This is a genomic window from Filibacter tadaridae, assembly GCF_900609045.1.
GTDB classification, from domain to species: domain Bacteria; phylum Bacillota; class Bacilli; order Bacillales_A; family Planococcaceae; genus Sporosarcina; species Sporosarcina tadaridae.
In genome coordinates, this window is the sequence record NZ_UXAV01000037.1 from 57,672 (window position 1) to 115,342 (window position 57,671).

The 57,671-nt window shown below is 41.1% G+C and carries 50 protein-coding genes and 2 other annotated features (1 of these 52 only partly in view); of the genes, 13 read left to right on the top strand and 37 right to left on the bottom strand.

Features of this window, described 5'->3' with window-relative positions; all coding sequences use genetic code 11:
* Positions 1-25: 25 nt before the first annotated feature.
* A complete protein-coding gene (locus tag FILTAD_RS07575; RefSeq protein ID WP_124069875.1) occupies positions 26-1,123 on the top strand; it encodes a M24 family metallopeptidase in 1,098 nt (365 codons plus the stop codon).
* A 190-nt stretch (positions 1,124-1,313) separates the two neighbouring features.
* Here FILTAD_RS07575 and ald read toward each other — a convergent pair whose 3' ends face one another.
* Complete coding sequence (gene ald / locus FILTAD_RS07580) at positions 1,314-2,432, bottom strand: alanine dehydrogenase (protein WP_124069876.1); 1,119 nt, start codon at positions 2,430-2,432, stop codon at positions 1,314-1,316.
* Positions 2,433-2,848: 416 nt separating this feature from the next.
* On the opposite strand from ald, the gene FILTAD_RS07585 reads away from it, so the two are divergent.
* Positions 2,849-3,316 (top strand): universal stress protein, encoded by a 468-nt coding sequence (locus FILTAD_RS07585; protein ID WP_124069877.1) that lies wholly within the window; start codon positions 2,849-2,851, stop codon positions 3,314-3,316.
* Between the two features lie 102 nt (positions 3,317-3,418).
* Here the strand turns inward: FILTAD_RS07585 and FILTAD_RS07590 are convergent, their stop codons facing one another.
* The 5 genes from FILTAD_RS07590 to sppA all read right to left on the bottom strand — a co-directional run bounded on the left by FILTAD_RS07590 (position 3,419) and on the right by sppA (position 7,776).
* A complete protein-coding gene (locus tag FILTAD_RS07590) occupies positions 3,419-4,609 on the bottom strand; it encodes an acetate kinase (protein ID WP_124069878.1) in 1,191 nt (396 codons plus the stop codon).
* A 66-nt stretch (positions 4,610-4,675) separates the two neighbouring features.
* On the bottom strand, positions 4,676-5,584 hold the full coding sequence (locus FILTAD_RS07595) for a class I SAM-dependent methyltransferase (protein WP_124069879.1): 909 nt from the start codon (positions 5,582-5,584) through the stop codon (positions 4,676-4,678).
* A 66-nt stretch (positions 5,585-5,650) separates the two neighbouring features.
* Positions 5,651-6,157: a thiol peroxidase gene (gene tpx / locus FILTAD_RS07600; RefSeq protein WP_124069880.1), complete on the bottom strand. Its 507-nt coding sequence runs from the start codon at positions 6,155-6,157 to the stop codon at positions 5,651-5,653.
* Between the two features lie 30 nt (positions 6,158-6,187).
* Positions 6,188-6,751, bottom strand: a complete 564-nt coding sequence (locus tag FILTAD_RS07605; protein ID WP_124069881.1) for an RDD family protein — start codon at positions 6,749-6,751, stop codon at positions 6,188-6,190.
* A gap of 11 nt (positions 6,752-6,762) precedes the next feature.
* The gene (sppA, locus tag FILTAD_RS07610; RefSeq protein WP_124069882.1) at positions 6,763-7,776 is read right to left on the bottom strand and encodes a signal peptide peptidase SppA; all 1,014 of its coding nucleotides are present in this window, start codon (positions 7,774-7,776) and stop codon (positions 6,763-6,765) included.
* Between the two features lie 104 nt (positions 7,777-7,880).
* Here sppA and FILTAD_RS07615 point away from each other — a divergent pair, with 104 nt between their 5' ends.
* Complete coding sequence (locus FILTAD_RS07615) at positions 7,881-8,681, top strand: NAD kinase (RefSeq protein WP_124069883.1); 801 nt, start codon at positions 7,881-7,883, stop codon at positions 8,679-8,681.
* A gap of 20 nt (positions 8,682-8,701) precedes the next feature.
* Here the strand turns inward: FILTAD_RS07615 and rarD are convergent, their stop codons facing one another.
* The 6 genes from rarD to ezrA form a co-directional block, all read right to left on the bottom strand.
* Entirely contained in the window at positions 8,702-9,607 is a 906-nt protein-coding gene (gene rarD, locus FILTAD_RS07620) for an EamA family transporter RarD (protein WP_124069884.1), read from the bottom strand.
* A gap of 137 nt (positions 9,608-9,744) precedes the next feature.
* Complete coding sequence (mbcS, locus tag FILTAD_RS07625; protein ID WP_124069885.1) at positions 9,745-11,319, bottom strand: acyl-CoA synthetase MbcS; 1,575 nt, start codon at positions 11,317-11,319, stop codon at positions 9,745-9,747.
* A gap of 174 nt (positions 11,320-11,493) precedes the next feature.
* Positions 11,494-11,706, bottom strand: a complete 213-nt coding sequence (locus FILTAD_RS07630) for an alpha/beta-type small acid-soluble spore protein (RefSeq protein WP_124069886.1) — start codon at positions 11,704-11,706, stop codon at positions 11,494-11,496.
* An 81-nt stretch (positions 11,707-11,787) separates the two neighbouring features.
* The gene (gene thiI, locus FILTAD_RS07635; protein WP_124069887.1) at positions 11,788-12,990 is read right to left on the bottom strand and encodes a tRNA uracil 4-sulfurtransferase ThiI; all 1,203 of its coding nucleotides are present in this window, start codon (positions 12,988-12,990) and stop codon (positions 11,788-11,790) included.
* Entirely contained in the window at positions 12,977-14,122 is a 1,146-nt protein-coding gene (locus FILTAD_RS07640; RefSeq protein WP_124069888.1) for a cysteine desulfurase family protein, read from the bottom strand. The genes thiI and FILTAD_RS07640 overlap by 14 nt, the downstream gene beginning before the upstream one ends.
* Positions 14,123-14,257: 135 nt before the next feature.
* Positions 14,258-15,949, bottom strand: a complete 1,692-nt coding sequence (gene ezrA / locus FILTAD_RS07645; RefSeq protein WP_124069889.1) for a septation ring formation regulator EzrA — start codon at positions 15,947-15,949, stop codon at positions 14,258-14,260.
* A gap of 295 nt (positions 15,950-16,244) precedes the next feature.
* On the opposite strand from ezrA, the gene FILTAD_RS07650 reads away from it, so the two are divergent.
* Positions 16,245-16,724, top strand: a complete 480-nt coding sequence (locus FILTAD_RS07650; protein WP_124069890.1) for a GAF domain-containing protein — start codon at positions 16,245-16,247, stop codon at positions 16,722-16,724.
* 48 nt (positions 16,725-16,772) lie between these two features.
* Here the strand turns inward: FILTAD_RS07650 and megL are convergent, their stop codons facing one another.
* Entirely contained in the window at positions 16,773-17,990 is a 1,218-nt protein-coding gene (gene megL / locus FILTAD_RS07655) for a methionine gamma-lyase (protein ID WP_124069891.1), read from the bottom strand.
* A gap of 91 nt (positions 17,991-18,081) precedes the next feature.
* Complete coding sequence (locus FILTAD_RS07660; protein ID WP_124069892.1) at positions 18,082-19,947, bottom strand: sensor domain-containing diguanylate cyclase; 1,866 nt, start codon at positions 19,945-19,947, stop codon at positions 18,082-18,084.
* A 348-nt stretch (positions 19,948-20,295) separates the two neighbouring features.
* Here FILTAD_RS07660 and rpsD point away from each other — a divergent pair, with 348 nt between their 5' ends.
* The gene (rpsD, locus tag FILTAD_RS07665) at positions 20,296-20,898 is read left to right on the top strand and encodes a 30S ribosomal protein S4 (protein ID WP_124069893.1); all 603 of its coding nucleotides are present in this window, start codon (positions 20,296-20,298) and stop codon (positions 20,896-20,898) included.
* 142 nt (positions 20,899-21,040) lie between these two features.
* On the opposite strand, the gene tyrS is transcribed toward rpsD, so the two are convergent.
* Positions 21,041-22,306, bottom strand: a complete 1,266-nt coding sequence (gene tyrS / locus FILTAD_RS07670) for a tyrosine--tRNA ligase (protein ID WP_124069894.1) — start codon at positions 22,304-22,306, stop codon at positions 21,041-21,043.
* A gap of 48 nt (positions 22,307-22,354) precedes the next feature.
* Positions 22,355-22,553: a binding site (T-box leader), on the bottom strand.
* A 106-nt stretch (positions 22,554-22,659) separates the two neighbouring features.
* Here tyrS and FILTAD_RS07675 point away from each other — a divergent pair.
* Positions 22,660-25,614: a transglycosylase domain-containing protein gene (locus tag FILTAD_RS07675; protein WP_124069895.1), complete on the top strand. Its 2,955-nt coding sequence runs from the start codon at positions 22,660-22,662 to the stop codon at positions 25,612-25,614.
* Between the two features lie 92 nt (positions 25,615-25,706).
* On the opposite strand, the gene FILTAD_RS07680 is transcribed toward FILTAD_RS07675, so the two are convergent.
* The gene (locus FILTAD_RS07680; RefSeq protein ID WP_124069896.1) at positions 25,707-26,126 is read right to left on the bottom strand and encodes a hypothetical protein; all 420 of its coding nucleotides are present in this window, start codon (positions 26,124-26,126) and stop codon (positions 25,707-25,709) included.
* 155 nt (positions 26,127-26,281) lie between these two features.
* Positions 26,282-28,000, bottom strand: coding sequence for an acetate--CoA ligase (gene acsA / locus FILTAD_RS07685; protein WP_124069897.1), 1,719 nt, complete (start codon positions 27,998-28,000; stop codon positions 26,282-26,284).
* A gap of 175 nt (positions 28,001-28,175) precedes the next feature.
* On the opposite strand from acsA, the gene FILTAD_RS07690 reads away from it, so the two are divergent.
* The 3 genes from FILTAD_RS07690 to FILTAD_RS07700 are packed head-to-tail and all read left to right on the top strand — an operon-like array spanning position 28,176 to position 30,639.
* Complete coding sequence (locus FILTAD_RS07690) at positions 28,176-28,808, top strand: GNAT family N-acetyltransferase (RefSeq protein ID WP_124069898.1); 633 nt, start codon at positions 28,176-28,178, stop codon at positions 28,806-28,808.
* A gap of 20 nt (positions 28,809-28,828) precedes the next feature.
* Positions 28,829-29,476, top strand: a complete 648-nt coding sequence (locus FILTAD_RS07695) for an acetoin utilization AcuB family protein (RefSeq protein ID WP_124069899.1) — start codon at positions 28,829-28,831, stop codon at positions 29,474-29,476.
* Positions 29,446-30,639 carry an acetoin utilization protein AcuC gene (locus tag FILTAD_RS07700; RefSeq protein ID WP_427854292.1) on the top strand — a complete coding sequence of 398 codons (1,194 nt, stop codon included), beginning with the start codon at positions 29,446-29,448 and terminating at the stop codon, positions 30,637-30,639. The genes FILTAD_RS07695 and FILTAD_RS07700 overlap by 31 nt, the downstream gene beginning before the upstream one ends.
* Positions 30,640-31,024: 385 nt before the next feature.
* Here FILTAD_RS07700 and ccpA read toward each other — a convergent pair whose 3' ends face one another.
* Both ccpA and FILTAD_RS07710 read right to left on the bottom strand, forming a co-directional pair.
* The gene (ccpA, locus tag FILTAD_RS07705; RefSeq protein ID WP_124069900.1) at positions 31,025-32,023 is read right to left on the bottom strand and encodes a catabolite control protein A; all 999 of its coding nucleotides are present in this window, start codon (positions 32,021-32,023) and stop codon (positions 31,025-31,027) included.
* A 67-nt stretch (positions 32,024-32,090) separates the two neighbouring features.
* Positions 32,091-33,176, bottom strand: a complete 1,086-nt coding sequence (locus FILTAD_RS07710) for a bifunctional 3-deoxy-7-phosphoheptulonate synthase/chorismate mutase (RefSeq protein WP_124069901.1) — start codon at positions 33,174-33,176, stop codon at positions 32,091-32,093.
* A 288-nt stretch (positions 33,177-33,464) separates the two neighbouring features.
* On the opposite strand from FILTAD_RS07710, the gene FILTAD_RS07715 reads away from it, so the two are divergent.
* A complete protein-coding gene (locus FILTAD_RS07715) occupies positions 33,465-35,477 on the top strand; it encodes a cell division protein FtsA (protein WP_238988183.1) in 2,013 nt (670 codons plus the stop codon).
* Between the two features lie 190 nt (positions 35,478-35,667).
* On the opposite strand, the gene FILTAD_RS07720 is transcribed toward FILTAD_RS07715, so the two are convergent.
* The 9 genes from FILTAD_RS07720 to FILTAD_RS07760 form a co-directional block, all read right to left on the bottom strand.
* The gene (locus tag FILTAD_RS07720; RefSeq protein ID WP_124069903.1) at positions 35,668-36,423 is read right to left on the bottom strand and encodes a YtxH domain-containing protein; all 756 of its coding nucleotides are present in this window, start codon (positions 36,421-36,423) and stop codon (positions 35,668-35,670) included.
* A 200-nt stretch (positions 36,424-36,623) separates the two neighbouring features.
* On the bottom strand, positions 36,624-37,112 hold the full coding sequence (locus tag FILTAD_RS07725; RefSeq protein WP_124069904.1) for a DUF948 domain-containing protein: 489 nt from the start codon (positions 37,110-37,112) through the stop codon (positions 36,624-36,626).
* Between the two features lie 174 nt (positions 37,113-37,286).
* The gene (gene murC, locus FILTAD_RS07730; RefSeq protein ID WP_124069905.1) at positions 37,287-38,609 is read right to left on the bottom strand and encodes a UDP-N-acetylmuramate--L-alanine ligase; all 1,323 of its coding nucleotides are present in this window, start codon (positions 38,607-38,609) and stop codon (positions 37,287-37,289) included.
* A gap of 212 nt (positions 38,610-38,821) precedes the next feature.
* Positions 38,822-41,311: a DNA translocase FtsK gene (locus tag FILTAD_RS07735; RefSeq protein ID WP_124069906.1), complete on the bottom strand. Its 2,490-nt coding sequence runs from the start codon at positions 41,309-41,311 to the stop codon at positions 38,822-38,824.
* A gap of 94 nt (positions 41,312-41,405) precedes the next feature.
* Positions 41,406-42,011 carry a YtpR family tRNA-binding protein gene (gene ytpR, locus FILTAD_RS07740; protein ID WP_124069907.1) on the bottom strand — a complete coding sequence of 202 codons (606 nt, stop codon included), beginning with the start codon at positions 42,009-42,011 and terminating at the stop codon, positions 41,406-41,408.
* On the bottom strand, positions 42,008-42,826 hold the full coding sequence (locus tag FILTAD_RS07745) for a DUF1444 family protein (RefSeq protein WP_124069908.1): 819 nt from the start codon (positions 42,824-42,826) through the stop codon (positions 42,008-42,010). Before FILTAD_RS07745 ends, ytpR begins: the two co-directional genes overlap by 4 nt.
* 22 nt (positions 42,827-42,848) lie before the next feature.
* Positions 42,849-43,367, bottom strand: a complete 519-nt coding sequence (locus tag FILTAD_RS07750) for a hypothetical protein (protein ID WP_124069909.1) — start codon at positions 43,365-43,367, stop codon at positions 42,849-42,851.
* A 76-nt stretch (positions 43,368-43,443) separates the two neighbouring features.
* Positions 43,444-43,965: a DUF84 family protein gene (locus FILTAD_RS07755; RefSeq protein WP_124069910.1), complete on the bottom strand. Its 522-nt coding sequence runs from the start codon at positions 43,963-43,965 to the stop codon at positions 43,444-43,446.
* A gap of 73 nt (positions 43,966-44,038) precedes the next feature.
* Complete coding sequence (locus FILTAD_RS07760) at positions 44,039-45,112, bottom strand: M42 family metallopeptidase (RefSeq protein WP_124069911.1); 1,074 nt, start codon at positions 45,110-45,112, stop codon at positions 44,039-44,041.
* A gap of 173 nt (positions 45,113-45,285) precedes the next feature.
* Between FILTAD_RS07760 and FILTAD_RS07765 the strand changes: the two genes are divergently transcribed.
* On the top strand, positions 45,286-45,600 hold the full coding sequence (locus FILTAD_RS07765; RefSeq protein ID WP_124069912.1) for a PepSY domain-containing protein: 315 nt from the start codon (positions 45,286-45,288) through the stop codon (positions 45,598-45,600).
* Between the two features lie 48 nt (positions 45,601-45,648).
* On the opposite strand, the gene FILTAD_RS07770 is transcribed toward FILTAD_RS07765, so the two are convergent.
* From FILTAD_RS07770 to pepV, 5 genes are all read right to left on the bottom strand, one after another.
* Positions 45,649-46,494, bottom strand: coding sequence for a YtnP family quorum-quenching lactonase (locus FILTAD_RS07770; protein ID WP_124069913.1), 846 nt, complete (start codon positions 46,492-46,494; stop codon positions 45,649-45,651).
* 66 nt (positions 46,495-46,560) lie between these two features.
* On the bottom strand, positions 46,561-47,208 hold the full coding sequence (gene trmB, locus FILTAD_RS07775; RefSeq protein ID WP_124069914.1) for a tRNA (guanosine(46)-N7)-methyltransferase TrmB: 648 nt from the start codon (positions 47,206-47,208) through the stop codon (positions 46,561-46,563).
* 33 nt (positions 47,209-47,241) lie between these two features.
* Positions 47,242-48,213, bottom strand: coding sequence for a nuclease-related domain-containing protein (locus FILTAD_RS07780; RefSeq protein ID WP_124069915.1), 972 nt, complete (start codon positions 48,211-48,213; stop codon positions 47,242-47,244).
* A 33-nt stretch (positions 48,214-48,246) separates the two neighbouring features.
* Positions 48,247-49,104: a D-amino-acid transaminase gene (dat, locus tag FILTAD_RS07785; protein ID WP_124069916.1), complete on the bottom strand. Its 858-nt coding sequence runs from the start codon at positions 49,102-49,104 to the stop codon at positions 48,247-48,249.
* Positions 49,101-50,513 (bottom strand): dipeptidase PepV, encoded by a 1,413-nt coding sequence (pepV, locus tag FILTAD_RS07790; RefSeq protein ID WP_124069917.1) that lies wholly within the window; start codon positions 50,511-50,513, stop codon positions 49,101-49,103. Before pepV ends, dat begins: the two co-directional genes overlap by 4 nt.
* 270 nt (positions 50,514-50,783) lie before the next feature.
* On the opposite strand from pepV, the gene FILTAD_RS07795 reads away from it, so the two are divergent.
* Positions 50,784-51,005 (top strand): DeoR family transcriptional regulator, encoded by a 222-nt coding sequence (locus FILTAD_RS07795; RefSeq protein ID WP_124069918.1) that lies wholly within the window; start codon positions 50,784-50,786, stop codon positions 51,003-51,005.
* Positions 51,006-51,097: 92 nt separating this feature from the next.
* Here the strand turns inward: FILTAD_RS07795 and FILTAD_RS07800 are convergent, their stop codons facing one another.
* Both FILTAD_RS07800 and FILTAD_RS07805 read right to left on the bottom strand, forming a co-directional pair.
* Positions 51,098-51,817: a pseudouridine synthase gene (locus tag FILTAD_RS07800; protein ID WP_124069919.1), complete on the bottom strand. Its 720-nt coding sequence runs from the start codon at positions 51,815-51,817 to the stop codon at positions 51,098-51,100.
* Between the two features lie 12 nt (positions 51,818-51,829).
* On the bottom strand, positions 51,830-53,440 hold the full coding sequence (locus FILTAD_RS07805) for a putative polysaccharide biosynthesis protein (RefSeq protein WP_124069920.1): 1,611 nt from the start codon (positions 53,438-53,440) through the stop codon (positions 51,830-51,832).
* A 118-nt stretch (positions 53,441-53,558) separates the two neighbouring features.
* Between FILTAD_RS07805 and FILTAD_RS07810 the strand changes: the two genes are divergently transcribed.
* Positions 53,559-54,830 carry a BaiN/RdsA family NAD(P)/FAD-dependent oxidoreductase gene (locus FILTAD_RS07810; protein ID WP_124069942.1) on the top strand — a complete coding sequence of 424 codons (1,272 nt, stop codon included), beginning with the start codon at positions 53,559-53,561 and terminating at the stop codon, positions 54,828-54,830.
* A 94-nt stretch (positions 54,831-54,924) separates the two neighbouring features.
* Here the strand turns inward: FILTAD_RS07810 and leuS are convergent, their stop codons facing one another.
* Together leuS and FILTAD_RS07820 are read right to left on the bottom strand one after the other, a co-directional pair.
* Positions 54,925-57,339 carry a leucine--tRNA ligase gene (gene leuS, locus FILTAD_RS07815; protein WP_124069921.1) on the bottom strand — a complete coding sequence of 805 codons (2,415 nt, stop codon included), beginning with the start codon at positions 57,337-57,339 and terminating at the stop codon, positions 54,925-54,927.
* Between the two features lie 64 nt (positions 57,340-57,403).
* Positions 57,404-57,622: a binding site (T-box leader), on the bottom strand.
* A 42-nt stretch (positions 57,623-57,664) separates the two neighbouring features.
* Positions 57,665-57,671, bottom strand: the 3' portion of a protein-coding gene (locus FILTAD_RS07820) for a 3-oxoacid CoA-transferase subunit B (protein WP_124069922.1). The gene runs 653 nt beyond the window's last position; 7 of the gene's 660 nt are visible here — the last part of the coding sequence; the start codon falls outside the window, past its right edge; it ends in the stop codon at positions 57,665-57,667.

Sequence of the window (57,671 nt, forward strand, 5' to 3'; positions counted from 1 at the left end):
ACTATTCGAATTGGAGGTAATAGAAATGAGTAAAGTTAAAGAAATACAAGCATTTTTACGTAAAGAAAACTTGGATGCAGCATTCATCACAACACCGGATAACGTGTTCTACGTATCTGGTTTCCATAGCGACCCGCATGAACGTCTTCTTGGCGTGATGGTATTTAAGGATGCAGAGCCATTTATTATTTGCCCTTTCATGGAAGTTCCTGATGTAAAAGCGACAGGTTGGTCTTTTGATGCAGTTGGTCATGAAGATACACAAGATGCTTGGGAAGTTGTCATGGAGGCCGTTCGTAAACGTGGACCCGTGCCCGCTACAATCGCGATTGAGAAATCACATTTGACAGTCGAAAGATTAGAACGCATGGAACAACTTTTTGAAGGCACAAAATTCGCAGCACTTGATGAACAGCTAAATACGATGCGCAAAATCAAAAGCGAAGATGAGCTTGTAAATTTACGCAAAGCGGCGGAACTTGCAGATTATGCAATTGAAGTAGGTTGTAAAGAAATTGCTGAAGGCAAAACAGAACTCGAAATCCTTATGGCCATCGAGTTTGAAATGAAAAGAAAAGGTGCACAGAAAATGTCTTTCGATACAATGGTCCTTTCCGGATTAAAAACGGCATCTCCCCATGGAACACCAGGAGATCGTAAAATCCAAAAAGGTGATTTCATCCTTTTCGATCTTGGTGTCGTTTACAACGGCTACTGTTCAGACATTACAAGAACTGTGGCGTTTGGCGAACCAACCGACAAAATGCGTGAAGTCTATGATACAGTTAGAAAAGCGGAGCAAGCTGCGGTCGACTTAGTACGTCCCGGGGTCAAAGCAATGGAAATCGATAAAGCAGCCAGGGATGTTATTGACGCCGCTGGATACGGAAAGTACTTTACACATCGGATTGGCCATGGGCTTGGAATCTCAGTCCATGAATATCCATCAATCACAGGAACGAACGAGCTTGTTTTGGAAGAAGGCATGGTCTTTACAATCGAGCCAGGTATCTACCACCCTGAAATTACAGGTGTACGAATTGAAGATGACGTCGTCGTTACAGCAGATGGTGTAGAAGTACTCACAAAATTCCCGAAAGAACTACAAATAATTAAAGACTAAAAAAAAGAAAAGCGACAGCGCCTTGAAAGGGGCGACAGGCATAAGACGGAACTGCAAAGCGGCGCCCTTTGCCCGGGAAGGATGCAGTTCAATCCTTCCTAGCAGGGCTGGCTTATGACCCGAGCCCCTAGGCGCTGGAGCTGGATCATAAAAAGGGCTAACCACAAGTGGTTAGCCCTTTTACTTCTTATTATTTATTCAATAACGTTGCAGCTGCTACGTACTCAAGTCCTTGGTCGTCAGCTACAGCTTTATATGTAACATGACCTTCCATTGTGTTAATGCCTTTTTGAAGAGCTTCATTGTCTAGACATGCTTGTTTATATCCTTTGTTCGCAATTTGAAGCGCGTAAGGAACTGTAACGTTTGTTAATCCCATTGTAGAAGTACGTGGTACTGCTCCAGGCATATTCGCTACTGCGTAATGAACAACGCCATGCTTTTCATAAGTAGGCTCATCATGCGTAGTTACACGATCAGATGTCGCAAAAATTCCACCTTGGTCAATAGCGATGTCAACAAGAACTGATCCTGGTTTCATCGATTTAACCATTTCTTCTGAAACAAGTTTCGGCGCTTTAGCTCCTGGGATCAAAACAGCACCAATAACAAGGTCCGAATCTTTAACGGATTCAGCGATATTGAATGGATTCGAAACAAGTGTTTGAACATCATTACCGAAGATTTCGTCCAATTGACGAAGACGATCAACAGATAAGTCAAGTACAGTAACTTGTGCTCCCATACCGATTGCGATACGTGCTGCATTCGTACCTGCTTGTCCTCCACCAATAACTGTAACTTTACCGCGAGAAACACCTGGTATGCCTGATAGAAGAATACCTTTTCCGCCTTGGATTTTCTCAAGATATTGTGCACCGATTTGCGTCGCCATACGTCCAGCAACTTCACTCATTGGTGCTAGTAACGGAAGTGAACGGTTTGGAAGTTGTACTGTTTCATAAGCAATCCCGATAACTTTGCTATCAAGAAGCGCTTTAGTCAATTCAACTTCAGGTGCTAAGTGTAAATACGTGAATAGTATTAGACCCTCTTTAAAATGAGTATATTCAGATGCGACTGGCTCTTTAACTTTCATTACCATTTCTACATCCCATGCTTCTTTTGCAGATGAAACAATTGTCGCTCCTGCTCCAACATAATCCTCATCAGTGAAACTTGAGCCGATACCAGCACCTGTTTCGATAAGGACTTCATGACCTGCAGTTTTCAGATTGAAAGCTCCAGCCGGTGTCATTGCGACCCGGTTTTCATTATTCTTAACTTCTTTTGGAACACCTATACGCATTGTTATTCCTCCTAAAAAAATGATTATTCGTTGGTTATACACTCTTTTTCATGCATACCAATGTATCTTTAATCTTATCAGAAATTAAATGTTTTTGCTCCATTTAATTATTTCGCAGAATTATCAAATAGGGTAGTGGACTATTACTGAATTTAATTTGTGCATATACTATAGAAATCATGCGTGATAGACATCAAAAACACTTAGGGAGAACTAGCATAAGTGCCCTCTAAGTAGAGTGGTAGCCAAGGTGATAAGACTGGCGGTGATTTTCCGCCTATTTTATATAGACATTCAACCGTTTATTAATATTGAAGTTTCTCTATATATCTTCCTTTTTTTCTGCAGATTAAAAGGATTTTTGACTTTGTTTATCGAAGTAGTACTAATAAGTAACTATGAATGGAGTGGTAGGTATGGCACTAGTTTACAACCAAATCCTTGTCGCAGTTGACGGATCGAAGGAATCAGAATGGGCCTTTAGGAAAGCGGTGGCCATCGCGGATAGAAACGAGGCAACATTGAACTTGATCAATATCATCGATACACGCTCTTATGCAGCGGTTGAGGCATATGATCGCTCTATTGCAGAACGCGCACAAAAGTTTGCAGAAGATTTATTATCGGATTACAAGGCAGAGGCAGAAAAAGCTGGCGTACAAAACGTCAATATCATTGTCGAATATGGATCACCGAAAACAATGATTTCCCGTGACATTTCGAAAAAGTTGGAAGCGGATCTTATCATTTGTGGAGCGACTGGTTTGAACGCGGTAGAACGCTTCCTGATTGGTAGTGTTTCCGAACATATCGTACGTTCTGCAAATTGCGACGTTCTTGTTGTACGTACACCCGAAGATGTACCCACTATTAACGGGCAGTAAAAACCCCTATAATTTAATTTCAATCTTGTTGAAACTGTTAAAAAAAGAGGTCTCCTTTATCCATAGTGGATAAGTGGGACCTCTCTTTTTGAACCGTTACCATTATAAGCCGATAACCCTGATGGTATCACGCGCAATCATTACTTCCTCATTGGTCGGGATGATCAACACTTTAACTGGTGAATACGGAAAGCTTATATAGACTTCCTTTTTACGAATATCATTTAAATCCGGATCAAAATAAACACCCATGAATTCTAGACCTTCTAACACTTTCTTACGAATAACCGTACTATTTTCACCAATACCAGCCGTAAAAATAATCGCGTCGACTCCGCCCATCCTCGCAGCATAAGAACCTATGTATTTATGTATTCTGTCGGCAAATACATCAAGTGCGAGCTGCGCACGAACATTTCCTTTTGTCGCCTCAATTTCAATATCACGGAGATCGCTGGAAAACCCAGACATCGCAAGCATGCCCGACTGCTTATTCAACACATTTAATACATCTTCAACCGACATCCCTGTTTGTTCCATAATATAGGGAATGAGAGCTGGATCAATATTTCCTGAACGTGTGCCCATTGTCACGCCAGCAAGGGGTGTAAAGCCCATCGACGTATCAAGTGACTTGCCCCCCTCGACAGCAGCGATACTTGCGCCGTTTCCTAGATGGCAAGAGATGAGTCGAGTGTCTTCAAGGGGACGATTCAACATATGTGCCGCACGTTGTGTCACATATTTATGGCTCGTACCATGGAAACCATATTTACGGATTCCATACTTTTCATAATACTCATAAGGCAATGGATAAAGAAAAGAACTTTCGGGCATCGTTTGGTGGAATGCCGTATCAAAAACTGCAACCGTCGGCACATTCGGCAATACATTTTTAAATTCTCTAATACCGACAACATTTGCGGGATTATGCAGAGGCGCAAGTTCTGACAATTCTTCGATATGGGCTATCACATTATCATCAATAAGGACGGCATCGCTAAAAACCTCACCACCATGTACGACACGATGTCCAATTCCATCAATTTCATCCAAGGATTGAACAATTCCTTCACTGACAAGCATCTTTAACAGCATAGCAACCGCTTCGGCATGGTTCATAATGTCCCCTATTTTTTCCACACTAGTTTGCTCATGCTTTAATGTAAAAACAGACTCGGATAAGCCAATCCGTTCAACTAGTCCGGATACGACTATCTTTTCTTCCGGCATTTGAAGAACCTGAAATTTCAATGATGAACTTCCTGCATTTACCGCTAAAATATTCTGCATATAGAACGCCCCTTTTAGACCGATCTCTACTTCTACTTTTCATGTACGTCTGATTAAAATGAACTATTATTCAGCTGCCCACGCATCCATTTTTTGAAGGAAAAGCGCCATTGCTTTTTTATCCGTCATTGTGGGAACCTTTGCTAATAGTACATCTTGTGTTTTATTCATTTCAGGAAATGGCTTTTGCAATATTAATATACTTTTTGCATGTGTTGCGTTTTTAAAGAGTGATTCAGGCAGTTGTATGATTGCCCGAATTATTGTTTGTTTCTTTAAAAATGGATGCAATAACGTAGATTGGTCCGATTCAAATAAGTTTGCCGGAACGATGAATAATGCATAGCCACCTGGTTTTGTATGTTTCATGGATTGTTCGATAAATAGATGATGCGCATATGCATGCCCTTTACTTGGCATTAATTCATACTCGAGTGCATTTTCATCATCAGGATAATAACCGACAGGCAAATCACTTACAGTAATGTCTACCGGGTCCACCATAAGTGGTCTTAGTGCATCTTGAATATAGAATGTTACAGAATGCTCAACTAGTTCAGCTGTTACAGCAGCTAACCGAGTAAGAATATCGTCAATCTCAACAGCACTCGCCGAAACATTATTTCCAATTGCATTCATGACTGTAAACAACAAATTACCTGTTCCTGTCGCCGGGTCGAATAATGTTATATTCTCTTCGCCAGCAGTAAGTTTTCCAGCAATGTGACCTAGAAGCATACCGATTGAATCTGGGGTCATTTGGTGATGTGGCTGTGCATTCTGTTTCATACCTTTTAGTACAGCGAGCTGAATACCCCTACGGATATCCTCTTTTGAGACGCCATCTTCCAACCTCGGCATCTCGTCACCCGCTATCCACTTTTCACAGGCTTCTATAGCAGCCTCGAGATAAATCATCTCCGTAGATTCGGCATACGTATCTATATATGAAAAAATCTTTTCTGTGTTTGTCATTATATTCATCCCTTAATTTATAAAACCCACCCGTCTCCGAGTGGGTTTCCATAATTATTTCTTAGTTCACTTTGAAAGTTTTTTTACTGCCTCTATCGCATTTTCATAGTCGGGATGGTCTGTTCCCTCACCGACGTATTCTACGTAAGAAACCTTGTCGTCTTTATCAATAACAAAGACAGAACGTGCTAATAGACGAAGCTCTTTAATCACGACACCATACGCTTCACCGAATGATAAATCGCGATGATCGGATACGATTTGTACATTATCAAGACCTTCAGCAGCACACCATCTTGCTTGAGCAAATGGTAAATCAGCTGAGACAGTCAATAAAAATACATCCTCACCGAGTGACGCAACTTCCTCATTGAACTTCCGCGTTTGTGAAGAGCAAACACCCGTGTCGATTGAAGGGATGACACTAATTAGACGTGTTTTACCTTTCGAATCGGCGAGCGTCACTGCACTCAAATCATTAGCAAGTACTGTAAAGTCCGGTGCTTTGTCCCCTACTGCAACTTCTTTTCCGAGCAATGTAACAGGATTGTTCATGAATGTAACGTTAGCCATTAAAGACGCCTCCTTTTCTATTCTATCTTACTAAATGACTGATCCACTTTGCAACTTTTGTAGATCATTTTGATTTTGATAACTGACTTGCATTTCTTTTTCATAGGTTTGCTCATGAATGACAATGGTATCAGCAAACAAGTCATGCAAAGCCTCTTTTTTCGGCATGAATAAAACAAGCAGATAAGGGAGGACAAGCGTTTTTGATATGAATCGTCCGACTACTTCACGGAAAAGTACTGAACTCCATGAAAGTCTATCGCCATTTTCCGAAACAACCTTAATGCCCATAATCATCTTGCCGACAGTTTGCTGCAAAAACTTCGTCATCATTGTAAAGTAAAGCAGTAGTAATAGCAATGCGGTTATTTTATACGGACTGAACAGTAGGAATGACGGGCTTGATATGTCGATATGCGCCACCCTAAAGATTGGTTTTACCACAATTCCACTAATCGCAGCAATGACTAAAAGATCGATTGTATACGCCCAAAATCGTATCCAGAAGCCAGCGTATTTTGCCCTGAACTGTCCAGGCTGGCGCTTATCGGAATTTTCTACGAGATTCGACTGTTCTTCAATATGTTCAGACATCGTATCACTCCTTATCTCTCACCGTATAGATACATCATCCGCGGTGCGTTGTAGTCAGAAAGCAATTTGCCAATCAATTCGGATTCTACGTTACCGCCAAGTAGATTCCCCGCTTTGACACCAAACAATGAGCCCAAACTATCCATAGTTGTATATTCGAAAACAGTTGCATTTTGAAGGTCGTAATCTTCTTTCATCGCACCAATAACATCATCTACTTTGCCATAATCGTCGGCTAGACCTGCCTCGATTGCTTGACGACCATTCATAATTCTGCCGTCTGCAATTTTTTTCACATCGGCTTCTGTCATGCCGCGCCCTTCTTCAATAATATCGACGAAACGTTCATAAGAATCATTGATCATCTCTTGAAGCATCGCCCGTTCTTCATCTTTCATAGGACGAGATCCGCTCATGATGTCTTTATAAGGACCTGTTTTAATCGTATTAAAGTCAATCCCATATTTCTCAGCAAGTTTTGAGTAATTAACGCTTTCCATAATGACGCCGATTGAGCCCGTAATTGTTTCATGATTAACAAAAATCTTATCCGCTGGTGCAGAAACATAATAACCACCAGATGCAGCCATCCCTCCCATTGAAACATATAACGGGATTTCTCTTGTTGTTTGGATTTCTTGAATCGCGTCATATATATCCGCAGATTCCACAACTCCGCCACCAGGCGAATTTACGCGTAAAATAACACCTTTTACATTTTCATCAACCAGTATCTCATCCAACTGATTCATGAAAAACTGATGGTTATAGCCGGCGGGTGAAAAGATAGACGATGCTGTACCCATATCCTGTATGACGCCATCCAATGTCAGAACAGCAATTTTATCATTGCCGGTCCCTTCCTCGATTACCGTTTCTTCATAACCTGAGGCTGACGTACTTATCATTTCATCAAAGAAACTGCTGAAATCTCTTGTGAATATGTACGATAATGTATTAACCCCTATCGAAACAAAAATAAGTACTGCCGCGACGACGATGGCAATCCACCGTTTCATTGTCATTTAAATTCCTCCTTTTATACCTACACTGTTCTATACGTTAATCTGTCCGAAATGTTTCACTATATGCTAAAATAGAGGTATTGATTTCGGAAGGGGTGTCTACTGTGTCTGAAAGGTCGTCTGTTTTTATCTATAGTAAACATGATAAAGAATCACTCGATAAAAAGTCTAAAGTAGAAGATGCTTTAATCCATGAAGGATTTACAATGACATCTGAAGATAAAACTGCAAATATCATCATCAGTATCGGGAGTGATGGATCATTCCTTCAAGCTATCCGGAAAACTGGTTTCAGACAGGATTGTCTATATGCCGGTATATCATTAACAGGCAAGCATGGACTTTACTGTGATTTCAATTATACCAATCTTTATGAAATGACACAGGCTATTCGGAATGCTGAATTGGAAGTGAGGCGTTATCCGTTAATAGAGGTGGCGATTGATAACCACCAACCATTCTATTGTCTAAATGAGTTCAGTATTCGGTCGAACATTATTCGGACATTCGCCCTTGATGTTCACATAGACGAGTTGTTATTTGAAACGTTCCTAGGCGATGGGCTAATTATTTCAACACCAACTGGAAGTACTGCATACAATAAGTCAGTAAATGGTTCTGTTGTCGATCCCCTTTTACGTTGTTTCCAAGTTACGGAACTTGCATCCGTGAATACGAATAAGTACCGTACGCTCGGATCACCGTTCATCATGAGCGGTGACCGGAAACTTCGTCTACACGTCCACCAAGACGGTAACGACTTCCCATCCATGGCCGCGGATAATGAAGCGCTAGGCATCCATCAAGTCGAAAATGTGGACATTAGATTAAGTGATCGAACAATTAAAACGGTGAAACTAAAAGACAATTCATTCTGGGAAAAAGTGCAGCGCATATACTTATGATTGAAAAAGGGCCATCTCAATTAAAGATGGCTCTTTCGTTTTTTCAGTGCTTCCGAAATTGTCGTAAAAGTAAATAAGAGTAGCGCTGCCCATATGAAACTGAACGAGATTAAATCAATTTTGCCGAACGTCTCTCCATAAATGATAACGCCAAGGAAAAGCATCATCGTCGGTGCAATGTATTGAAGGAAGCCAATCATGAATAACGGTATTCTCTGAGCACCTTTTGCGAACATGACAAGTGGAATCGCAGTTGCGGCTCCCGTGAAAATAAGAAGAATGTTTGTTTTTAAATCGGTATGTAGAAAAACAGCTTTGCCTTCTGCGAATAACCAGATGTAAAAACCAATTGCAATGGGTAAGACAAAAAGTGTTTCAATCGTCATTCCACGAAGCGCATCCAGTTGAATCTTCTTTTTCGCAAAACCATAAATCGCAAAAGTAATTGCTAAAGCGAATGAGACCCAAGGTAATTGACCATAAGAAACCGTTAAAATGATAACACCTATTATCGCAAGTAGGAAAGCGACTTGTTGTGCACGTGAAAGCTTTTCTTTCAAGAAAAATATTCCGAGTAAAACTGAAACAAGCGGATTAATATAATACCCTAGACTTGTTTGGACAAGATGATTGTGATTGACTGCCCATATGTAAATGAACCAGTTACTTGAAACAAGGACGGATGCCGCGAATAATAACCAAAAGTCACGTTGCGACCGCCAAAGTGTTTTCATATCACCCACCAAATGACGTCCGTTTTTCATAAGAAGTACGAGTAACAAAGTCGAAACGAATGACCAAACAATCCGACTGATTAAGATTTCCCCGCTGGCAACATGTTCGAGGCTCTTCCAATATATCGGTAGCACTCCCCAGATGACATACGCACCAATCGCCCAAAGGACACCGCTTTTCTCTGTCTGCATAACGACGTCCTCCTTTTATTTAGATTACCGAAATAATAAACTAATTATAGTAGCAATCGTAGGAAAGGTAAAGAATGAAAAGAATAGCCATTCATGCAACGGGAATAATCCCTTTAGCATGAATGGCTTTACACCGTTTACTTTTTGTTGTTTTTTCCTCTTAATTGCACACGCATAATTTTTCCGGATGCCGTTTTCGGCAATTCATTTATGAATTCAATTTCCCGTGGATATTTATAAGGCGCTGTCCATTTTTTCACATGATCTTGTAATACTTTTACAAGGCCTTCTTCGTTCTTTCTTCTGGAATCGCGTAACACAATAAACGCCTTTACAATATTACCCCGTATTTCATCCGGACTTGCAACAACTGCACATTCACGAACAGCTGGATGTTTTGTCAACGCATCCTCCACTTCGAACGGTCCGATTGTATAGCCTGAGCTAATAATAATATCGTCTCCTCGACCTTCGAACCAGAAATAACCGTCTTCATCCATCTTGGCACGATCTCCTGTAACATAGTATTCACCGCGGAATTGCATGGAGGTTCTTTCTGGATCTTTCAAATACTCCTTGAAAAGCGCTGGCGTCGAAACATGTACAGCAATGTCCCCTACTTCCCCCGCCTTACTTTTATTTCCTTCGTCATCAATAATATCTACACGATTGCCAGGAGTCGGTTTCCCCATTGAACCTGGTCTTGCATCCATCCCCAGCATTGTACCGACTAATAACGTATTTTCAGTTTGTCCATAGCCGTCTCTCACTGGTAATGAAAATGTCCTGTCAAAGATATCGATAACTTCGCGATTAAGTGGCTCCCCTGCTGACACGGCACTACGAATGGAAGAAAGATCAAATTCACCCAGGTTCTCAAGTTTTGCGATAAAGCGATATTCTGTTGGTGTGCAGCATAGAACGTTCACTTTATAGGTATTGATCAGGTTTAAATAAGTCGTTGCGTCAAATTTCCCATCATAGACAAGACCCGTTGCACCACTGCCAAGAACTGAAAGGAACGGTGTCCAAATCCACTTTTGCCATCCTGGTGCAGCAGTTGCCCAAACAGTATCTCCTTCTTTAATACCCAACCAATTAGGTGCTGCTGTCCGTAAATGGGCAAATCCCCAGCCATGTGTATGTACCACGCCTTTCGGTTTTCCTGTAGTTCCAGATGTGTATGATAGGAATGCCATGTCCGAACTTTTTGTATCAGGTGAAGTGAAGTCAGCAGATGCTGTTTTCATTTGTTCCGTTAACGAGATTTGTCCTTCTTTTGCACTTCCTACAATGAACAATTTAACGTTATCCATATTTTTCACTTCATCGAACTGATTGGAAAATGCATCGTATGCAACAATGGCTTTTGCATCGCTATGGAGTAAGCGATAGTCAATATCTGTACTCCTCAACATTTCTGAACTCGGAATAACGGCAATCCCTGCTTTCAGTGCACCAATGTATGTTATATAAGCTTCAATTAAACGTGGGATCATGACAAGGACTACATCTCCACTTTTCAGTCCTTGTTCTGTAAACACATTTGCTACCCTGTTCGCAGATTCCATTAATTCATCATATGTAATCTCTATCTTTTCTCCCTTTGCATTCACGTAAAGAAGCGCTTTCTTTCCAGCACCTGTCGCATACTTTTCAAACTCACTAACAATGTTGTAATTCAACGGTGCAATTAGCTCATCACGATTCATAATAAGTTCCCCCTTTGTTGTATGGATTCATTATACTAAAAATAATTTGATAATTCAAAAGCGATTTTAATTTCGAATGAAAAATGAATTTTTTTCTTCAATTATTCCATACTAATCGGGAAAAAGTAAAAAGCCGTTCCGGGATAAATCCCGGAACAGCTTTTCATTTACTTATTACTGTTGTCCGCCGTTCATTTGTGACTGAGCCTGACGCACTAATCGCTTTGTGATTTCTCCGCCTACGGATCCGTTGGCACGCGATGATGCATCTGGTCCAAGTTGTACACCAAAGTCTTGTGCAATTTCATACTTCATTTGGTCAAGTGCTTGTTGTACGCCTGGGACTAAAAGTTGGTTTGAGTTACCGTTGTTATTGCTGTTTGCCATGATTACCACCTCCTTGTGCATATAGAATGGTCGGTTTCGAAAATTTCATACACAAGTATTTACTGGTAATTTATTCATGGCTTATAATAACTCATCAAATGCATCGACTTGATGAAGTGGCAATTCGATGATGGTCCGCTTTTCAACGGCTTCTTCAATCATTGGTTCAAAGTCGGTGAAGCTTTCATAGTAGGCGACTTTTTCAAGTTTGGGCTTTGTTTTAGGACTTGAAGGTGTAAATATTGTACAGCAATCTTCATAAGGTCTGATTGAAATATCGTATGTCCCGATTTTTTGAGCGATATCAATAATATCCAATTTGTCTGAAGCGATAAGTGGTCGCAAAATAGGCGTTGCCGTCACTGCATTGATGGCTGTTAGGCTTTCTAGTGTCTGACTCGCTACTTGACCTAGGCTTTCTCCCGTAATAATGCCAAGCGCTCCCGCCTTTTCACGTACTTTATCCGCAATTTGAAGCATTAACCTGCGTGTTGTCGTCATCGTCACATTTTCGGGTACTTGTTTTGTGATTGTTTGTTGTATTTCCGTGAATGGAATTATATGAAGACGGACCGAAGCGCCAAACGTACTTAATGTAGCAGCTAGATCGATTACTTTTTGCTGTGCCATGTCACTTGTAAACGGTGGGCTTGCAAAATGGATTGCATCTATTGATACACCGCGCTTCATCATTAAGTATCCTGCAACCGGACTGTCGATCCCACCTGAGAGCATTAGAATTGAATGGCCATTTGATCCAACAGGCATTCCTCCCGCACCTTCATATATATGAGATGTAAGAAATGCTCCTTCTTCTCTTATTTCCACTTTTAACATGATATCGGGTTTTTTCATCTTTACGACTAACTCGGGAAAGTTACGTAGTACATACGAGCCGACTTCCTGTTGCAACGCATTTGTATCGAGCGGAAACGATTTGTCTGTCCGTTTAACTTCAACTTTGAACGTCTTTCCATCAGTTTCTCCAGTGTTAATGACAGCTAGCGCTTTTTCTTTAATCGCTTCAAGTGTTGGTTCACATTTTGCAACCGGACTAAATGATTGGATGCCGAAAACATGTGGTAGCCTTGCAATCGCTTCCTTCATGTCATTTTGGTCATCCGCAAAGAGAAACATGCGGTCACGTTCCGATTTAATAACAATCGTTTTTAAATCGTTTAACGCATCTTTTATATTGTTCCTTAATTGTTTTACAAATACTTTTCGGTTACGGCCTTTTAACGACATTTCACCATACCGGATTAGTAGCTCATTCCATTCCATTGTGTTTCCCCCTTTTGAGTAATTGTATAAAGCGAGTAAAAACTGTTTCAAATTCCATCACTTGTTGTTCGGTGGTTGTTGTTCCGAGACTAATGCGGACCACGCCCTTTTTATAAACCTCGGGTAAACCAATTGCTTCTATAACATGTCCCACACTTTTATTTTTTGAAGAACATGCACTGGAGGTCGATAGGATAATCTCGTTTTCCTGAAAAAAGTTGACAGCCACTTCTCCTTTAATTTCAGCAAAAGCAATGGTTGTAATATGCGGGGCGGCCTGCTCGGGCGCGAGAATAACAACATTGTCGAATCGCTTCAAAAAGTTGACTAAACGACTACGCAAGTGCAAAAAGTTTTTTTGTGGCAGCTCTTGTATACTGATTCGCATCGCTTTTGCAAGCGCAACGGCATTCGGCACACTTACCGTTCCACTACGAATCCCTTGTTCTTGTCCACCTCCAAAGTTAATCGCCTCGGGTGTTAACCCTTGCCTTACTGCGAGGAGGCCAGAACCTTTTATACCATTGATTTTATGAGCAGAAATAGTGATTGCATCAGGTCCTTCTCCACCCAATGAAATGGACAACTTGCCGAAACTTTGCACAGCATCCGAATGGAATACTGCCCTTGAATTCTCTTTAATGATACGTGCACATTCTGCAATTGGCTGAATCGTACCTATCTCATTATTCACATGCATAATACTTACTAAGTTTGTCTCTTTTCGCAGTTTCGCTTGTAATTCGTCAACGGAAATTAATCCTTGCTTATTCACCGATAAATAATCGACTTCAAATCCTTGTGTTTCGAGGTAGGCTACCGCATTCAAAACAGAAGAATGTTCAACTTTTGTTGTGATGATATGCTTGCTTCGTAAGCTATTCTTTTTTGCAAAGCCAATAATCGCCAAATTATTTGCCTCGGTACCTCCTGAAGTGAAGATCACTTCGCCTTTCACAGCCCCTAAAAGTGATACAATTTGCTCTCTCGACCTTGTTAGAAGAGCTTCTGCTTCCTTACCGGCAGCATGTAGGGATGCAGGGTTTGCAAAAAAACGTTTATTCACTTCCATGAATGAGGCAAGAACACGTTCGTCAGGCGCGGTTGTTGCACTATTATCAAAATAGATCATCCCGTACCTTCCTTTCTTAGCATAATATATTATTTGATATAAAGTATTTTCTTCAAACCCACTTCGGCGTTTATATAAAAAAGCGTGACAAAGCCACCCGCACTTAGATGCCGGTGGCTTTTCCAAAATAAACTCTTAAGCATGTTCTTTCACTAACTCTTCAATTTTCTTCATAGCGCCTGGTTCAGCTTGCTCGACCGCAGTTGCGGCCTCTTCCAAAGCTTTTGCATAGCGAAATTGTCTGAATGAATCTTCAGCTTCCATAAGGTGGGCATGCATCGAAGGGTTTGATGCCCGATATCTATTTCCATACTGAATAATCCACTCAATCAGCATAACATTTTCAAGTAATTCATCGACTTTCAGACATAAATCGTCTACTACATTTTCAGCAGTCGCCAAGTAGGAATCAACAAGCGCCATATTTAAAGGAACTTCCTGCAAGCTTTGCGTCACGATATAAATCTGTTCGTCCGCTTCTTCAAGTCGCGCTTCCATCTCATCAGGTATACCTGGAATATTTCCTCTATGTAGCAAACGGTCTGCATTTTGCAATTTACGGGCTAACACGCCCAACTGGTCCCGAACATTATTTTCATCAATTCGTAAGTTTTTAATACGGTCTGTGAATCGATCCTGTTCTTCGTCGATTTGTTCAACCTCTTCTGAAATACTGTGCAGTTCTTCCCGTAAACTTGAATAGGCAGATGCCTGCCCCTCGATTCGATTGGCAAGAACTTCAAATCGTTTGCTAAGCGTGTCCAGTTTTTTAAGTGATAGTTGTGGAATCTGGGCTTCTTTTTCATCCAATCTGTAACTTTGTTGAACAAATGCTGTTTCATTTGCAATTTCTTTTGTCAGCGTCATGCTCTCTGAAAGCCTTTCAGCAACTTCGTGATAGTACTCGTCTACGTAATGTTTAGCATTTACCTCATTTTCAAGTAAATCATAATAAGAATCGATTCGTTCATTAATTTCACTTATCCCTTGTTGAACTGTTTCTATTTGAAGTGCAGACATTTTCACCATATATTCTTCGATTTCGGTTTCAATCGCACTAAGATGTGAAGTCAAACCAAGATGTTGTAAGTAATATGCCTGCTCTTCCATTTCTCTCGTCCCATTTCGAAGCTCACGGATAGATGCGGGTATTTTACTTTGCATTTCTGTTAGTAGCGACGGGATCTCGTGGATAAGAACAAATAGGCGATTTCCTTGCTCAGATAAGGAAATTACAATCTCACGCGCAAGTAAGTAATTACCATTTTCCGTTAACTCGTTATATTCTTCGAATTTCGGATTAAACGATTCAAGTTCTTTTTCAAGAGGATCAGCCGTTACACCGAAAGAATGAAGGTGTGCAAGAACCGTTTTTCTTGCTGCACGATGTTTTTCTTTAAGTGTTTCCATTTCGATTCGATTTTTCTCTTCACTTCCGACAAGTTCGTTTAATTCGTACAAGATTGCATTCATTCTTTTATCGCAAATGTGGATTTTCTCTTGAAGTTCTTTTTCCATCTTAGATGCTTTCCCATATCGGAACCGGTCGACCATGTCTTCGATGTCGAATAACAACGAATCCATTTTCGGCATATGTTCATCCGTAACTTCTGCCCATTCCGTTCTCCAGCGTTCAAATTTTTCCTCGGTTTCACCAGTCATGTTCAGCTGTTTTACTTTCGTCATCTCTTCTAAGATTGGTTTATGTTGAATTTGAAGCTTTTCTTGTTCCAACCTTCCGATTTCCCGGAGATGTTTTCGCCTGAATAAAAAAGCGATTGTTATCACTACGATTAGTATTATAATTGGAATGATGAATTTTACCATCGTGGTCCTCCTATTCCCGAGTCACTGTGCCATGATATTATCCTATATACTACCACGTTTTTCGACTAATGGTTGCGAAAATATGCGATTTATAGGATAAAAACTATTTTTATGTACTTCACGCTTTATTTTTTGTGAAAAAACGCATTAAAATGTAGAATCTACTTATATACTATATACGTTGATCTAATAAGTCTATTTAATCTCCAGCGAAGGCGCCTCACTGGGGTAGCCGAGCGTTGTTGGGAAGATTCTTTATGTCAACATATTTAGTTCACGAATGGGGGCGCTTTAAATGTTCACACAGATTTATTACACTGGAAATAGTACGGAAAAGTATAGTCAGTTGGCAAAGCAAATGGATGCTTTGCTCACTGGAGAGAAGAATAGGTATGCAAATTTAAGCAATGCATCTGCGCTTCTAAATCAATTTTTCGATCGCATCAACTGGGTTGGTTTCTATTTGATGGATGAAGATGAACTTGTTTTGGGACCTTTCCAAGGTTTGCCTGCATGTATTCGGATTCCTCTTGGAAAAGGGGTTTGTGGAATTGCAGCAGTAAATGGGAAAACTATCATTGTTCCCGATGTAAATGCATTCCCAGGGCATATCGCTTGTGATAGCGCATCGCAGTCGGAAATTGTCGTGCCTCTGCGGAAGAATGGTGAAGTTCTTGGTGTGCTCGATATTGACAGTCCTGAATTAGATCGCTTTTCCGAAGCCGATTTGGCAGGACTTGAACTAGTTGTTGAAGTGCTGAACAAACACCTTTAAGCAGAAAACTGCCTTGGCGATTGGAATCCCCACTCACCAAGGCAGTTTTTAATGCATTGCGTTTTCTACAATTGTCTTTTTCATGCGTGCAAAAGCGTTTTCCATGTCTTGTATTAGGTCTTCAGCATGTTCAAGTCCGACAGATAGGCGAAGCAAAGAATCCGTGATTCCCATTTGAATACGCTCCGTCTCGGGAACGACAGAATGCGTCATAGTGGCTGGATGTTGAATGAGCGTTTCCGCATCCCCTAAGCTAACTGCAATCTTAATAAGTGCTAGCTGATCCATAAATTGTTGAGCCGCTTCTTTCCCACCTTTAATTGTAAATGAAACAAGGCCGCCTCCTGCCCTCATTTGGCGTTTCGCCAACTCATATTGCGGATTATCAGGGTCGAATGGATAAAAAATCTCTTCCACTTGTTTTTGACTTTTCAAGTACGTAATCAGCTTTTCCGCATTTGATGTATGGCGCTCCATTCGAACCGACAATGTTTTAAGCCCGCGGATCAACAACCAAGCATCAAATGGAGACATAATGCCCCCAAAATCCTTTTGGACCGTCATACGGATGCCTTCCATCTCATCCTTGTCGTTACCGATTAGCAATCCCGCTATGACATCACCATGTCCATTAATGTACTTCGTCGCACTATGCAAAACGAAATCAGCGCCTATATCCAATGGATTTTGCAAATAAGGAGACGTGAACGTATTGTCAACGATAACACGTAGTCCGTGCCTTTTAGCTACATTTACAACCGCCTGCAAGTCGACCAATTCCATCGTAGGATTGATAGGCGTTTCTACATATATACATACCGTTTCCGGTTTAATGGCTTTTTCAATTTCCTCTTCAGTCCCCATCTGAACAAGATCATGCGTTATATTGTATTTCTGATTCAATATACCAAGAAATCCAAAGGTACAACCGTATATTCCGCGTGAACAAAGAATATGATCGCCTGCTTTTGTCACATGCACAAGAATTGAACTGACCGCTGCCATCCCCGAACCAAATGCAAGTGCACCTTTCCCATTTTCCAGCGCAGTCATTCTTTCTTCCAATACGCGGACAGTCGGATTTCCAAGCCTTGAATAGATATTGCCCTCTTCTGCTCCTGAAAAACGGTTTTCCCCTTGTGCCGAATTTTCAAATGCGAAAGTCGATGTTTGATATAACGGAACTGTAAGACTTCCGTGATGCATTTTATCGTCATAGCCTTCATGAATAACAATCGTATCTTTGTGTAAACGTTCTTCTTTCATTTCTAGCCACCCCTTCTGTTTGCAATTGTTTTACAACTCTCTTTTAGTTTACTCTTTTATTCTAGTAAAGACAAAGAGACAAGTTCCCTCGTTACAAATGAGGTGAACTTGTCTCTTTAAATCTTACTTGGTTTTTGCCATTATTTTTTGCTGCATAGAGCGCTTCATCTGCGAAATGGAATAATTGTTCAAAGGTCATTCGACTTTCAGACGTCCAACTGTGTATACCAACGGATACGGTAACCTTAGGATTCGTAACTGTCGGGATTGTAAGAACCAACTGTTTCGCTATCGCTGCCCCTGCCTTGATATTAATTGATGGTAAATAAAGGGCAAGTTCTTCCCCGCCCCATCTTGTAGCAATGCCTATTCCAATAATTTCAGATTGTATATAAGATGCAATTTGTTTTAACACCAAATCCCCTGATGCATGGCCGTACGTGTCGTTCACTTTCTTAAAATTATCAATGTCTATGAGGACGAAGACGCCTTGTTGATCATTAATAATTGACTCTTCAACAGCATTATCCAAATAGTTTCGTGTGTACAGTTTTGTCAAATGGTCTTTATTGACCAGGTCCTGTAACTGATCACGTAGTAAGGAATTGGCAAGTGCTAATGATGAATGTCCGATAAGTGACCGCATTAACTTAAAATTATCGAACGAAAAAAAATAGGATTCCGTATGCAGTAAAATAACAAAACCAATCACTTTTTCCTGATTTGTAAACGGAATGGAGATCACAGATTCATACGGGTTTGAGCAACCCAGCTCGCTGTTGAAACTCGCTTCAAATAGCGCTTCCTCTCCATCTTCCATTGAGGTTCTCACAAATGTAAGATAATCTGAACAGGCATCTGTTGAGAAAAAATCCGTACTTAATGGAGAAATCCTGTAGTTATCCATATCCTCGCAAAATACAAACCCAATTTCGTTCGGCTTGAATGCATCCAGCAATTGTCGCCTCAAGTAGACAATCATTTCGGCGGAGTCCATATTACCATTTAATTTTCTAGATGTTTCATTGACCAATTGTAAATCCTCGATTACTCGATGTGACTGGTCGTAAAGACTTGCGTTTTCAAGCGCATTACCAGCCGTATTTGCAAGCATTCGAATATAGTTCTTTTGTGCTGTTGAAAAGGCGAAGTCGAACGGAGTTTTAATTTGCAATAAACCATATATCCCTTGCCGCCCTTTAATAGGTGCATTGATCAGTTTACAGGACAAATCCAAATCTTCTTCAACCGTCATTTCTCCAGATACATAGGCATCGACCGCGGATGGTCGTTCACTTGTATAGTCAAATAACTTATAGGAACGTGTCAATCCTCTTTTTTCATGGGATAAAAGCAGTTCCGTTTGAAAAGCAGGAAATGCTTTTACAAATGTATTCACAATTTCATTCAAAATCAGTTGACTATCCATTGTAGAATTAAATAGTTCGGTAACACTAAACAATTCCTTATAATTTTTTTCACTTTTCACGAGGGAAACCATCTTACGCACGGTAAGAATCAAACGACTCACTACTTTTTTGAGTTCATTCAAAGAGGGAGAATTAGAAAACACGCTCCATTTATCCGTCGATTGAATGAGAAGAAGGCCTAGTGGTTCAGTATCCCCCCCTTCAAAGATGACAAAATCATCAGCGTACGCAAAGCCTTTTTCTTTGAATCGTTCTAGATATGCAGCATTAAAATCTTCATTTCTTTCCTGTTCACTATCAAATCGAACAGCATTCTGTCCTTTTAGTGCAGATCGATATCCTTTGATGGGCATAAACTTCTCTTTATCGTAAACAAAAAAGTCTGCATACTCGATATCAAAATGATTAGTTAACGTTTTCTTCAACACTTCAAACCATTCTTCATAAGTTCGGACAGCATTTAAGCTCGTCCATAAGTCCATCAAATCACTTTTTATTTGCAATAAAGTCAATTGATGATTTGTCAAGCTAATCACCCCTACCGTGTAATATGAAGTTTCTATTTGTTTAGATATTCACATTCTAATTCATTCGGACTAGAAATACCACTTTTCTTTACACACACCTTTGTGCCTATCCTTTATCAAATTGTGATGCTTGACTATCTCGTTATAAATTGATAAGATAAAAACTGTGTAAAATAGTTGCAGCAGTTGTGTGTTCTAAATTAACTAGTCTATTCCTTTCAGAAGGTGCACCGTGTAACTTCCTGGCTGCGGAGGCGAAGATGCAAGATAATAGAATGGCATTTGGATTGAACACATCTGGTTCTTATTTTACAACAAAATAAAACCAAATTAGAGGAGGAGTCAATCATGGCTCGTTATACAGGTCCATCATGGAAACTTTCCCGCCGTCTTGGTATTTCATTAAGCGGTACTGGAAAAGAAATTGAAAAACGCCCTTACGCACCGGGACAACACGGTCCTAACCAACGTAAAAAACTTTCCGAATACGGACTGCAATTACAAGAGAAACAAAAACTTCGTTTCATGTACGGAGTTAACGAACGTCAATTCAAAATCATGTTCGATAAAGCAGGCAAAATGCCTGGTAAACACGGTGAAGTCTTCATGGTTCTTCTTGAAACTCGCCTTGACAACGTCGTTTATCGTATGGGCCTTGCTCGCACACGTCGTGCAGCTCGCCAACTTGTTAACCACGGCCACGTTATGGTTGATGGCAAACGCGTTGACATCCCATCTTATAGTGTAAAACCAGGTCAAGAAATTTCTCTTCGTGAAAAATCTCAAAACCTAGACATCGTAAATGAAGCGCTTGAAGTGAACAACTATGTTCCTGAATACGTAACATTCGACAACGATACTAAAGTAGGTCAATTCGTTCGTATGCCAGAACGCAGCGAGCTAGCAGCAGAAATTAACGAAGCTCTTATCGTTGAATTCTACTCACGGTGATACCTTCTTTGGAAAAGAGTCCTTCACAGGGCTCTTTTTTGCTTATAAAAACAGCTATTCGCCCACTTTGCGGGAAAATAGCTGTTTTTCTTTTCTTGCTGCAGTCACTACGCTTCCGCGGTGTCTTCGGCAAGTCTAGGTATTATACAAACTTCACCATTTTATAATTTTTCTTGCCTCGGCGAACAATTGTGAATGCATCCTCTAAACGCTCAGCGGAACTTACTTCGTATGATGTATCCGTCACACGCTCTCCATTCAATGAAATTGCACCGTTCGTTACATCCTCGCGTGCTTGGCGTTTTGAAGGCGAGACACCCGCCTCAACGATGAAGTCGACAATATTCTTATCTTCTTTTGCCATTTCAAATGATGGGATATCCTTGAACGCATCTTTCATTTCATCTACAGAGAGTGCCTTTAAATCACCACTGAATAACGCTTTCGAGATACGGATGGCTTGATCGAGAGCGTCTTGACCATGTATGAGTCGTGTCATCTCTTCAGCAAGAGTTAATTGAGCCTTCCGTAAATGCGGTTCCTCTTGAACGCCAACTTCCAACACTTCAATGTCTTCTCTTTCCATGAACGTGAAAATTTTCAAATACTTAATGACATCGCTGTCCGCTGTATTGATCCAGAACTGGTAAAATTCATATGGCGATGTTTTTTCAGCATCCAGCCATACTGCGCCTCCAGCACTCTTCCCGAATTTCGTCCCATCCGCTTTCGTCACAAGTGGAATCGTAATACCGAATGCCTTTGTCTCTTCTGTATGAGTTTTCCGGATGACTTCGAGCCCCGTCGTAATATTGCCCCATTGATCTGAACCGCCAATTTGTACGCGGCAGCCATAGTTATCATATAAATGATTAAAATCTATCCCTTGTAAAAGCATGTAGGAAAACTCCGTAAAGGAAATTCCGTTTTCCAGACGTGATGCAACATTGTCTTTTGCAAGCATGTAATTGATGCTCAATAATTTTCCGTAGTCTCTAAAAAATTCAATCATCGTCATGGCGCTAATCCAGTCATTATTATTCACCATCTGCGCGCCATTTTCTGTATTGAAGTCAAATATTTGTTCCATTTGCAGTTTAATACCTGCAACATTTTTTTCAATTTGTTCAGTCGTTTGAAGAACCCTTTCTTCGGACCGTCCTGATGGATCTCCAATCATTCCTGTTGCCCCACCGACGAGTAAAATCGGACGATGGCCATGAAGCTGAAATCTACGAAGTGTAAGCAGCGGGACGATATGTCCGATATGCATACTATCCGCAGTCGGATCCACACCACAGTATAGTGCTATTTGTTCTTTATTCAACAAATCTTTAAGGCCTTCCTCATCTGTTTGTTGGTACAGTAAACCCCGCCATTTCAAGTCTTCAATCAATACATTTTCCAATAAAATCCCTCCTAAAATTAAAAATGTCCCTGCACGATTAAAAAATCATGCAGGGACGTTAAATACTCAATTAACGCGGTACCACCCAGCTTGAGAATAAATTCTCCGCTCTAAAACGCAATAACGCCGCGCTCGCGTAACACTCCACAGCTGTAATTCATGTACGATGTACCGGACAGCTTCCACCAGCCGCTGTCTCTCTATACGGAACTCACCGCCATTACTTCGGCTCTTTCAACGTGTATAACACTATATATCACCCATTCTAAACCAATTTTAAATGTTGTCAAACCTTTTTGATTTCCACTTATGATTTTATGCTATAATAGGAAGGATTTTAGGGGGCGAATAGTTTGAGTGAACAGAAAAAGAATAGAATTGACCTTATTGAAGAAAAATATGAAAGTCTAAACCAGACGAAATATGCTAAACGAGCACGAATTACATCAGGTGTAGTATGGAACCTATTTCTACTTTTCATCATTGTCGGCCTAACTCTATCCGTCTTTGTAGCTTCAGTCGGTGCTGGCTATTTCGCTTCACTTGTGGCGAAAGAACCGCTACGCTCTAAAGAAGAAATGCGAACCACAATTTCCGACTACACAGAAACGTCCGAGATTTATACAGACGGAAAGTATTTTAAAAAGGTTAGCTCAGATTTAGACCGTAAGGAAGTCCAATTAAAGGATGTGTCACCTTATGTAATTAATGCCGTTTTGGCAACTGAAGACGAATATTTCAACACCCATAACGGCATTGTTCCCAAAGCGGTGTTCCGCGGACTTTTCCAAGACATTACAAATGCCGATAACCAAACCGGCGGGTCAACACTGACACAACAACTTATCAAAAATCAGCTTCTGACAAATGAAGTTTCCTATGAACGTAAGGCCAAGGAAATCCTACTTGCTTTGCGACTGGAACATTTCATGACTAAAGATGAAATACTTGAAACGTATTTAAATATCATCCCATACGGTCGTAATGCAGGCGGAGATAATATAGCAGGAATTGGGGCAGCAGCCGAAGGTATCTTTAATGTAAAAGCAAAAGATTTAACACTTCCCCAAGCTGCCTATATTGCTGGTATTCCCCAGGCTCCATTTGCTTACACCCCCTTTTACAATAGACATCAAGGGGTGAAAGAGCCTGAATATTTAGAAGCGGGCATAAATCGTATGAAAACAGTACTTTTCCGGATGAAAAGTGCAGATTACATTACAGAAAAGCAATACAATGAAGCAATTGCTTATGATATTACAAAAGACTTCCGTGAGGCAATGCCACCTTCCAATAAACACTATCCTTTCTTAACGGAAGAAATACAAAGACGTACGATTGATATTTTATCAAAAATAATTGCAGAAAAAGACGGCATTGATCCTGACAGAATCGACAACGATAGCAAATTAAATGAAAAGTATCGGTTGCTAGCAGAACGTTCTATGCGGACAGATGGCTATCGTATTCATGCAACTGTTGATCTTCAGCTTTACGATACGATGAATGATGAAGCAAAAAAATTCGAAAACTATGGATTCACGTACTCTCAAGAAGTAAATAATAAAGAGACAGGTGAAAAACAAATCGATAAGTATCCCGTGCAAGTGGGAGCTATAATGATAGAAAATAGTACAGGGAAAATCCTTTCTTTTGTTGGAGGCCGTGACTATGAAGAAGAAGCATTAAATCACGCGACGCAAAGCTTCCGACAAAATGGATCCACTATGAAACCATTACTTGTCTATGCACCCGCCATCGAATACGGAGTCATAGGAGCAGGAAGTCCTCTCGTTGATGTGAAGTTTAACTATAACGGTTGGAAGCCAGTCAACTTTTTAAGTTATCAAGAACTGGGAATTATTCCAGCGAGACAGGCACTTGCCTCTTCACAAAACTTGGCCACTGCTCGGCTATATAGAGATATCATAGACCGGAAACCTGCAAACTTTTTAAAGCAGATGGACTTTTCAAAACTGAATGAAAACGAATACGGTAATCTTTCGCTATCATTAGGAGCGATGACAGAAGGTACAACAGTCGAGGAAAACACAAATGCATTCGCGACATTCGCGAACGGCGGTAAATTTGTTGATGCCTATATGATTGAAAAAATTGAAGATAACAAAGGTAATATTATCTTCCAACACAAAGTAGCTCCAGTTGATGTATTCAGTCCACAAACAGCCTATATGATAACAGACATGCTTCGTGACGTTCCTGTATCTGGAACCGCAACAAACATGAAAAAAAATCTTAACTTCGGAATTGATATCGCAGCAAAAACGGGCACAACTGATTCATATAGTGATGCATGGGTTGTTGGATATAATCCTACTATTTCGATGGGTTTGTGGTTGGGCTATAAATACTCATCTTATTCATTACAAGGTGCGGGAAACCAAAGTTATGGATCGACAAATACGCGTACAACAGCCCTTTTTGCCCGGTTATTGAATGCGGCTAACAAAGAAAAGCCAAAACTAATTGGGGCCGGTGCAAGATTCAAACAACCGAAAGGTGTTGTCACTAGATCATTTTGCGGTATCTCGGGTCTGGCACCTTCAGCGGCTTGTTCAGCTGCTGGACTCGTCAAGTCTGATTTGTTCAATGCAAATGTGATGTTACCAAATAAGCTGGATGATAGTATCGTTTCATCTTCTTATGTATCCGTAAATGGGAAAAGATATATGGCGTTGCCAACAACACCAGCTGAGTTTGTAACTACTGGAGGAACTGGTGTTAACGCTACGTTCATCGAAAGGATGCTGGGACCTTTGGGAGGAGATGCCTCGAAATTATTCCCATTGACATCCGCTTTCTCATCAAATGTTGTATCGGGGGCCGTATTTAATGCTGATGGCGCGTCACCTGCCGCTGTCCAAGTAACATTGAAAGGGTCTACGATTTCATGGGGCAATTCTTCATCCAATGATGTCATCGGTTATTACGTATATAAAGATGGTGCCAAAATCGGAACTATCCGGGACACTGCATCTAATGTATACACAATCGGTGCTGGGTCTTACACAGTAAGAGCGGTTGACATTACAGGCAAGTTATCTGGAGTGTCGAATGCTATAACTATCAAAGAGGAAACACCACCACCACCTGTCACTGAGACACCGGACGAAACGGAAGAAAATGATAAGGATAATGATAAAGACAATGATAAAGACAATGATAATGACAAAGATAATGACAAAGATAATGGCGTTCCACCTGTAACAACTCCTCCTACCGATGGTAATAATGGAGGCACTCCTCCTCCAGGCGATGGGGATACTGAAGGAAATGGCGACCAATAAATCCATATAAAAAACAACGACAATTTTGTCGTTGTTTTTTTATGGATTCATAGTAAACATACAGTTTTGTTAACGGTGTGTGGTTTTCATTTTTAGGAAGGAGGTTTGTCGCCATAACCGATTTCCACTTTAAACGCCTTCGGATTAAATTTGTTTTTCATTATAATACCATTTAGAATGCTTTTTATTTTGCTTTGTTTTTGTTCAGTAATTACTTCGCTATCTGGTAGGACAATTTTAAGCCAAATATCATCTTTGGAATACACCATTGCTGCAATGGAATGGCTGTATCCCGCATTTTTTATTTCTTTCCCTGCTTGGCTTAGGAACCCACCATCATTACCAAAGAGTTCAATAAAGTCATCCAATTCTTTTTGTTCCTTTTTGGATAATTGTGAACCATTGTTATTAACTTCTTTCCCTGTTCCTGAAGCCTGAGTATAAATTAACAAAGTCGCTAGTAACAGAAAAAGTGACCCGAAAGCAATTACACGGAACTTCCCTTTTCCCACGCTGACACAGCTCCTTTTTTAAAGGTATGCTTGCAGGTAGGAATATATATGTATAAGAACTTTGAATAACTTCGGCAAACGCTAGTATCAAACAAAAAGCCAACCTGCAAATCGTCTACAGACGATAGGAGGTTAGCTTTTTCCATTATATAAATTTAGACTTCCATTGTAGATAAATCGCCAGCTGGCAAATCGAGTTCCCATGCTTTTAATACACGTCGCATAATTTTCCCGCTTCGTGTCTTTGGTAAACTATCTTTGAATTCAATTTCGCGCGGAGCCGAATGTGCAGCGAGTCCTTTTTTGACAAACTGGCGAATCTCTTCTTTCAACTCGTCCGTCGGCTCGTACCCTTCATGAAGCGCCACAAACGCTTTAATAATCTCTCCACGCACGGGGTCCGGTTTACCGATAACGCCCGCTTCAACTACGGCTGGATGCTCTAAAAGCTTACTCTCGACTTCAAACGGTCCTACCCGTTCACCACTCGTCATAATGACATCATCGACACGTCCTTGGAAGAAGAAGTATCCATCTTCATCCATGTAAGCCGAATCGCCGGATACATACCATTCACCATTCACGAAATAAGAATCGTACTTTTCAGGGTTGTTCCAAATCTGACGCATCATCGCTGGCCACCCTTTTTTAATGGCCAAATTACCCATCTGATTCGGCGGAAGAATGTTGCCTTGATCATCAACGATTACTGCCTCGATGCCTGGAACCGGCTTGCCCATCGAACCTGGTTTAATGGGTAGACATCCAAAGTTACAAATCGTCTGTGCACCCGTTTCCGTCATCCACCAAGTATCGTGGATCCGCTGCTTAAATGCATCCATTCCCCACCGGATAACTTCCGGATTGAGTGGTTCTCCGACAGAAAGAATATGACGTAGAGAGCTAAGGTCATTATTTTTCATCGGGCCCTCTCCAGCCCCCATCAACATACGGAAAGCGGTAGGCGCACTATACCATACGGTTACACCATACTCTTCAATCGCTTCATACCAACCCTCCGTAGAGAATCTTCCGCCGACAACGAGCATCGTCCCACCTGCCAGCATGGGACCGAAAATACCATATGCCGTGCCCGTCACCCAACCTGGGTCTGCCGTACACCAGAAAATGTCTTCATCATTCAGATCAAGTACCCAACGCGTAGTTTGTAACTGTTGTACCATCGCTTCTTGTACATGCAAAACGCCTTTCGGTTTCCCCGTTGACCCCGAGGTATAATGCAACAAAGTCGGGTCTTCTTTATCCATCCATTCAACTTGGAAGCTGTGCGATGCGTTTTTCATATGCTTATTAAAATCTACAATCATTCCATCCTCAACAATATTTTCACCGATTAAGAAAATCGTTTTCAAATGAGGTAATTTATCAACCGGAATCCGATCAACTAGTTCGGGTGTCGTAATGATTGCCTTCGCTTCGCTATCAGAAAGTCGATCAAAAATTGCCCCTTCCATAAAGGCTTCAAAAAGAGGGCCAACAATAACACCAAGTTTTAACGTTCCGATTAACGAAAAATATAATTCCGGTGAACGCGGCATGAAGATAAAAAGCCGATCTCCTCGTTCAAGAGTGGAATGATTACGTAATACATTTGCGGATTTATTCGTCATTCTTTTCATTTGATAATACGTATATGCTTCTTTCCGATTTCCGTCCTTGTAATACAATGCCACTTTGTTTTTACGATAAGATTCTGCATGCCTGTCCACTGCTTCATGAGCAATGTTAACTTTTCCACTCTCATGCCAACTAAATTGTTTTTCCGCATCCGCCCAACTGAACGCTGCAACTGTCTCATCATAATCTCTTAACTGGTAATCTCCTTGGACAACTGGTAATGTCTTAAATTCCATTGCTCTCATCCTTTCTGAAACATTCACACTTTTCATTCTACAGTAGTTTTGCAATGTTTTGTAACTTTTTTTGCTTTTTCAAATTATTTTTAAGAAGGCACATCCATATGCTTTTCCTTCTTTCAATTTGTTGTATACTGGAAGTATGTACAGTCAAAGTTAGGCGGTGTTCGTGTTGGAACATGTAAAAACATATAATGCAATGGAAATTAAGCATACGAAAGGGAATGTCATCGTCGAAGGGCCTATTTCTTCGGAACAACTAGAAAGCCTAGATTTCCATGAAGATCTGGTTGCATTCAGACCCCCTGCTCAACAACATAAAGCGCTCGTAAAAATAGCTCGACTTCCAGAAGGTCGGATTATTATCGTACGAGAATTGAACATGATCGTCGGATACGTCACCTATTTATATCCTGATCCTTTAGAGCGCTGGTCAGAAGGGAATATGGAAGATCTTATTGAACTTGGTGCAATCGAAGTGATTCCAAAATTCAGAGGTGGCGGCGTTGGTAAATCGCTATTGCGTGTTTCCATGATGGATGATGCCATGGAGGACTATATCATTTTGACTACAGAATATTATTGGCACTGGGATTTGAAAGGAACGAAATTGAACGTTTGGGAATATCGGAAAGTGATGGAGAAAATGATGAATGCCGGTGGACTGGAATATTATGCAACTGATGACCCGGAAATAAGTTCGCATCCCGCTAACTGTCTAATGGCAAGGATTGGAAAAAGAATCGATCAAGATTCAATCCAGCAATTTGACAGCTTACGTTTTATGAACCGTTTTATGTATTGAACTGAAAGAAGGTTAACCATATGCTAATTGAAGAGATTATGAATGAAAATGTCATTTCGCTTTCTCCTGAGCATTCCGTAAAAGATGCTCTTCAAGTAATGCGAGATAAAAAAATACGGCATATTCCGCTACTAAATAATGATAATATCCTAGTAGGGATTGTAACGGACCGCGACTTAAAAGAAACAATCCCCTCACTATTTTCTGACAATGGGGAACAGCATATTTATGATACAAAGCTCGCAGAAGTCATGACCCAAGATCCCATTATTGGTCACCCAATGGATTTTGTTGAAGAAGCAGCCGTCACATTTTACGATAATCACATCGGCTCTTTGCCGATTGTTTCCAATAATAAACTTGTTGGAATCATCACCGAAACAGATTTACTTTACAAATATATTGAATTGACAGGCGCCCATCAGCCCGGTTCACAACTTGAAGTGCGCGTGCCAGATGTACCGGGAATCCTTTTTGAAGTATCCAAAATATTTCATGAACAGAAATCGAATGTCCTAAGTGTCCTTGTCTATCCTGATAAAGAGAATGAAATGAGCAAAATTCTAGTCATCCGTGTGAAAACGATGAATCCGCTTACAATTATTCAAGGATTGAAAGACAGTGGATTCGATGTCCTATGGCCAAACGTTCCGGGTATAACTTTATGAAAAAGGATGCCGCTTTCGTTTTCTCTGAGGAACAGCTCAATTATTCCTTTTCGGACACCCACCCGTTCAACCAAAAAAGAATTCTTCTAACACTCGACTTACTTCGTAAATCAGGTGCCATTTCAGAGACAGACATCATCGCCCCACGTATAGCCACCGATGAAGAATTACTTCTTGCGCATGACGGGAAATTCATCGATATTGTTAAAAAGGCGGGAAAAGGTGAAGTCAGTGAAGAACTGGGTGCCGTGTATGGCATTGGAACGGAAGACACACCAATCTTCCCAAATATGCACGAAGCAAGTGCCCTTCTTGTGGGTGGAACACTGACAGCAGTAGATGAAGTGATGGAGGGTCGCGCAAAGTATGCATTGAATCTAGGTGGTGGATTACACCATGGCTTCAGTGGGCGCGCGTCCGGTTTTTGTGTATACAACGACAGTTCTGTAGCCATCAAATACGTACAAAAGAAATACAACGCACGTGTCCTTTATATCGATACAGATGCTCATCATGGGGACGGTGTTCAATGGAGTTTTTACGATGATCCCGAGGTTTGTACACTTTCTATCCATGAAACAGGTCGCTATTTATTTCCGGGGACAGGAACAATTACGGAACGTGGAAACGGAAAAGGCTACGGCACTTCATTCAACTTCCCAATTGATGCATTTACGGAAGATGAATCTTTTTTGAATACTTACAAAACAGCAATTGCAGAGGTAGCTGCATTTTTTAAACCTGATGTTATTCTTACGCAGAATGGTGCGGATGCCCATTATTTTGATCCATTAACGCATCTATATGGAACAATGGAAATTTATAAAGAAATCCCACGGATTGCACGTCAAATCGCTGATCAATATTGCGAGGGCCGCTGGATTGCCGTAGGGGGCGGAGGTTACGACATTTGGCGTGTCGTACCAAGAGCATGGGCCCATATCTGGTTTGCCATGAACGATAAACCCGCACCCACGGGACCACTTCCAAAAGACTGGCTTACTACGTGGGAAAAAGAATCGCTCGTACCGCTTATTCCTACGTGGGAAGATCCCAATCCCCTTTATAAACCCATACCACGAAAAGCAGAAATAACTGACAAGAACGCACAAATGCTTAGCAAGGCCTTACATATGATCCGCAATGAACAAAAGAATAAATAAATCATAGTGAATCCGGTGTCAGCAACCGGCACCGGGTGTGATACAACCCAGCGAAGGCGCCTTCAGGGGTAGCCGAAGCAATAAGACTGACAGTGAACTCCTGTCCGGCTTATTGCGAGAGGCATCCCCAAGCGCCGAAGCGGGATTCAATGGAATTCTTTATTTAGTGAAACCGACACCGGGTATACAATACAAACCAGAGAAGGCGCCTTAAAGGGGTAGCCGAAGCAATAAGACTAACAGTGAACTTCTGTTCGGCTTATTGCGAGAGGCATCCCCAAGCGCTGAAGCGTCTTCTATGGACTATTTAATTCAACTCACCGAATTAAAAAAAGGACAATTCATTTGGAATGTATAACCTACTTCCAAAGAATTGTCCTATTTCTTATTTCAAAGAATTTCGTTCTTCAAATCTAAATGGCAAAATGACCTGTTCCTCGTCAACCTCTTCACCATTCATTAGCTTAGTTAAAAGCCTCATTGCCACAGCCCCTAAATCATAGAGCGGTACCGCAACTGAAGTTAATTGCGGTCTGACAATCCTTGCTAAAAATGAATGTTCAAAACAGATAATCTCATAATCAGTCGGTACGGATAAACCATCATCCCTTATTCCATTTAACACGCCCACAGCGAGTACATCATTTGCTGTTAAGATTCCCGTAGGATTCTCTGCCAAATTCTTGATCTGCTTCCAGGCTTCATAAGCACTATCATATGTATCATCAATTTCAATGATGAGGTTTTCATTGACAGTAATCCCCGCGCCTTGTAAGGCACGGATATATCCTTGTTTTTTACATAGTCGGTTTATATCACTTCTGAATGAACCTGAAAGGAAAATAATTTCATTATGACCGTTTCCAATCAGTTTATTGACAGCGTCAAATGCAGCTTGCTCATAGTCAATATTGACAGATGCCAACTTGTTTTGTTCATCCAATGTACCAGCTAATACGATTGGTACAGTGGCGGTAGCCATTTCTGCCCGAACTTCTTCGGAAATTGAATCGCTCATGAAAATCAGTCCATCCACTTGCTTTCCTAGATGGTCTTCAATCAATTCAACTTCTCTAGCGGTGCGCTCATCAGAGTTTGAAAGAATGATATTGTATTCGTACATTGTCGCTATATCCGCTATTCCACGAGAAAGTTCTGCATAGAAACTTTTCGAAATATCCGGAACGATTACACCGATAGTTGTCGTCTTTTTACTAGCAAGTCCTCTTGCAACTGCATTCGGGCGATAGCCTAGTCTTTCTATGCAATCGAGAACCTTTTTCCTTGTTACGGGCTTTACATTCTGGTTACCGTTAACGACACGGGAAACTGTAGCCATTGAAACGTTTGCTTCCCTCGCAACGTCGTAAATCGTTATCGCCATTTTGCAGTCCCCTTTCCATTTTTTCTTCCATTGAAAACGCCGGATCCATTAAAGGTCCGGCGTCCAATCATGCGTAAGTTTTATGCGTATTCATAAATTCTAGAATCGAATCATAAAAAGCATCGAACTGCGGCAGATCCATTTGTTGTGCCGAATCAGACAACGCAACCGCTGGATCAGGATGCACTTCCGCCATAACGCCATCTGCACCGACTGCGATTGCAGCTTTTGCAGTAGGAAGTAATAGATCTTTTCTTCCCGTTGAATGAGTCACATCAACATAGACAGGTAAGTGTGTTTCCTGTTTCAAAATTGGAACCGCTGATATATCCAAAGTATTTCTAGTTGCACGTTCGTACGTACGGATACCACGTTCACAAAGAATAATATCGCTATTTCCTTTTGAAATGATATATTCTGCTGCATGGATGAATTCATCAATTGTAGCCGCAAGTCCTCGTTTCAATAGTACAGGTTTCCGAACCATCCCTGCCTCTTTCAATAACTCGAAGTTTTGCATGTTACGTGCACCAATTTGAATGACATCAATATAATCCATTGCTTCCTCAAGGTGTGAAGGTGTAATAATTTCCGTGACGACTGAAAGCCCTGTTTCTTCAGCTACACGCTTCAGAATTTTTAGCCCTTCAAGACCAAGTCCCTGGAAGTCATATGGTGAAGTACGAGGTTTATACGCTCCGCCTCTAATCATCGTTAAACCTTTTGCTTTAATAGATTGTGCGACAGCTAAAACTTGCTCGTACGATTCAACTGCACATGGTCCGAAGATAAATGATGGTGTGCCATCACCAATCTTGTGTCCATTAATATCGACAATCGTATCCTCCGCTTTACGTTTACGGGAAACAAGTAACGCATTTCGCTGATCGTCTTCCTGTATTTCAAGAGCAGACATGAAAATACCTTTAAAAATTTGTTCAAGAATTCCATTGGGTAAAGGACCATTATTGTACTCTTTCAGGAAATTAAGCATTTCCCTCTCACGTAGCGGGTCATACCTGGTTACACCTTGCTTTTCTTTAACTTTACCAATTTCTTGAACAACCGCTGTTCTTTCATTGATCAAATCTAAAACCTTGATGTTCAGTTCGTTAACTTGTCCACGCAATTCTTCGAGTTCATATTGTTTCATCAGTCCTTCTCCTCCCTATACATATCATTCACTTTCCGAAGAGAGGAATATATGTTACATTTTTAGATAATAGACCTAGTATAAAGAATATAAATTGAAAAGTCACGTTCTTTCTTTTTATTCTTCTCTTAAATTGATTTTTATCTACAGAAAGGATGAATAATTCTGGATACTACATTATTTGCACTCGACATCGGAACCCGTTCTGTCGTCGGTATCATCCTTAAAGAAAACAACGGAGTCTATCACGTTGCCGATCTCGTATCCATCGAGCATAAAGAGCGTTCGATGATTGATGGTCAAATACATAATATTATAAGTGTCGCAAATGTTATTTCTGAAATAAAGGAAATACTCGAGGAAAAACATGGACCGCTCAAACGGGTAAGTGTTGCCGCTGCCGGTCGTGCTTTAAAAACTTCCAAAGGCTCAATGTCTATAGATATTTCGGAAAGCGCATTAATTGCCGATGAAGACGTCAATCGATTGGAGCTTGCAGCCGTTCAACAGGCTCAACAAAAACTATTGTCTTCTGATTCAATATCAAAAGATGATTATTATTACTGCGTCGGCTACTCTGTCCTTTATTACAAACTGGATGGTGAAGAAATTGGAAACTTGATTGATCAATCGGGGCGCTCCGCTTCTGTTGACGTTATTGCTACATTCCTTCCCCGTGTCGTTGTAGAATCATTGCTCTCTGCGTTGAAACGAGCGGATTTAGACATGGAAGCACTTACGCTTGAACCGATTGCGGCTATCAACGTCCTCATTCCACCTTCCATGAGAAGGCTGAACGTGGCCCTCGTAGATATAGGTGCAGGAACGTCCGACATTGCTATAACCGATAACAACACGGTTGTCGCATACGGTATGGTGCCTATAGCGGGGGATAAAATCACTGAGTCACTCAGCAATCATTATTTGTTGGACTTCCCCCTTGCTGAAACTGCAAAGAGAGCTATTTCAACCAAAGATGAAGTACTTATTACAGACATTCTTGGATTTGAACAATACATCCCTTCAGATGAAATGATAAGTGTACTAAAACCTGCAATCCAACGACTAGCACAATCGATTTCCAGTGAAATTCTAAAACTCAATAACAGTCTCTCACCAAAGGCGGTCATGGTAGTTGGGGGAGGAAGTTTAACCCCCGGACTTACACGTGAAATCAGCATTTGTCTGGGACTTCCCGAAAACAGAGTCGCTATTAGAGGCTTGGATGCGTTGACAGGCGTCACATTTGAGCAAGGAATCCCTTCATCTCCCGAACTTGTAACACCAATCGGCATTGCAATTGCGGCTAAAAGAGCACCCATTCACTATATGACTGTATTTGTGAATGATAAAACGATACGACTTTTCGAGTTAAAAGAAATGACAATTAGTGATGCATTACTTGCAGCAACTATTAAGGCAAAGCAATTATACGGAAAGCCGGGACTCGGAATGACCGTATGTGTAAATGGCAATGACATGATTATTCCGGGGGAACATGGTTCTCCTTCAATACTCTTGCTAAATAACTTGCCAGCAAGTTCGAAGGATTTCATCAAAGACGGGGATTCGATTGAATTAATACTTGGAAGTGACGGTAAAGATGCATCAATTTTAGTTCGTGATCTTCTTGAAGATGTCGTTCCGATTCATGCAACCATTGATGGGGACCCCGTCCACCTGGAGCCGACCGTCACGATTAACGGGGAGCAGAAACCAATTGACTCTTCAATCCAAGACCGGGATACGATAACGGTTACACATGTACATACACTGTCAGCGGCACTGCAGGCACTTAATAAGAGCCAACTTCTAAATACTAAAGCATTTACAGTCTCAATTGATAATAAAGAGGTGTCTGTAAAAAATAGGACTACCAGTTTCTTTCTTGGAAATATGACAATTAGTCCTTCCCATATTTTAAAGGAAGCCGATGAAGTAACACTACAAGAGCCATCTCTCCCGACAGTGGAAGAGGTAGCGGCCGAATTAAACATAAAAATCTCAGATACTATAACTGTCACTTTTAACGGGGCAAAGATACGTATTCATAAGCCGCGGGTTGTTATATCAGTAAATGGGCAACCTACTGATATAACAACGAGTGTGTGTCCAGGTGATCACCTGGAGTTCGCAACAGTAAGTGATGACCTAATATCATTTAGCGATGTTTTCTCATTCGTTGACTATACCTTGCCTGCGACTAGGACAAGTAATTATCAACTACTTCGAAATGGATCTGCCATCGATTTTAATAATCCGATTTTTGGCGGAGACATATTGGAAATTAGATTTAACTAGAAGAGCTACAGTGCCTTTGTAGGTGCGACAGGCATAAGACGGATCCGACCGTGTGGCGTCCTTTGCCACAAAGGGCTAGGGGCTTATGACCCGAGGCTGAAATTAGCCAATTAGAATAGCGACAGCGCCTAGACATTCAAGTAAAAAAAGTCCATTTGCAAATTAAGCAGATGGACTTTTTTTACGCCTATTATTTTTTGTTTTTATCTTCGACCTCTGAAACATAATTTTGGTTCGTTATTTTATCTTTGCCCACATTTTCACTATTATCATACGTTACATTACTGTTACCGGTCGATTGACTCTTAAGTGAGTTATTATTTGTGTCTTTTGCATCTTTGGAGACCTGGGTTTTCAACGTATCAGCAGTTGATTTCACTTTTTGCTTTCCTTTTTCAAGTGTATCTTCGACCTTGGAAACCGCAGTGTCGATGAAGTCGATTGCCTCTTCCCCTTCAGAGGATGCTGTTCCATCATCCATCGGGACAGAAGTTTTCGATGCCATGGATTTTACTTTGTCTACAAGTAGACCAGATTGCTCTTGGAACGTCTTTGATAACCCTTCAGTCTTTTCTTTCGCCACTGAGGAAAATTCAGTAGCTTTCTCTTTTGCAACCGCACTGATTTCTATACTCTTATCTTTAAACTGTGTTGCTTGGCTAGAAAAGTCGTTACGCATTTCACTACCTGATTTCGGTGCTAAAAAGAGTGCTGCTGCTGCCCCGATTACGCCACCGACAAGGGCACCGAAAAGGAAACTGCCTGCTCCTGAGCTATCATATTCATCATAGAACGAATCCGTATACGTTTTTCTACTATAATCATAATTTGTTGGTAAATAAGACGGCTGTCCATACGTATTTTCAAGCTGTGTACCCCTTGGATTATACTCATGGTTCACTTGTGGGTCGTTGTAATTCGGTTTCATTTTATGATCTTCAGTCATGTCTAATTCCTCCAATTTAATAGCTTTTTTGGTTCTATATAAGTTGAAATAAAGATTCCATTCAAAACCGCTACGGCGGCTTCGGATATGCCTCCCGCCACAATCCCGAATGCTTCGCTGTCAGTCTTATGACGAGAGGCCGACTCTTGTAAAGCGCCTTCGCAATTTTCATACAGACTCATTAATCCAACATATATATTTTACGAGTGATCTGTGGGAGCTGGTAATTTCTTCTGGCCGGGTACTGGAGCATACGTCGTCCAGCCACGGGAGCTCCGGGGTTTACGTTCCTTCACTTTTTCCATAATATCGATTACTACGTTACTCCATTGGACTACTTGAGCAATCTTTTCACTGTTACGTTCGGCTTCAGTGGTAATCGTCTCAGACACTCTTCGAACCGACGAATTTAACCCAGTAACAGATTCGCCTACCCCTTTCACAGCATCGACAACAGAATTTAGTTTCTCCGCTTTCATTTGAATATCTTCAGCAAGAGCATTCGTCTTATGAAGAAGTTCTGTCGTTTCAGTTGTCACTCCTTCAAGTTGGCTTGATAAACCATCCATTGTCCCAGAAACAACTTTTAACGTGTTTTTCAAAGAAAATAGTGTCACTGCGAGACTTATGCATAATATTAAAAATGCGATTGCAGCGACGATGGCCGCTATGTACAGTAAATTATCCATGGCACTTCCTCCTCAGTCAACTAGCTATAAGCATATATTCCCTCTTACACAGGAAAATAAACATTATGCTCTATAGTATAGATTCGACATCTTTTTCCGTTTTCCTTCATAATTCAAAAAAACATTTTTACTCAATGTACATAATGCCTAAAAAATTATAAAAAAACAGCCCATTCAACTTGAAAAAGGCTGCTCTTTCGTATTAAGGTAATCTTTAAAAGCGTTCATGTACTTCTGAATATCACCAGCACCCATGAACAGATAGACAGCCCGCCCGTGTCTTTCAAGACTTGAAACGCTTTGAATATCAAGGTAGTTAGCATCTTGAATCTTTTCTACCAATTTATTGATTGTCAGGTTTCCTGCATTTTCCCTTGCGGACCCAAAAATATCACATAAGTATACATGGCCTGCAGTTGCTAAACTTTCTGCAAATTCCTCCAGAAGAGCAGCAGTTCTTGTGTAAGTGTGCGGTTGAAAAACAGCAACAATATCATGATTCGGGTATTTTTGTTTTGCCGATTGTAAAGTTGCTTTAATTTCAGTAGGATGATGAGCATAGTCGTCCACTATAATATGTCCAGCGGTTTCAGTCACCGTGAATCTTCTTTTCACGCCATTGAATGTAGAAAGTCTTTCCTCAATGATTGAGGCTTCCACCCCTTCATAATGGCACAATGCGATAACGCCTAAAGAATTCAAAATGGCATGATCGCCTGTGAGCGGAGTTCTAAACGTATGATAAAACTCATTACGAACAAAAACATCAAAAATTGAACCCTCGGCTGTTTTCGTAATATTTTTCGCCGAAAAATCATTCGATTCATCGAATCCATAATAGACAACAGGTACATTCGCATGAATTTGCTGCAGTTGAAGGTCATCGCCACAGGCAATGATTGCTTTCTTGACGCGTAAAGCCATTTCACTGAATGCATTCATGACGTCATCCATATTTTTGAAGTAATCAGGATGATCAAAATCAATATTCGTCATGATTGCGTAATCAGGCTCATAGGCCAGGAAATGCCGCTTGTATTCACAAGCCTCAAATACAAAATATTCACTACCATTCGGCCCTCTCCCTGTTCCATCACCAATCAAATACGATGTAGGAGCATGACCGGATAGAACATGAGCGAGAAGGCCTGTTGTAGAAGTTTTACCATGCGAGCCTGTAACGCCAACAGAAGTGAAACCCTTCATATAATTTCCAAGGAAATCATGATAACGTATAACCTCAAGTCCAAGTTCTTTCGCTTTCAAAAGTTCGGGATGACTATCAGGGAAAGCATTTCCCGCAATAATAGTCATACCCGGTTTTATATTATTTTTATCAAACGGTAAAATCGGTATAGTCATTTCCCTCAATGGTTCTTCTGTAAAGAAATACTTCTCCACATCTGATCCTTGCACTTCATAAGCAGAATCATGAAGAATCTGTGCGAGCGAACTCATTCCAGATCCTTTGATTCCAGTAAAATGGAACAATGTCATCATGCAACCTCCTGGGACTATTTCTATTCCCCTCTAGTAAATCTTACATGTAATTCTTAACCTATATAGATTGATGTAACGAATCCTTCCAACACCGCTCGGCGCTTGGGGATACCTCCCGCGATAAGCCAGTAGACGCTTTCGCTGCAGATTATGTAGGTATATTTGTTCAACAAATATACCTACAATTCACTTTTATTCAATACGGATTTTCATATCTGCTTATCTAATCGTTCCGAATGCCCCGTAATTCGCGCTATATCATTTTCCGTCAAATACACATCCCGTGCTTTACTTCCTTTTTGACCAGAAATGAAACCACTTTTCTCCATTCGATCCATCAGTTTTGCAGCACGGTTATAGCCAATACTGAAATTACGCTGCAACAACGAAGTGGACGCACTACCTTGCTCCATTATGAATACGCATACCTCATCAAATAACGAATCCGTTTCCTCTTCCTCAACGCTACTCGCAAGTAATTCTTCCTGACCGAATAAGTAGTCCGGCTTCGCTTCGTTCCTAACGTGTTCTATTATACGTTCTATTTCTGTATCCGTGACAAATGTACCTTGTAGTCGCACTGGCGATGATTTGCCATTACCGATATAAAGCATATCCCCTTTTCCAAGTAGCCTATCTGCCCCAGGCGTATCGATTATTGTCCTGGAATCGATTTGAGATGAAACTGAAAATGCAATTCTTGTCGGGATATTCGCTTTAATCGTACCTGTTATGACATCTACAGATGGACGTTGTGTCGCAATGATTAGATGTATACCACACGCTCTTGCTTTTTGGGCAATTCGACTGATGGAAACCTCAACATCTGCAGGTGCTATCATCATCAAATCAGCAAGTTCATCGATTACGATTAAAAGATAAGGCATTTTCAACGAGAAACGTCTACTCTCTATGACCAATTTATTGTAGCGTTCGATATCTCGAACTCCTGCATGCGCAAGCAATTCATAGCGACGTTCCATTTCTGCCACTGCCCATTTCAACGCCGCAGTTGCCGCCTTCACATCTGTGATGACGGGGCTAATTAGATGCGGTATCCCATTATACGGGGCAAGTTCTACCATTTTTGGATCAATTAGCATCAATTTCAAGTCTGTAGGGGCTGCTTTGTACAAAAGACTTACAAGTATTGAATTGATGCAGACGGATTTACCTGAACCGGTAGCCCCCGCTATCATACCGTGAGGCATTTTCCGCAAATCAAGCGTAACAGGCTTACCTGTTAAACTAAGACCTAATACTGCCTCAAGGGGTGACGTTGAGGATTTGAATTCATCTGTTCTGATAACTTCGGATATCCTGACCGGCCTTGTTTTACGATTAGGTATTTCAATGCCGATGGAACTGGTTCCCGGAATCGGCGCTTGGATTCGTATGTCTTCGGCCGCTAGCGCAAGTTTCAAGTCATCTGTTAAGTTTCTGACTTTGCTTACTTTCGTTCCTTGGCCGACAGTCAATTCAAATCTTGTCACGGTAGGACCTTGCATGGCTTCGATAACATTTGCCTGAACCGCAAAATAAGATAATGCTTCTTCCAGTTTTTCTGATTGAGACTCCAACCACTCCGTATCCTCGATTTGCAATTCCGGAGCAATTAGATAGTCCAATGATGGGAAGGCATAGTAAGGCTCTTCTTCTTCGCTTTCAATCTCACTTACGATTTTATTATCCGAAGAATCCGCAACCGTTTCTTTCACCTCTTGTAGTTGAGTAATCGGCTTTTCCGGTTTGTGATTGGTTGGCGCACAGTATTTCTCCACATCATTCTCTTTTTTCGGTTGAGGTTTTATCTGTTCATTAACATGTAGTTTTTCTTTATCAGATTTCAGCATCATTACGTTAAAAGGTACAATTCGTTCCGTTCTTTTTTCAGGTATCAATTCCGCTTCTGCTTGTTCAACTTTTTGTAATTCACTTTCATTCGTTTCATTCAATACTTCTTCACTAATATGTACCGGTTCGTCAATAGTAATTCCATCGGTATATTCCTTTTCCAGATTGAGTTTTTCTGTTTCAATACGATTAGTTGGTAGATTCGATTCTTCAATGGGTGATGCATCTAGTTTTATTTCTTCTTCAAAAGGTATTACTTTTTCAAGTTCCACAGCGGATTTTACAAACTCTATTTCTTCTTTAATAACAGTCGGCATCATCTGTTTTTTCGGAGTTAAAAACCCATATACAGGGGATGGGACTTCACTTGGTAAAAAAGGACGATTGGAACGTTTTTGTATAGTTTCTTTTTTATCAGATTGATATTTTTTAGTTTTTTTATCTACAACGGGCGAAAAGTCATTTCGCTTATATTCTTTGTCTACTCTGTATTTGGGAGTTGAACCGGATTTAAATACTTTGCCCGAAGGTTGCTCTCCTAACCATCTATCATTTTCATAGAGTGGTATCGGCACATAGTCGTCCTCTTCTGGTGTTTTACGCGTTACGGACTCTTGGAAATCCCTTACTACTGGCGGCTCATCATCATCCCATCCATATATTTCCGCATCTGAAACAATTGGAAATCGAAAGGAAGGTTCTAGTGTTTTATCTATTTTGTTTATCGGTTCAACGTTTTCATTATCATGATCATCATAAATAAATTCTTGTGTATTATCTTCTTCCGGACCAAACAGCCGATTAACGATTATTTTCAACCAACTCAAGTCTATCACTCTTTTCATGTCAATCACTCTATTTTAACAGCACTCACCCTTCTAAATCAAATCAATCTACAAAATAAGAAAAACGTACCACTTCGGCACGTTTTCTTTGCACTCATTTAGTAAATGGTACACCCACTACAGAATTATTTTCCAAAACAAGAATTCCTTTTTCCTCAGGTGCATCCGGTAATGCAAGTTCCTTCGCAGAACAGATCATTCCAGTTGAGGTGACTCCACGCAATTCAGCATCACGTATAATCATCCCTGATGGCATCACTGCACCGACTTTTGCTACGACAATTTTTTGTCCTTCGTCGACATTTGGCGCCCCGCATACAATTTGTATTGTTTCGTCACCGATATCGACCGTACAAATATTCAACTTATCTGCATTAGGGTGCTTTTCCTTTTTCAAGACATGCCCTATTACGAATTTCGGGGAAAGGTCAACATCAAATTCAATTGCAACCTCATTTTTCTTAAGCGCTTCTTTAATTTGTCCTACCAATTCAGCTGTTAGTTCAACTTGTCCATCTAATTCAACAGATACATACGTCGAGGCATTGAATAGATTGAATCCAACAAGTTCACCCGTAGACTCATCATAAATCAAAGTTACTTCTTTCTCCGATTTCGTTACCAAAACTTGTGGACGTGTTGAAGTCAGTTGGACAAGTAATACATCCCCAACTCCGTTGTTATTATAAAATACGTTCATTTTTTCTTTCCTTCCCTTCTTGCCAAACGATTTTTACCCATGATGAAAATCGGCTCAAGTTCCCCGTCTTCATAGATGAAAGACAAAGACGTAACCGGTACAGCGCCTGTTGTGAAGAAATGCATCGTCATTTGTGCAAGGACGTCATATCCCGTATCGTTCCGGATATCGCCAATGATAAGAACATCCTGATGTGGAACTGAAACAGTCATATGTCCTTGAATCTTACCTTCCATCTCTTTCAAAAACGCACTATTTAGTATCCTGCTGGCATCATAACCATCTTTATTGTTGACAAAGTAAAAGATGTTGTCAGACACTGCGTCTTGCTTCATCGATGTAGGTAATGAACGCACACGAAACAGGGCAGATTCCATGATTTCCGTTTCAGATTGACCAATTGACTCAAGCATGCTTTCATCAATTAACCGATATGTCGTCCCAAGATCGAGTGCGTAGTATATACGCGTCTCAGCCGTATGACTTTTCGTAAGGAACTTATGACCAATAGATGTCTTTTCAGGAAATGATGTAGATCTGATAACAGGATAGATGGTAAGATTTTCACCGAATCCTTCAGATTGTTCTTTTTCCATCGCACTAAACGTTTCATTTATCGTATAGACTATCTCTTCGATTGCAGTTTCTTTCTTTGTCTCGTACTTCGCTAGAATTTCTGGAAGGGATATGTCCATTCCATTTTTCAAAAGTTTATGTTCCAAGCGGACTTTATCGGTTTTCCGATCAAAACGCCACTCAAAATGTTCGGAAGGAAGACGTACCTTCAAAGTTTCAACAAGTTCTTCAGATTTCATAACTCTTTGGACCTCCATTCAATTAGAAATCCTGCTTAACTGAACGCACGATTTCCATCATCTTTGTTAGTTTTTCTTCAATCTTCTTATTTTTAACCAGTGTAGTCATCTTTGCCCCATCAACTGATGCAATCAATTCTACCTGATCTTTTCCATTTTGGACAACTGCTGCGAAACCAAACACGCCATCATCAGTGAAAGTTGCCTCATCAATAATTTTTTTGTTCGGATTAGCTTGCAGTAGATCATAAAATAATTGACTACCCTTTTTCTCATTCGGATTAATAAAGAGAATATATGTATCTTCTTTATTCGTGAAAACAATATTTTGAGCATCCGATTTGTCACTCATTGCAAATCCCGCTGGTTTATAAATTTTGACATCGGCAATCTCTTCTGTGCGTTCCTTTATGTCTAGGTCAAACGCTTCTTTAGCCGCTTTGATTCCCGTGGCTGCATTTTCTTCAAGCGACTGATTACATCCAGCTAGAAGTAGCACGGACATCGACGTCAGGAATAGGATTTTCCATACCCGGAACATTCGATTTCCCCCTATCATTAAATTGAATTCCTTCCTCATTTTAATGATATCGCCGCACAGTTGCAACCTCAGCGAATTATTCCATCTTCATATGATAGATATACTGACCTGCAAGTAGCTGTAAAATATGCACAAACAACTCTTTGCGGTTCACAGCATGAGCTGTCAGCATCCCCATTGCACCTTCTTTTGTGCGAATGCCACTTGCTTGGAAGTAATCATCGACAACAGGTCCTAGCTCTTTCCCCGCCAAGACCTCCATCGCAATTTCTTGTGGCAACGGTATTTGGGCGCCTCCAGCAGTGAAACGCGTTCCATCAGGCAAGACTATCGCACCCCAGTTGCACATGTACATTTGCTTGCCAATCATCCGTACACCGCCTTCCAGTCCGATTCCAATGACGCCTTCTCTCATCACTGTTGACCGCAATGCCCGGTTAATAGCACCTAATTTTGTTTCTTCATCGCCAAATGGTTGGTCGGCCACCCCGGAACCCACCTCCGAATTGGATACTACAGCGTGAGGAAAATAAGTTAGTAAGACTTGATTTGCCGCATTCAATTTTGCTTGGTTAGTTGTACCAATTACAAATTCCATTTCTACACATCCTTTTTTAGCATAAAAGGCCGTCCTTCACCCCAACTAGAAGGCACGGACGGCTTTTTTTCAATCAGACGTTATTCTTAATCGTTTCTACAGTCGTTTTATCACATGCTTTAACAAGTTTTACTAGAAGCTCTTTTGCCGCCGCATAATCGTCAGTATGGATGATGGAGCCAGATGTATGGATATAACGTGAACAGATGCCTATGACAGCACTTGGAACGCCCTCGTTAGCAATATGAACTTGACCAGCATCCGTGCCGCCCTGTGAAATGAAATACTGATACGGAATATGATGTGTTTCGGCTGTATCTAATATAAATTCACGCATACCACGGTGTGTAACCATCGTACGGTCAAAAATACGAAGCAATGTCCCTTTACCTAGTTGCCCAAACTCGTTTTTATTACCCGAAGCATCATTTGCAGGGCTTGCATCAAGTGCAAAGAAAAGATCGGGATTAATCATTCTAGCTGCCGCTTGTGCGCCACGGAGACCTACTTCTTCCATTACATTTGCACCTGCGTACAAATTATTCGGTAACTTTTCACCGTGTACTTCTTTCAACAATTCTAATGCAAGTCCGCAACCGTAGCGGTTATCCCATGCTTTAGCAAGGATCTTTTTATCATTTGCCATCGGTGTGAATGGACATATAGGAACAATCTGTTGACCGGGACGTATTCCGATTTTCTTGACGTCCTCTCTATCATCCGCGCCAATATCAATAAGCATATTTTTAATATCCATCGGTTTGTTTCGCATTTCATCACTTAACAAATGAGGGGGAATGGAACCGATCACCCCAATGACAGGACCGTTTTCTGTTATGATTTCAACACGTTGCGCTAAAAGTACTTGGCTCCACCAGCCGCCTAGAGGTTGGAACCGGATCATTCCGTTATCCGTAACAGCGCTCACCATGAATCCGACTTCATCCATATGACCCGCAACCATGATACGTGGCCCATCTTCTGGTCCTTTACGAACGCCGAAAATACCACCAAGATTGTCTTGGATCAAGTCATCGGAATACTTTTGAAGTTCGCTGCGCATATACTTACGGACTGCATGTTCATTTCCAGGTGCTCCAGGTAATTCTGTTAATGTCCTGAACATTTCAAGTGTGTTTTTTTGCATAATGATAGCCCCCTAATGATGTATGTACTTTAATTAGTATAGTCGATTATTCAGAAATCTACCATTCATTCAATTCGATTACCGAATTATTCAATTCTATCGATAAGTCTATGTAATGGTTGTGACATTTGTGGTACACTAATTTCAAATCTGATTTAGGGGGTTGAACCATTATGAAAATGAAAGATTTCCTAGCTGGTGTACTAACGGGTGTTGCAGCAGGGGTTGTTGTCAATGAAGCCGTTGATAGGATATCCCAGAACGTTGCAGCGGATTCCGTGTTAAACACGATTAAAGATGCATTCAAAAAAGAAGGACCCATTGACGGATCCTGGATTGTGATGAAAACTGAACCTTATACGAACAATGTCATTACAATGGACGTATATAAAGGCGGTATTTCCCGTATTGTAAACGGCGAACTTGAGCAATATGAATTTACAGCAGATGCAAAAACAGGAACAGTTGTTGAATTGACAAAAAACTAAAAAACCGTCACACGCCTAAGCTAGTTAGGGTCGTGTGACGGTTTTCTTTTAGCATGTTCTTCGGATAGACTCCTCAATCACTTTCCCACTTTCATCCCATTTAACCAGTCTATAAACTGCATCATGGTAAAAAATGAACCGGTAACCGCCTGCCAAAGCTTCTTTCATCAATTTTTCTTTTGCAAAGATCGATGTCATCGGATAGTCATCATATGCGAGCACCCACAGTGGGTTACTGTGCGCGTGCGTCGGCATGATATCACTCATATGGAGAATCGTTTCGCCCTCTTGCGTTAGTTTAATAATGCAATGGCCGTTACTATGACCCCCTGTATGAATCATCTCAATACCTGGGAGAACGGTTAGACGTTCTCCAAACGTCTTCACTTGATGCTGCACGGCTTCCCAGTTCTCTTTCCAGTATGTATTTCTGGACCGGATATTCGGGTTGCGCATTTCATCCCATTCGATTTGTGAAGCGTAAATTTCAGCATTCGAAAAAACAGACACAAGCTTATCATCTCGCCACTCTGTCAGACCAGCGGCATGATCATTATGTAAATGCGTCATGAGAACGATATCGATATCCTCAGGTGTCAAATTTAGCTCCGCAAGACTTTCTTCAACTTTCGTCTCTTGCGTCACGCCAAGATTACGTTTCATCTTTTCATTCAGCTTGCCTTTTCCTATACCCGAATCAATTAAAATGTGTTTACCCATGTATCGGATAAGAATCGGGTCCGTGGTAAGTTCTATCAAGTTGTTATCATCCACTTCATAGCGTTTAGACCAAAGTACTTTCGGAGCAACACCGAACATCGCTCCTCCATCCAAATAATTGACTCCCCCATTGAGCCACGTTAACTTCATATCGTGAAATGTATACATATCCATCAAAACAGCCTCCCTTTTCCCTCTTGTTGAATTCGGTGCCAGTAACTGGCACCGGGTGTGTCCAATTTATCTATTATCGAATTGAGACTCAAGGCGGTAGATAGGTTGCCCCTTTGCCGAGAACTTCTCTTCGTATTCCGTCATGATGTTATCTTCAGGCATCTCTACATGTAAGTCGAGCGATACATACCGTAATTTCATGCCATAATCAGACATGGATACAAGCGAATACTCAAAAAGTAGGCGATTATCCGTCTTGAAGTGGACTTCTCCCCCGGGAATGAGCACTGTTTCGTAGAGGTTTAAAAATGACTCATGCGTCAATCTTCTTTTCGCATGCCTAGTTTTAGGCCACGGATCGGAAAAGTTCAAATAGAGTCGATCAATCTCCCCTTTTTCAAAAATATCCACAAGCTTATTTCCATTTGCCCGGAGCAGACGTAAATTAGATGGCTTATCCGCCTCAATCGCCTTTTCCAATGCCGAAACCATTACATTGTCAAAGTGCTCAATCCCAATATAATTTACATCGGGATTCGCTTTTGCCATCCCGATTACAAATTGACCTTTACCAGTACCTACTTCAACATGAATCGGGTTATTATTGCCAAATAATTGATGCCAGCCTTCTTTTACTTGTTCAGGTTCCAAAACCAGAATGTCAGGATGCTCTTCCATAAAATCTTTTGCCCATGGTTTATTGCGTAAACGCATTGTTCTACACTCTCATTTCTATACTTTTTTCATTCATTCCACTTCGTTTTCATGTTCATATTCAATTTCGTCAAATAGACGGCTAATTGACGTCGACTGACCTAAATCCAAAATCGCTTGTGCTGCTTTGAATTGAGTGGATTTTAAGGGTATTATTGATTTTTGCAAAGCTAAAAACCATTTGTCATACGTTCTTCGATCTATAATGTCCATATCGAAAGCAGCACCCGGATGATCTATATAGCCATTACGCGATACTAAGTACTTTCGAACGGGAAATTGAATATCGCGTCCTTTGAATATGCCTGATACAATACTTTCCATTCGATTCAGCCCAATAAGCGGATTAAGTAGCTTCGTCTCTTTTTCTCCATGCTTTTTCACCCAAAAACGATCACCACTACCAATGAACGCTGCGACATTTTCCTGTTCAAGCACAGTGATACACACGCATTCAACAGGCGTCACAATAATTATGTCAAGCTCAACAGGTGCTTTTTTCAGTACGAGAATCGGATGATAAAAAAGAAGATAGCTATCCGGTAATTGTAATGAAAAACTACGTAATAACGAATCACGCATGTAGCGTGCATCAATGCGCGACTTGTCCATTAACGTTGAACTTGCCCACTTAATTTGAAAATGAAATAGTTGGTTTAGATAAAGTTCTCGTAATTGTTCAACAGTTTCCGGTGTATAGACCAAATTCGGGTTAAACCCGAAATCATCATCTTCCGGTTCATTTTTTTGATCCTTTGCATCTTGCTCTTCTTCAACCACTTTACGTTGCCCGAACAAACGGAAGAGGGGAGAAAACGACTTGCCCTCTTCCTGTTCCACTTTTTCGTTCACTTGCTGCCATTCAGATAGGTCTGCACCATGCTCCCATTGTTTTTTCATACGCTCCCATTGATACTTTTTCAAACGGATATATTGGGTGGGATAGCGTGACAGATCACGTTCATAACGAGACACATAATCGAGTAGTTTTACAAGTTGCGCCATCTTCAATCACTCCACTATCATTCAACTTCGCTTTTACTTATCCCCTGCGACACTAAGTGGGATTTTCGATATAAACGCTTGTTGCAGGGTCAATGTGATAGGTCCAGGGACTCCCGTTCCAACAGGTCGATTATCGATTGTCGTAACCGGCATTACTTCAGAAGTTGTGGACGTTAGAAAGAATTCGTCCATTTCGAATGCTTCTTCGAGTGTAAATGCTATTTCTTTGACAGGTATTCCATTGTCTTTACAAAGATCCAATACGACTTGCCGAGTGATCCCATTCAAGATGAGCGTATCTGCTGGATGTGAATAGACAGTTCCGTCTTTCACACCAAACATATTGGAAGAAGAACCTTCCGTCACCGTTTCACCACGGTGTAAAAGTGCTTCGAAACAACCGTTTTCATGTGCTTCTTCCTTAGCAAGGACATTCCCAAGTAAATTCAGGCTTTTAATATCACAGCGTAACCAACGTACGTCTTCAACAGACTTGATGCCGACCCCTTGTTGCAGTTTACTTTCAGGGCGCGGATTTTGGATGGCATATGCGGTTACAATCGGAGTAGTTGCTGGTTCACAAAAGTGATGTTGTCTTGGCGCTGCCCCCCTCGTTACTTGAATGTATACATGGCCTGTTTTAATGGAATTGACTTTCACCAGCTCTTTCGCAATATCCACCAATTGGGTTTCAGTGTAAGGAATCGTCATTTTTATTTTTGCTGCGCTTTGAAATAGTCTGCTCAAATGTTCCACAGAAGTAAATAATTCACCATCATATACTTTCATCACTTCATATACGCCGTCACCAAAATAATAACCGCGATCGTCAATTGAAATAGTTACCTCTTCCTTTTCCATAAATAAACCATCCACGAAATAAATTGTCATATACGTTCCCCTTCCTTTTTTTCACTAACGAGCCGGCTAATTGCATCTGCATAGATTGCAGTCGCCTTCACTAAATCATCTATATATACATATTCATCCGCTTGATGTGCGACATCTTCCCTTCCAGGAAACAGCATACCAAAAGCGACCCCTTTTTCAAGCTCACGTGCATATGTGCCGCCGCCAATCGACAATAGCTCCGCTTCCTCACCAGTATGTTCGGTATACACTGCTTGCAACGTTTTGATAAGCGGGTCTTCTGCGTCAACATGATGCGGAGTTGCATTCGAACCTACATCAACTGAAAATGCGGTAGCTTGCAATCTTTCCATGCAAGTCGTTATCTTTTCCTCAAATGGATACGTAACGGAATAACGCATGCTGACAGTAATTTCTCCGCCTCTTTCCTGTTCAAATGTTACAATGCCCGCATTCAGCGTTGTATCACCGGATATTTCATCATTGAATGCTAAACCAAGAAAACGACCACGTGACTCATTTCCGAAAGCATCAAGAACGAATTGCGTAAAGTTTTTCGATTGCCCCTTATCAAAAACTCGATTTAAAAATGAAGCTAGAAGAACCGCTGCATTTACACCATTATCCGGTTCCATCGCATGTGCCGATTTCCCGTTTAGGCTAATTGTAGTCAACCCATTTTCTACGCGGATTTCTCCCGTCACATTGTGGATATTTGTAAATGTTTCATATTGTTCCCGAATATCTGTTACATTGACCGCAATTTGCGCTTCCGCGTAATCAGGTACCATATTCGTACGTTTCCCTGCTTGGAATGAGATTAATTGTCCATCAGGTGTTTGATCTTTTTGTTTGAAAAAGAGTGAAGCAATCCCTTTTTCGGCGTAAATAATTGGGAAGTCCGCATCAGGTGCAAATCCCATACTCGGCATTTCTTCCTTCTCGAAATAACGATTGACGCAGCGGAAACCGCTTTCCTCATCCGAACCGATAATCAGTCGAACCCGTTTATTCAATGGAACACCGGCATCCTTCACCATTTTCATCGCTTGCCAAGCAGCTATTGTAGGGCCTTTATCGTCAATAGCACCACGTCCAAATAACTTACCTTCTGCTACAGTGCCGTCAAATGGGCCGTACGTCCAATTCGCACCAGCAGGAACAACGTCAACATGGCACAGGATGCCAAGAATTTCTTTTCCTTCACCCATTTCAATATGACCCGCCATATTGTCAATATTCTTTACAGTCATTCCTTCTTTCCGGCCTTCTTCGAGTAACCATTCCAACGCATGTTTCGGCTCAGGCCCAAATGGTGCATCCGCTGTCGCTTTTTCTTCATCAAGTACAGAAGGAATCGCGATTAGTTGCTGTAAATCACCGATTACATTTTCTTTTCTTTTTAATGCTTCACTTTTCCAATCTTTCATTTCAGGCACCTTCTTTCATCATGTATCTATTTTCACACGTTAGTCAAATAAAATAAAGTGCAACCCATCCGTAACTTTTTAATAGGTATTTCATGCAAACTACGCAAAAATACGCTATACTAGTATTGTCAGAACATTTAATCTGATAATTAGTCCTTTAAGAAAGGATGGATGTGCAGCGTCCAAGGATATTTTCAACATGCTTTAGGCAACATTCATAAGTCTCATACCATTCCGTTTGGAAAATGAAGATGAAGGAGTGATCCCCAGTTGAAACCTGCTACTGATCGTATGCTTACCCGCATCAAGGATGTCTATCTTTACATTCATGATAATGGTACTGTTACAACAGAAAACTTGGTCGAAGAATTTGGCATCACTCACCGTACGATTCAAAGGGATTTGAACGTCCTTGAATACAACGAGCTTATCATGAGCCCGATTCGCGGTAAATGGACGACGACAGCAAAAAAAGTGAAACTATCTTCTTGACCTAAACACATCTTACGCACCACTTTTTACGTACTTGGTGCTATCCAAAACCTTAAAGGGCTGAACCGTGAGCACGGATCAGCCCTTTCTTTTTAGTTGTTCGATACATGAAGAAGAAGTTCCAGTTCTTCCTTAGTCAATTCCCTATACGAACCGAGTTGTAGATTTTCATCCAATGTCAGAGGTCCCATTGACAAGCGTTTCAAGTAAATAACTTTCTTATCAACCGCTTCGAACATCCGCTTTACTTGATGAAACTTCCCTTCCGTAATCGTTAATTCGATTTCGGAGATTTCCGCTGACTTTAAGACAGTGAGCTTTCCAGGTTTCGTCAAGTAACCATCCTCAAGTGTGACCCCTTCCGCAAACTTCTCAACATCTTGATCTGTAACCACGCCATTAATATGGGCATAATATACTTTCGGCACACCTTTTTTAGGTGACAGAAGTTGGTGGGTAAGTTTTCCATCGTTTGTTAAAAGCAGGAAACCTTCTGTGTCTTTATCTAATCTGCCTACAGGAAATGGTTCGAAATGGCGGTTTTCTGTATCCAATAGATCGATAACCGTTTCATCCCGCGAATCCTCGGTTGCAGAAAGTACACCCTGCGGCTTATTCATCATTAAGTAAATGAATTCCCTATACACAACACGTTCTCCAAGTATAGTCACTTCGTCTTTCTCGGCATCAATATGAAATGCAGCATCCTTCACCGTTTCCCCATTGACTCGGACAGCCCCTTTTTTCAGTAGCTGCTTTACTTCTTTGCGTGAGCCGAAACCCATATTGGACACTAATTTATCGATTCGCATGTTGAAATCCTCCTACAATCCAAGCTTATTTGTTATACGCTTCAACCGGTCACCGAATAGTTTCTGGGCTAACCCGGTTTTTAGAGATAGGTACCCGTAAATGATGCCGCCTACAGCCGCACATATGAAAATATACAATAGTGCTTGTATTTTGCCATCAGCCACGCTAATAGCCGTTAACCCTTTTAGCGTTATAAATACACTAATAAACATAATAAGGTTGAAAATACCTATTAAAATAATTCTTCTGAATACCATTTTCGATCTGTAATGAAGCGTCTTCGTAATAATTACGATATTAATTCCGATTGCAATTGTATAGCCGATTGCTGTCGCCAGAATTGCCCCGTTCGTTTCAAATAGCTTGATAAGCGGAATATTTAAAGCTAATTTGAAGAACAAACCAAGTAAAGAAGTAAAGACAATCCACTTATGTCTGTCAATCCCTTGCAAAATCGCTGCTGTTACGGAATACAAACCAAACAAAATCGCTACGGGTGCGTAGGAAGCTAAAATGGCTGCCCCGACAGCATCCATCTCGTATAAAAATAGATATAATTCATCAGATAGAACGATTAAACCAATAACAAGCGGGATCGTTAGAAACAACATAATTTGATACGTTTGATCTAGCGATCGAGTAATTCCATTTTGATCCTTTTTCGCGTAGTAGCTTGTAATAACTGGAATAAGAGCCATTGAAAATCCTGTAGCAACCATTACCGGTATCATAACGAACTTGTGCGTAAGCAGATTAAGCATGCCAAGATATGTATCAGAGACTGTTGCCAAGCCAATTGAACCCATCGCTTGGTTAAATGTAATCATATCCACAAATTGATACAACGGATTAATGACACCTACGAGAATGAAGGGTAACAAATAACCGAATAATTCTTTGTACATGTCTTTTACAGATACGTCACTTGCGGGCGGGCTATTGGCAAGCAAATGATCAAATTCCGGTTTATACCTTTTCCAATAACCGTACAACACGACAAGACCTGCAATCGCTCCTATGAAAGCCGCAAATACAGCGAAATTGATGGCTGTAACGGATGATCCATTTAGGAACTGAACAACAATATAAGCCCCTGAAAGAACAAAGAGTATCCTGACAATCTGCTCAACAAGTTGAGAGACGGATGTCGGCTCAAATTTTTGATACCCCTGCAGGAATCCTCTCGTAATACTCATTAATGGAACAGCCAGAAGTGCATAACTTACAGAACGAATGACTGTCGCGATTTGGTCAATCGTAAAAATTTGTTCTTTGTTACTTCGAACTAATTGTGCAATCGGTTCCGCTAATAAATTGAGAACCAAAAAGGATAGGATTCCCGTAACGACCATAAGAACCATACCGGATTTCATCAATTTACGCCCTGTTGCGTAATCACCTAACGCATTGTATTTAGAAACAAATTTCGATATTGCGAGAGGGGCACCTGAAATTGCGATGGATAACGCAATATTGTAAGGTATGTATGCATATTGATATAAACCAATGCTTTCTTTACCGACAATCGCATAAAGCGGTATTAAATACAAAAGTCCAAGCGCTTTCGAAAGGAACAGTCCAATCGTAAGGATGGCTGTTCCTTTTACAAGATTCGACGACATGTTTAATCATTCCATTCTTCCTAAATCTATTTATCAGTTTACCCCCAGATGACATATTTCACAATGTCTATTGATGATTTGTGTATAATGGAGGAAAACTGAAAGTGTGGTTTCCTATATGTATGACGTCATCATCATCGGCGGGGGTCCATCAGGATTGATGGCATCGATCGCTGCGGCTGAAAATGGAGGGAAAGTCCTTCTCCTTGAAAAAGGAAAAAAACTTGGTACGAAATTGGCGATTTCAGGCGGTGGGCGCTGTAATGTAACGAATCGTCTGCCTCAAGAAGAAATCGTTAAAAACATTCCGGGTAATGGTCGCTTCCTATACGGACCCTTCTCCGTTTTTAATAACGAGGACATCATTGCCTTTTTCGAAGGACTCGGTGTCGCTCTTAAAGAAGAAGATCACGGCAGGATGTTCCCCGTTTCCAATAAAGCAAAAGACGTTGTCAATGCTTTGCTGACCGAAATGGATCGGTTGAAGGTTGAAGTGAGAATTGGAACGCGTGTAAAAAAACTACTCATGGACGATGATAAAGTGTTAGGCGTCCGTCTTGATTCGGGCGATGAAATCCGTGCACACGCAATCGTTGTGGCGGTCGGAGGAAAAGCGGTACCACAAACCGGTTCGACAGGTGACGGCTACCCATGGGCCGACAAAGCGGGCCATACAGTGACTGAACTCTATCCAACCGAAGTACCTTTATTATCAGATGAATCATTCATCACTTCCAAAGAATTACAAGGACTTGCCCTCCGTGATGCGGCAGTCTCCGTTTTGAATGCCAAAGGGAAAACAGTAATCACCCATCAAATGGACATGTTATTCACGCATTTCGGTTTGAGCGGACCCGCTGTTTTACGCTGTAGCCAGTTCGTTGTAAAAGAACGCATGAAAAACGGCAATTCCCCGGTTGAAATCCGTATCGATTCGATGCCTTCCATGAAAGAAGAGGCCGTTTTTCAAATGCTTTTTTCAACAGTAAAGGATGACTCGAAAAAAGCAGTGAAAAATGTATTAAAGGGAGTCGCTGTGGAACGCTGGCTTTTGTTTTTATTTGAAAAAGCGGGAATTGACCCAGCTGAAACAGGCGCTCAGTTATCTTCAGAGAAGATACGATCACTCGCCAAACTACTCAAAGCATTCCCTATGCAAGTGAACGGCACACAACCAATTGAAAAGGCGTTCGTTACGGGAGGCGGTGTCTCCGTGAAGGAAATTATTCCCAAGACGATGGCTTCACGAAAGAAAGAAGGACTTTATTTCTGTGGAGAGATATTGGATATCCACGGCTATACTGGCGGTTATAATATCACATCCGCGCTTGTTACAGGACGACTCGCAGGGATGAATAGTGGCGAATACGCTGAAAGTCAACGTTCATAAGTTCGACGGACATTGGTTTTCTTGGAATGAAATAAAATGGCTCCCTACTAAATCGGAAGTTTCCGACCTGGTAGGGAGCTTTGTTTTCTTCCAATTATTGGGCAACGATATTAATGAGTCTACCTGGAATTGCAATAATCTTTTTCACTTCTTTTTCTGCAAGGAACGTGATTACATGTTCGTCTTCAAGCGCCATTTTTTCGAGTTCTTCTTTTGTTGCATCTTTTGAAACGACGATTTTCGCACGTACTTTGCCGTTGATTTGTACGGCCATTTCGATAGTGTCATCCACCAATTTCATCTCGTCGAAAGTTGGCCATTCAGCATACGTAATTGTATCTTCATGCCCTAGTTTCTCCCACAACTCTTCTCCAAGATGCGGTGTAATCGGTGAAATCATTTTAACGAATCCTTCGACATACTCTTTAGGAATCGAGTCGACTTTATAGCCTTCGTTGATGAAGACCATCAGTTGGGAAATTGCTGTATTATTGCGCATTCCTTCAAGGTCTTCTGTCACTTTCTTCACAGTTTGGTGATACACTTTTTCAAGCTCCCCGCCTATTTTTCCACCAATTTTCGAACTTAATGATCCATCTTCATTGACAAACAAACGCCATACACGGTCCAAGAAACGACGAGCTCCGTCAAGTCCATTTGTAGACCATGCTTTAGATGCATCTAATGGCCCCATGAACATTTCATAAAGGCGTAGTGAGTCCGCACCATGTGAGTGGACAATATCATCTGGATTCACGACGTTCCCTTTTGACTTGGACATTTTCTCATTACCCTCACCGAGGATCATTCCTTGGTTGAATAATTTCTGGAACGGCTCTTTCGTTTGGACAACACCGACATCATACAGCACTTTGTGCCAGAAACGTGCATATAGAAGGTGAAGGACTGCGTGTTCCGCGCCGCCTACATAAATGTCGACCGGTAACCAACGCTTTGCAAGTTCCGGGTCGATGATCATTTCATCGTTATCGGGATCAATATAACGTAAATAATACCAACAGCTGCCTGCCCATTGCGGCATCGTATTTGTTTCGCGGCGGCCTTTCATGCCTGTTTCAGGATGTACCACATTGACCCATTCTTCAATGTTGGCAAGAGGTGACTCCCCTGTACCACTTGGTTTGATATTCGCTGTCACTGGCAATTTTAGTGGCAACTCTGATTCGTCAAGCGCTGTCATTGTGCCATCTTCCCAATGGATAATCGGGATTGGTTCGCCCCAATAGCGTTGTCTCGAGAATAACCAATCGCGTAGACGGAATGTAATTTTTTTGTCGCCTTTGCCTTTTTCCACAAACCAGGAAATCGCTTTTTCAATCGCTTCATTTTTCTCTAGTCCATCAAGGAAATCAGAATTGATATGTTTGCCATCTCCAACGTAGGCCTCTTTAGCAATATCTCCGCCCGCTACAACTTCAATGATTGGAAGCTTGAATTCAGTCGCAAACTCGTAATCGCGTTCGTCATGTGCTGGGACAGCCATGATTGCACCCGTTCCGTATGTAGCCAGGACGTAATCCGCAATCCAAATCGGCATCTTCTCACCGCTGGCAGGGTTAATGGCATAAGCGCCTGTAAATACGCCCGTCTTCTCTTTCGCAAGGTCCGTCCGTTCAAGGTCGCTCTTCGTTTTCACTTTATCTTGATATGCTGCAACCGCTTCTTGTTGGTCGGCAGTCGTAATTTTTTCAACCAATTTATGTTCAGGTGCAAGAACTGCGTAAGTGGCGCCGAAAATTGTATCAGGACGCGTTGTAAATGCCTCGAAAGAAAGGTCGGTTCCATCGATATCGAAAGAAAGTTGTGCCCCCTCGGAACGACCGATCCAGTTGCGTTGCATGTCTTTCAAGCTTTCCGGCCAATCAAGGTCATCAAGATCTTCCAGAAGGCGATCTGCGTATTCTGTAATGCGAAGTACCCATTGGCGCATTAGGCGACGTTCAACTGGATGTCCACCACGTTCCGACTTGCCATCAATCACTTCTTCATTCGCAAGAACCGTACCAAGTGCAGGACACCAGTTCACCGGCATTTCATCCACATAAGCAAGCCCCTTATTGTACAGTTGGATGAAAATCCATTGTGTCCATTTATAGTAGGAAGGGTCTGTTGTATTGATTTCACGGTCCCAATCATAAGAGAAGCCAAGATCATTCATTTGACGTTTGAATGTCTCAATATTTTTAGCAGTGAATTCAGCAGGGTCGTTTCCTGTGTCGATTGCATACTGCTCTGCAGGCAAACCGAATGCATCCCAGCCCATCGGATGAAGAACATTATAGCCTTGCTTACGTTTGAACGAACTTAAAATGTCCGTTCCGATATACCCAAGTGGGTGCCCCACATGAAGCCCTACACCTGATGGGTATGGGAACATATCCAGTGCATAAAACTTCGGTTTAGACGGATCATCTATCGTCTTGAATGTTTTGTTGTCTTTCCAGTATTGTCGCCACTTCTTTTCAATTTGTCCGTGATTATAACTCATTTGTTTTTCCTCCTTGTCATTAAAACACGCGTCACAAACGAAAAAACTCTCGTCCCTTAAAAAAATAAGGGACGAGAGTTATATACATGCTCCCGCGGTGCCACCCAAATTGACGACTATGTCGCCCAACTTGACTCCTTAACGCGGAAAACGGCACGGGTTACGAATATTCATTCACCAATGCAGGCTCCAAGGCGAGTTCATCGACGTCGTACAGGCTTCCACCAAGCGCCTGCTCTCTAAAACGAACAATCTAATTACTATTCCTTTTCAATGCCATCGTTATTTACCATAGTCTACCCGAATCATGTCGAATTTACAACTATCAGTTT

Bases quoted from the DNA above. Each gene is read 5' to 3' on its own strand.
- FILTAD_RS07755 (WP_124069910.1), bottom strand. From the start codon at position 43,965: ATGGAATTTGTAATTGGTACAACTAACCAAGCAAAATTGAATGCGGCA.
- FILTAD_RS07650 (WP_124069890.1), top strand. From the start codon at position 16,245: ATGTTCACACAGATTTATTACACTGGAAATAGTACGGAAAAGTATAGT.
- FILTAD_RS07575 (WP_124069875.1), top strand. From the start codon at position 26: ATGAGTAAAGTTAAAGAAATACAAGCATTTTTACGTAAAGAAAACTTG.
- FILTAD_RS07800 (WP_124069919.1), bottom strand. From the start codon at position 51,817: ATGCGAATCGATAAATTAGTGTCCAATATGGGTTTCGGCTCACGCAAA.
- rpsD (WP_124069893.1), top strand. From the start codon at position 20,296: ATGGCTCGTTATACAGGTCCATCATGGAAACTTTCCCGCCGTCTTGGT.
- ezrA (WP_124069889.1), bottom strand. From the start codon at position 15,949: ATGGTAAAATTCATCATTCCAATTATAATACTAATCGTAGTGATAACA.
- ald (WP_124069876.1), bottom strand. From the start codon at position 2,432: ATGCGTATAGGTGTTCCAAAAGAAGTTAAGAATAATGAAAACCGGGTC.
- trmB (WP_124069914.1), bottom strand. From the start codon at position 47,208: ATGCGTTTACGCAATAAACCATGGGCAAAAGATTTTATGGAAGAGCAT.
- FILTAD_RS07770 (WP_124069913.1), bottom strand. From the start codon at position 46,494: ATGGATATGTATACATTTCACGATATGAAGTTAACGTGGCTCAATGGG.
- dat (WP_124069916.1), bottom strand. From the start codon at position 49,104: ATGACAATTTATTTCGTGGATGGTTTATTTATGGAAAAGGAAGAGGTA.
- FILTAD_RS07780 (WP_124069915.1), bottom strand. From the start codon at position 48,213: ATGGCGCAACTTGTAAAACTACTCGATTATGTGTCTCGTTATGAACGT.
- FILTAD_RS07725 (WP_124069904.1), bottom strand. From the start codon at position 37,112: ATGGATAATTTACTGTACATAGCGGCCATCGTCGCTGCAATCGCATTT.
- FILTAD_RS07760 (WP_124069911.1), bottom strand. From the start codon at position 45,112: ATGCAAAAAAACACACTTGAAATGTTCAGGACATTAACAGAATTACCT.
- tpx (WP_124069880.1), bottom strand. From the start codon at position 6,157: ATGGCTAACGTTACATTCATGAACAATCCTGTTACATTGCTCGGAAAA.
- sppA (WP_124069882.1), bottom strand. From the start codon at position 7,776: ATGACAATGAAACGGTGGATTGCCATCGTCGTCGCGGCAGTACTTATT.
- FILTAD_RS07605 (WP_124069881.1), bottom strand. From the start codon at position 6,751: ATGTCTGAACATATTGAAGAACAGTCGAATCTCGTAGAAAATTCCGAT.
- FILTAD_RS07590 (WP_124069878.1), bottom strand. From the start codon at position 4,609: ATGCAGAATATTTTAGCGGTAAATGCAGGAAGTTCATCATTGAAATTT.
- megL (WP_124069891.1), bottom strand. From the start codon at position 17,990: ATGAAAGAAGAACGTTTACACAAAGATACGATTGTTATTCATGAAGGC.
- ccpA (WP_124069900.1), bottom strand. From the start codon at position 32,023: ATGGCGATAACGATTTACGACGTTGCGAGGGAAGCAAACGTTTCAATG.
- FILTAD_RS07640 (WP_124069888.1), bottom strand. From the start codon at position 14,122: ATGATCTATTTTGATAATAGTGCAACAACCGCGCCTGACGAACGTGTT.
- FILTAD_RS07710 (WP_124069901.1), bottom strand. From the start codon at position 33,176: ATGAAACAATATGAACTCGAAGAATTGCGTGGACAAGTTAACGAACTG.
- FILTAD_RS07765 (WP_124069912.1), top strand. From the start codon at position 45,286: ATGAAAATGAAAGATTTCCTAGCTGGTGTACTAACGGGTGTTGCAGCA.
- FILTAD_RS07720 (WP_124069903.1), bottom strand. From the start codon at position 36,423: ATGACTGAAGATCATAAAATGAAACCGAATTACAACGACCCACAAGTG.
- FILTAD_RS07715 (WP_238988183.1), top strand. From the start codon at position 33,465: ATGATTGATGGTCAAATACATAATATTATAAGTGTCGCAAATGTTATT.
- FILTAD_RS07595 (WP_124069879.1), bottom strand. From the start codon at position 5,584: ATGACAAACACAGAAAAGATTTTTTCATATATAGATACGTATGCCGAA.
- FILTAD_RS07805 (WP_124069920.1), bottom strand. From the start codon at position 53,440: ATGTCGTCGAATCTTGTAAAAGGAACAGCCATCCTTACGATTGGACTG.
- leuS (WP_124069921.1), bottom strand. From the start codon at position 57,339: ATGAGTTATAATCACGGACAAATTGAAAAGAAGTGGCGACAATACTGG.
- FILTAD_RS07750 (WP_124069909.1), bottom strand. From the start codon at position 43,367: ATGTTCCGGGTATGGAAAATCCTATTCCTGACGTCGATGTCCGTGCTA.
- rarD (WP_124069884.1), bottom strand. From the start codon at position 9,607: ATGCAGACAGAGAAAAGCGGTGTCCTTTGGGCGATTGGTGCGTATGTC.
- murC (WP_124069905.1), bottom strand. From the start codon at position 38,609: ATGACATTGTTCCATTTTACTGGAATCAAAGGATCTGGAATGAGTTCG.
- FILTAD_RS07745 (WP_124069908.1), bottom strand. From the start codon at position 42,826: ATGAAATCTGAAGAACTTGTTGAAACTTTGAAGGTACGTCTTCCTTCC.
- ytpR (WP_124069907.1), bottom strand. From the start codon at position 42,011: ATGAACGTATTTTATAATAACAACGGAGTTGGGGATGTATTACTTGTC.
- FILTAD_RS07810 (WP_124069942.1), top strand. From the start codon at position 53,559: ATGTATGACGTCATCATCATCGGCGGGGGTCCATCAGGATTGATGGCA.
- FILTAD_RS07585 (WP_124069877.1), top strand. From the start codon at position 2,849: ATGGCACTAGTTTACAACCAAATCCTTGTCGCAGTTGACGGATCGAAG.
- acsA (WP_124069897.1), bottom strand. From the start codon at position 28,000: ATGGAATTTAAGACATTACCAGTTGTCCAAGGAGATTACCAGTTAAGA.
- FILTAD_RS07700 (WP_427854292.1), top strand. From the start codon at position 29,446: ATGGCCAAACGTTCCGGGTATAACTTTATGAAAAAGGATGCCGCTTTC.
- FILTAD_RS07735 (WP_124069906.1), bottom strand. From the start codon at position 41,311: ATGAAAAGAGTGATAGACTTGAGTTGGTTGAAAATAATCGTTAATCGG.
- FILTAD_RS07695 (WP_124069899.1), top strand. From the start codon at position 28,829: ATGCTAATTGAAGAGATTATGAATGAAAATGTCATTTCGCTTTCTCCT.
- FILTAD_RS07630 (WP_124069886.1), bottom strand. From the start codon at position 11,706: ATGGCAAACAGCAATAACAACGGTAACTCAAACCAACTTTTAGTCCCA.
- mbcS (WP_124069885.1), bottom strand. From the start codon at position 11,319: ATGAATCGTGATGAGCTAATTGCACCGTTGAATTACAACATTGTTAGT.
- thiI (WP_124069887.1), bottom strand. From the start codon at position 12,990: ATGGAATGGAATGAGCTACTAATCCGGTATGGTGAAATGTCGTTAAAA.
- pepV (WP_124069917.1), bottom strand. From the start codon at position 50,513: ATGAAAGATTGGAAAAGTGAAGCATTAAAAAGAAAAGAAAATGTAATC.